Below are 56196 nucleotides of genomic sequence, written 5' to 3' on the forward strand. Positions count from 1 at the left end.
GTCGGCGTGGTCATCCAGCAGGTCGGCGCGGGCGTGCACGCGGGGGCGGGCGCGGACGGCACGAAGACCTTCGCCGACATCGGCGGGACGGGGTTCCGGATCCGCGAGGGCCACACGGACCTCGCGCAGGGGGACTTCGGGCCGGTGTCCACCGCCACCGCGGCCACCGTCGCGGAGTTCTCCCGGGAAGGCTCCTCCGGTGCCTGGTCGTTCGACCTGCGGTTGCGCGGATTCGACGCCGATCCCGAGGAGTTCGCCCGGACCATGGGCGGGGTCGACTGACGGCGGTCGCCGAGGGCGCTCGCCCGAAGGCGGTCGGCCGGGTCGTCGGTGACGCCGGGCCGCGCAGACCGGACGGCGGCCACTGTCTTGACGCAGTGGCCGCCGCCCGGTCCGGGTGGCGCGCTGCCGCCGTCCCCACGAGGCAGCGCGGGCGGGCCGCCGTCCGGTCATCGGGACGGTGACCCGCCGGTTCAGGGGGTCTGGCCGACAGGGTGCCGGGGGGTGGGGTGGGCGGGTGCGAGGCCCAGGGCGGGAAGGATCACCGCGTCGACGAACCTGACCAGGTAGGCGGCGTCGGCGTACTGCCCCTCCAGGAGCGGCCGGATGCGCAGGACGCCCATCAGCTGCGCCGGCAGGAACTCGACGGCCGGGTGGTCCGCGGCGATCTCGCCGCGTGCCACGGCCCGCCCCACCATGACGTCGAAGGCGGCCAGCTCCGGCTCGACCAGCGCCTCGCGCAGGGCGGCCTGGAGTTCCTCGTCGCTGAGCACGGCGTGCCCCAGGGCCTGGGTCAGCCGGGTGTCCCGTCCGGAGGTGCCGGCCGCGATCCGGGCCGCCTCGCGCAGATCGCCCGCCAGGGTCCCGGTGTCCACCGCGGTGAGGGTGCCCCGGCGGTCGGCGCGCAGGGCGGCGGCGACGAGCTGGGGCTTGGTCCGCCACTGCCGGTACAGCGTCGACTTGCCGCAGCTGGCCCGCGCCGCGATGCCCTCCATGGTCAGCGCCTCGTAGCCCTGTTCGCGCAGCTGCTCCAGGACGGCGTCGTAGAACTCCTGCTCCCGCTCCGGGGTGATCTTGGAGCGGCGCGCGGGGGGCGGCGTCGACGTCATGGGTGTGCGGCTCTCCTCGGAGGCGGGGCGGTGGATTCCGCTTCAAAAGTGTACGGGAACGCAACCGTATCGGTACAGCAGCGTATCGATACGCCAATGTATCGATACACTGGCGTGTCGCTGTGCGCGTAAACAGGAAGAGAGACCGGGGGATGACCTCCCACACCACACCTGCCGGGCCGGCAGGCGGACCGAGGGCCGCGCGCCGTCGTCTCATACGTGAGCTGCTGCTCGTCGCGGGCTTCTTCACCGTCTACAAGGCGGGCCGGCTGCTCTCGACCGACCGCACGGGCGAGGCCTTCCGCAACGCCGACTGGATATGGGACGCCGAGCGCGCCCTGCACCTGCCCGGCGAGGGTGCGATACAGAGGCTGCTGCTCCACGGGGACGTCCTCGTGCAGAGCGCGAACACCTACTACGCGGGTGTCCACTTCCCCGCCACCGCCGCCTTCCTGATCTGGCTCTACCTCCGCCGCCCCGGCCACTACCTGTGGACGCGCCGCGTGCTCGCCGTGCTGACCGGAGCCGCCCTGGTCCTGCACCTCGCCTACCCGCTCGCACCCCCGCGGATGCTCGCCGACACCGGGCTCATCGACACCGGGCAGGTCTACGGGCCCACGGTCTACCGGGCCGCACCGGACGCCGACACCCTGGCCAACCAGTTCGCCGCGATGCCCTCCCTGCACTTCGGCTGGGCGCTGATGCTCGCGATCGGAATGATCGCCGCCTCCCGCTCCCGATGGCGCGCGCTGTGGCTGCTGCACCCGCTGCTGACCCTGCTCGTGATAGTCGGCACGGCCAACCACTACTGGTTCGACGCGCTCGTGGCCGCCGCCCTGCTGGGCGTGGCCCTGCTCCTGGTCCCGCGGCCGCGCACGAGCGAGCAGGACCTGGAGGCGGACTCGGACTCGGATGTGGACTCGGGCTCGGGCTCGGAGCCCGGGGCGCCGGCGGGAGCGGACATCGATGCGGACGCCGCCGTACCCAGCCTTCCGCGCCAGCAGGGCGCCGACGTGGTCGTAGGGGCCCGACCATGAACGACACCGCCCTCGCCATCGGGCTGTGCCTCGCCTCGGCCGTGGCCTACGCGGCCGCCGCGGTGGCCCAGGAGCGGCTCGCCCGGGCCGCCGTCGCACGCAGCGCCAGGGCCCTGCTGGGCTCCGGCGCGTGGTGGTGGTCGGCCGGTCTGAACGCGGCCGCGGCGCTGCTGCACGCGGCCGCCCTGCGGTACGGGCCGCTCACCCTCGTCCAGCCGTTCGGCGCGCTCACCCTCGTCGCCGCCGTGCCCCTGGGGGCCCGACGGGCCGGGCGCCGCGTGGCGGCCACCGAATGGCGCGGCACCCTGGCCACCGTCGCCGGGCTCGGGCTGCTGCTGCTCCCGGCCTCCGGGCCGGCCCCCGACGACACCCTCACCCTGGCCGAGGCGCTGGCCGTCTCCGGGGCGACGGCCGCCGTGATCCTGCTGCTGACCGCGGTCAAGGACCCCCGCTCCGGGCTCCGGCATGCGACGGCGTCCGGTCTGGCCTCGGCGGCCGCCTCCGCCCTGACGCAGACCGTGGCCGTGGCCGCGGGCCGCGGCGGCGCCCTGCTCAGCGTCCGCGTCGGCGCGGTGGCCCTGCTCGTCATGGTCTTCGCGGTGGGAGGGCTGTTCCTGTCGCAGCGGGCCTACCGGGGCGGCCTGGGCGCGCCGCTCGCCGTGGTGAACCTGGCCAATCCGCTTGCCGCGGCCGCCATCGGCATGCTCCTGCTCGGCGAACGCCTCCAGGGCGGTCTGACCGGGGTGCTGCTGGCGGGGGCCGGCGCCGTCGTGGCGGCGCGGGGGGTCGTGCTGCTGACCCGGACACCGGCCGCCGAGACGGGTCCCCCGGCGCTCGCGGCACCCGGCCCTGGTTCCGCTTCTGCGGCCGAGTCCACCGTGCCGGTCGGCCGGGCGGCTTGAGGCGCGATCGGAGAATCGTTTCAGCCATGGCTGCCTCGCCCTCCGGCCCTGCTGACCGAATACCGGATCCTGTTCGGTAATTCCCGGGACCGAGCGTCGGTTTCCAGCCGTTGTCCCGCCCCGCCTCCGCGGCGGCCCCCCGCGCACGACGTACGAGCACGACCCGGCGGGAGTCCGCGTCCCCCTCGTCGGCGGCCTGGGGCGAAAACCCGCCAAGGCCGGTGCACCGTCCCTGGCCCCGCCCCCGCGGGCCGGGTTTCACTGCGGGCCCATGAGACGACACAGGATCATGGGCCTGCTCGGCGCGATCGCGCTGTCCGCGGGCACCCTCGCCGCGGCGGGACCCGCCCAGGGCGCGACGACCGCCGATCCGCCGCCCGCCGAGTTCGGCACCGACTGGCACGACCCCCTCACCGCCGCCCCGCCCGTCGACCGGCCCGCCACCCGCTCCTGCCAGGTGACCCTCGCCGAGGCCCAGTTCCGCGACTTCACCCCCTACCGGGGAAGCTACGCACCGCCCGAGGCCTGCGGGGCGAGCGACTGGGCCAAGGTCGTGCTCCGCCTCGACGGCAAGGTGAAGGGCCGCCAGTACGACCGCCTCGGCCACCTCTCCCTCGGCGGGGTGGAGATCCTGCGCACCTCCACCCCGCAGCCCTCGCCCGACGGCATCACCTGGTCCGTCGAGAAGGACGTCTCCCGCTACCGCGACACCCTCAGCCGTCCCCAGCCCGTCGAGATGCTCATCGGCAACGTCGTCAACGACACCTACACCGGTGTGATCGACGTCAAGGTCACCCTCACGTTCTACGCCGCCGAGGGCGCCACCCGGCCCGCCTCCGGCACCCCGGACCGCGTGCTGCCCCTGACCACCCCCTCGGTCACCGTCCCGCGCAACACGGAACGCCTCCTCGCCGAGGTGTACGCCACGGGCTCGGGCGGTGGCTGCGAGGAGTACTGGTACATGACCACCCCCGACGCGGCCCCCTACTCCTGCAAGGCGGAGGGGGGTCCCTACCGCGAGGTCCGCGTGCATGTCGACGGGCGGCTCGCAGGCATCGCGGCCCCCTTCCCGACGGTCTGGACCGGCGGCTGGTCCAATCCGTTCCTCTGGTACGTCACCCCGGGCCCCCGCGCCTTCGACGTCCAGCCGATCCGCTACGACCTCACGCCCTTCGCCGCGACCCTCAACGACGGCCGCGCGCACCGGATCGAGGTGTCCGTGGCCGGGGTCCCCGCCGGACAGAGCGGCTGGAGCACCCCCACCAACCTGCTGCTCTGGCAGGACGAGGCCCGCGAGGTCGTCACCGGTGCCCTGACCCGGCACGAGCAGAGCGATCCGGCGGGCCACTCCCGCTGGACACCGGCCGCACCCGGCGGTGAACACCGCCTGGACACCGAGGGCGGGCATCGGCTGAGCGTCTCCGGATACCTGGACACCTCCCACGGACGGGTCGCCACCACGGTCACCCGCGCCGTCCACAACACCTCCGTGCACCGCTGGACCGACGGAGAGAACCGTGACGCGCTCACCGCGGACTGGACCGACGAGGAGAGCGTGACGCACGGGCCGACCACCACCCGCACCGACCGCACCTACACGATGGACGGCGAGACCACGCTCGGCGCCGGCGACCGGCTGCGCACCGTCCTCTCCCTCGGCGACCGCGCGCACACGGTCACCCTGCGCGGCGGCCGCAGCGTCGACGTCACGCGGCTCGACCACCGGTACACGGGCGACGCCACCTACACCGCCAACGTCCCGCGCGACCAGCGGCACGCGGTCGCGACCACCTCGGCCCGCTACCGCCTGTACGGGTCCCAGGCGCCCGGCGGGTGCTACGACCGCACCGTGGCCACGGCGCAGGGCACCCTCACGGCGGACCGCCGCCGCTGCTGACACCGGCGGCGCCTACGATGATCCGCCATGGACACTGGTGAGGCCGGCAGACAGCTGATCGACGGCCGCTTCGAACTCGTCGCGCCCCTGGGCAGCGGCGGCATGGGTACGGTGTGGCGGGCCCGCGACATCGCCCTGCACCGCGAGGTCGCGCTCAAGGAGGTGCGCCCGCCGGACCCGGCCACCGCCGCCGCCCAGCCCGGTCTCGTCGACCAGCTGCGCGAACGGGCCGTCCGCGAGGCACGCGCCCTCGCCCGGCTCGCCCACCCCCACGTGGTGACGATCCACCACATCGTCGAACCGCCCGACGGCGACGACGGCCACCCGTGGATCGTCATGGAGCTGGTCAAGGGCGGTTCCCTGCACGAGCGTCTGGCATCCGGTCCGCTGCCGCTCTCCGACGTGCTGCGGCTGGGCCTCGACCTCCTCTCCGCACTGCGCGCCGCACACGCCGAGGGGGTCCTGCACCGTGACGTGAAACCCGCCAACGTGCTGCTGCGCCCCGACGGGTCGGCGGTGCTCACCGACTTCGGCATCGCGGCCCTGCACGGGTCGGACGGGCTCACCTCGACCGGGGTGCTGATCGGATCTCCGGAGTACATCGCGCCCGAACGGGTCCGCGGGGAGGAGGGGCTGGCCGCCTCCGACCTGTGGTCGCTGGGGATGCTGCTGTACGTGGCCGCGGAGGGCGTCCATCCGCTGCGCCGGGCCACGAGCCTGGCCACGGTGGTCGCCGTGCTGGACGAGCCGATCCCCGCGCCGGTGCGCTCCGGCCCGCTGGCGCCCGTACTGGAACAGCTGCTCGTCCGCGACCCGGCCGCACGGCCCGACGGAGCCCGACTGGAACGGCTGCTCCGCGACGCGAGCACCGCTCTCGGCGCCGCCCCGGCGGGCTCCGCCGCCCCGGTCGCCCACGCCGCCCCGCCCGCGTCCGCCGTCCCGGGTCCCTACGGGCCCTACGGCCAGTACGGGCCGTACGGGCCGCCCACCGCGCCGCCGTCGGGCCCGGGTGCCTCCCCCTACGTGACCACCGTCTCGCCCGTCCCCGCGACGCCCGCTCCCCGTAAGCGCCCGGCCCTGATCGGCGCCGCCCTCGTAGCGGTCCTGGCAGCCGGAGTCGTCGGGATCGTCCAGTGGCTGCCCGACGGGACCACCGGCGACGACCACGACGCGAAGGGCGCCTCCCCCACGCGCACCACCGCCACCGCCACCGCCACCGCCCCGCCCGCCTCCGCGGGCGGCGCACCCGCCCCCAAGGCGAGCACGCCCAAGGCGAGCGCGCCGCGCGGCAGCATGCTCACCCCGGAGAACATCCGGACGGCGCTGGAGGCGTTCAAGCAGCAGACCGGCACGACCACCTTCGTGGACCTGCGGATCTACGACGGCTACGTCCTCGCCTCCATCCCCACGGCCCCCGGTGCCCAGACCGTCGACTCCTGGCAGTACCGCGACGGCGCGGCCAAGCGCACCGGCCCCAAGGGCACGGTCGAGGACGGTGAGCCGCTGATCGACATGGCCACGGTCAGCTGGGACGCACTGCCCGGCCTGCTGGAGCAGTCCAAGAAGGACCTCAACGTCCCGAACCCGACCTCGCGTTACGTCATCGTGGAGCCCTGGATGATGGACCAGGTCCCGTGCATGCGCCCCTACCTCAGCGACGAGTACGGCCGGGGCGGATACGTCCTGGCCGGCATCGACGGCAAGGTCAAGAAGGTCGTGTCCTCCTGACGCCGGATACCCGTCCGCGCGATCCCCGACCGGTTCGAAGGAGCAAGACCCTCATGCCCAGCTGGCGCACCACCCTCACGGCCGCCGGGATATCCGGCGCCCGGCTGCGGGAGGACTACACGCACGCCGCCCGCCGGGTACGGCGGCGCGAGCCCGCACCGTACCTCGCGCTGCGCCTGCTCGCGGCGCCGCACCTGGTGCCCTGCCTCGCCGCCGGTCTGGCCTTCATGAACCTGGTCGACGACGTGGCGGAGACCGGCACCCCGCAGGAACGGGCTGCCGGACTCGCCGCCCTGAGCGGGCGCGTGGAGGCGGCCCTGACGTCCGGGGACAGCCCCGACCCCCTCCTGCGCGCCTACGCCCACGCGGTGCACACCCGTGGCCTGCCGACGCACTGGATCACCCGCTTCCTCGACGGCGCGGCCACCGCCGAAGCCGGCTTCGACGGCTTCGCCACCGAGGCTGACTTCCAGGCCTACCTCGACGCCTACGCCTGGCCCGGGGTGCTGGTCTTCACCGGGCTCCAGTACCAGGGCGGCCCCGACCCCGAACAGGCCGCGGTCTGGCGGCGGTTCGTCGACGCCGCCCAGCGCGTCGACTTCCTCGCCGACCTCAGCGGGGACCTGGCGGAGGGCCGGCTCTGCCTTCCGCGAGCCGGCCTCGCCGCGTACGAGGTGACCCGCGCCGACCTGGAACAGGCCCGCGACACCCCGGCCGTACGGGCCCTCCTCGCCGCCGAATGCCGGCGTGCCCGTACCGCCCTCGACGCCACCCGGGGCATCCTCGGCCTGTGCGAACCCGGCCTGCGTCCCGTCGTCGCGGCCATGGCCGAGCTGATGGCGCACCAGCTGACCGCCGTGGAGCGCGCGGGCGTCGGCGCCCTGAGCCGGGACGTCGGCTACGGCGTGGCGGCGCCCCTGCGCATCCTCGTGCGTGCCGCCCGCCGTGGCCCGGGGGCCGGGACCGGGTCCGCGGCCCCGACCGGGATCAGTAAGGCCCGTTGACGTTGTCGATGGAGCCGTAACGGGCCGCCGCGTAGTTGCACGCGGCGGTGATGTTCGCGACCGGGTCGTACGAGTCCAGCGAAGTGCCGGGCACGTGATAGGCCTTGAACGTCGGGTCGATGACCTGGAGCAGGCCCTTGGACGGGATGCCGTTGCGGGCGTTGATGTCCCAGTTGTTGATCGCGAGGGGATTGCCCGAGGACTCCCGCATCACATTGCGGTGAATGCCGTTGTAGGTGCCGGGAATTCCGTGCTTGGCCATCACGGCGAGGGACTCGCGGATCCAGCCGTCGAGATTGTTCGCGTAGAGGGTGGGCCGGGCCGCGGACCGGCTCGCGCGGGCGGTCTCGGGCTGGGTGCCCAGCTTCAGTTTGATGCCGGGCCGGATGATCGACGGGTTGTCGCCGATGACGCTCCGGTTCGCCGCGTAGAGCTTCTTCCAGCCGCCGCTCACGGAATGCTCGGCGGCGATCTCGGAAAGGGTGTCGCCGGCGACCACGGAATAGGTCGCGGCAGCGGCGGTGCCTGCTGTGGGGGCGGCGGTCTGAGCCGTGGGAACGGTGGTCGTCTGGACCGCCCCGGCGGTGGTCGCGCTGATCAGGGGGAGGGTGAGGGCCGCGCCACCAGTACCGGCCAGGGCCAGCTTGCGGGTGATCGGGTGGTGCTTGGGCCGACGGTGCTTACCCTTTGCGGGCATGGCGGAATTCCTCACGTGGGGGGACGGGAGAGCCCGGGTGGCGGCCGGATTCGGCTACGTGTCACCAGGAACGAGGTGACCGTAGGCGAGGCCGCCGGGCGGGAACAAGACCCGAATTCCACCGGTAGATCGTCTTCCCCCGATAAGCCCGGGAAATGACCTTGAGGACGTGTCCGTGCAATAGCCGATTCCCTTTCCGGGAAAAGGGAATCGGCTCCGCGAAGGAAATGATGTTGACGCATCCGGAGTGACTCACATCACGAGTCCGCGGCCCTGCGGCCAATACGGGCAAGTCCGCTCTCCGTAGGGCTCATTCGGGCGACTCGCCTGTAGGTGGCAAATCGCCCATCGGGGACGCTTTCCGGCGTGTGTGCCTCAGATCGGCAGCTCCGCCAAGCGCTCCAGGGTGGCCGCCACCGCCTCCTCCGAGGCCGGCAGCAGGGGAAGCCGTACGCCGGGGCTCGGGATGCGCCCCTGCGCGTGCAGCACCCCCTTGACGACCGCCGGATTCGGCTCGGCGAAGGCCGCCGCCGACATCCGGGCCAGCGCGTGGCCCAGGGGCCGGGCCCGCGCCACGTCGCCCGCCCGCCAGGCGGCGACGAGCTCCACGAACCGCGCCGTCGCCAGGTGCGCCGACGCCAGGATCCCGCCCGCCGCGCCCAGTGCCAGGAGCGCGGACGCGTACGCGTCGTCGCCCGCCAGCACCTCGAACCCGTCCGGGAGATCGCCCAGGAGCGCGACCGTGTCCTCGCCGATGCCGCCGCCCGCGTACTTCATCCCGGCCACTCCCGGGAGCGCCCCGAGCGCCCGCAGGGCGGCCGCGTCCAGCGGCTGTCCGGTCCGGTACGGAATGTGATAGACGATCAGCGGTACCGGGCTCACCTCGGCCAGCCGCGCGAAATGCGCCAACACCCCGGCGGCGGAAGGCCGTACGAACGAGGGCACGGTCACCAGCGCCGCCCGCGCCTGCGGCCACCGGGTCAGCCGGGCCAGCGAGGCCTCCGCGGCCCGGGTGCCGTTCGCCCCCGCGCCGACGGTCAGCAGCGCGCCCCGTTCCCCGCAGACCCGGGCGCACACGTCGGTGACGAGGTCGCGCTCCGCCTCGTCGAGGCCGGCCGCCTCGCCGGTGGTGCCGAGGGCGGCGATCCCGGTGGCGCCCGCGTCGAGCACCTCGTGGGCGAGCACCTCCAGGGCCTCGACGGCGATGTCCCCGGTGCGGGTGAAGGGAGTGACGAGCGGTATGTGGATCCCGCCGAGCGGGAGGTCTTGTGCGAGGTCCTGCGCCCTGTGCTGCGCTCTGCGCTGTGCCGTGTCCTGTGCCGTGTCCTGTGCCATGTCCACGAGCCTCACCCGTCCCGAGGCTCAAATCCAGTTCGCGTTTCTTACGCGACCCGTAAGCTGAGCCGATGCTCGATGTCCGGCGCCTGCGCCTGCTGCGCGAACTCGCCCGCCGCGGCACCATCGCCGCCGTGGCCGAGGCCCTCGCCTTCAGCCCTTCGGCGGTGTCCCAGCAACTCGGCGTCCTGGAACGGGAAGCCGGCCTGCCCCTGCTGGAGCGCACCGGCCGCGGGGTGCGCCTGACCCCGGCCGGGCAGCACCTGGTCGGGCACGCGGAGGCGGTCCTGGAGCGGCTGGAACAGGCGGAAGCGGACCTCGCCGAGGCGCGCGGCGGCCTGGCGGGGGCCCTGCGGATCGGCGCCTTCCCCACCGCCACACGGGCCATCGTCCCGGCCGCCCTGGTCGCCCTCGCCCGGCGGCACCCGGGGCTGGAGCCGATGGTCTCGGAGACCGACCCGGCGGCGGTGGCGCACGCCCTGCGGGCCGGTGACCTGGACGTGGCCCTGGTGCACGCGTACGACTTCGTCCCCGCCGCACAGGAGCCTGGACTCGTCACCGAGCCGCTGTACGGCGAGGCGATGTACCTGGCCGCGCCCGCCGGACAAGGGCCGGAGCCGTCGCCGGAGCCGTCGCCCGTGCCGTCGCCGTCGGCGGGTTCCGAGCCCGACCAAGGCGCGGTCCTGCGGACCCACGCGGATGCGCCGTGGATCACCGCCACCTCGGGCACCCTCTGCCACGCCATGACGGTACGGGCCTGCCAGGCCGCCGGTTTCACGCCCCGGATCCGCCACCAGGTGGACGAGTTCGCCACCGTGCTCGCGCTGGTCGCGGCGGGCCAGGGGGTGGCCGTCGTACCGCAGCTCGGCGTCCACGGCGCCGCCGGTCCGGCCGTACGCCTCACCCGGCTCCTCATGCAGCGCCGCACCAACCTGGCCTTCCGCAGCGGGGCCGGCGCGCACCCGGCCGTGGCCGCCTTCGGCGCGGCCCTGCGGGACGCCGTACCACCGGAGCTGACCGGGGGAGCGGCCCGGGACCTGCCGGGGGAGCTCGCGCGCCGGGCGTGACACAACTCCCCTGCCGGGCGCCGTCCGTGTACGTTCGGGGATCCAGGCCGAATCGAGCAGAGCGGGGTACGACGTGACGCATCGCGTACGAGGGGTCATCGCCCGGAGCAAGGGCGCACCGGTGGAGACGACGACGATCCTCGTGCCCGACCCGGGACCCGGCGAGGCGCTCGTCAGGGTCCAGGCCTGCGGGGTCTGCCACACCGACCTGCACTACCGCGAGGGCGGCATCAACGACGCGTTCCCCTTCCTGCTCGGCCACGAGGCCGCCGGGATCGTCGAATCGGTCGGCCCGGACGTCACGTCGGTGGCCCCCGGCGACTTCGTGGTCCTCAACTGGCGTGCGGTGTGCGGGACCTGCCGGGCCTGCAAGCGCGGACGGCCCTGGTACTGCTTCGCCACGCACAACGCCACCCAGCCCATGACCCTGGAGGACGGCACCCCGCTCTCCCCGGCGCTGGGGATCGGCGCCTTCGCCGAGAAGACCCTGGTCGCCGCCGGCCAGTGCACCAAGGTGGACCCGGCCGCCGCCCCCGCCGCCGCCGGACTCCTCGGCTGCGGAGTGATGGCGGGCTTGGGCGCCGCCCTGAACACCGGCGACGTCGGGCGGGGCGACAGCGTCGCCGTCATCGGCTGCGGGGGAGTGGGCAACGCGGCCGTGGCCGGGGCCAGGCTGGCGGGCGCCTCGAAGATCATCGCTGTGGACCTGGACGACCGGAAGCTGGAGTGGGCCCGGGGCCTGGGCGCCACCCACACCGTCAACGGCCGTACCCAGGACGTGGTCAAGGCCATCCAGGACCTGACCGGAGGCAACGGCGCCGACGTGGTCATCGAGGCCGTCGGCCGCCCCGAGACCTACCTCCAGGCCTTCTACGCCCGCGACCTCGCGGGCACCGTGGTCCTGGTCGGCGTGCCGACCCCCGAGATGAAGCTCGAACTCCCGCTCCTGGACGTCTTCGGACGCGGCGGCGCCCTGAAGTCCTCCTGGTACGGGGACTGTCTGCCCGAGCGGGACTTCCCGCTGCTCATCGACCTCTACCTGCAGGGCCGGCTCGACCTGGACGCCTTCGTCTCCGAGACCATCCCGCTCGACGGGGTCGAGGACGCCTTCGCCCGGATGGAACGCGGCGAGGTGCTCCGCTCGGTCGTCGAGTTCTGACAGGAAGGTCCCCCTGGTGTCACCGCACTAGACTCGGGCGGACCACCACACCCGCGCCCCGCCGTCACCCGGCCGGGGCGCGGGCCTGTCCGCACCTCGTACCCCAGGGGGCCGCCCGTGACCACCGCCCGCAGCTACCGCCAGCCCGGCACGGTCCTCACCGACCACCGGTTCTCCGTCCCCCTGGACCACGCGCGGCCGGACGGGGAGCGGATCGAGCTGTACGGCCGCGAGGTCGTCGCCTCGGACAAGGATCCCGAGAAGCTGCCGTGGCTGCTGTACCTGGAGGGCGGTCCCGGCAACGGCGCCCGCCGGTTCATCGGCCGACAGGCCTGGCTGGAGCGGGCCCTCACCGAGTACCGGGTCCTGCTGCTCGACCAGCGCGGCACCGGCCGTTCCACCCCGCTGAACCGGCAGACCCTGCCCCTGCTCGGCAGCCCCGCGCAACAGGCCGAACACCTCGCCCACTTCCGCGCCGACTCCATCGTGCGCGACGCCGAGGCCATCCGCCCCGGCCTGACCGGCGGCGCCCCCTGGACCGTGCTCGGCCAGAGCTTCGGCGGGTTCTGCACCACCACCTACCTGTCCACCGCGCCCGAGGGCCTCAGCGCCGCCCTGATCACCGGCGGCCTGCCGTCCCTGACCGCCACCGCCGACGAGGTGTACGAGGCCGCGTACCCCCGCATCGAGCGCAAGAACCGGGCCCACTACGCCCGTTACCCGATGGACGTCGAGCGCGCCCGCGACATCGCCGCCCACCTCATGGAGCAGCCGGCCGAACTCCCCGGCGGCCACCGCCTGACCGTCGAGGCCTTCCAGTCCCTCGGCATGCTCCTCGGCGTGGGAGACGGCAGCCACCAGCTGCACTACCTGCTGGAGGACGCCTTCGTCCCGACCGCCGCCGGCCCGGCCCTGTCCGACGCCTTCCTGGAGGGCGTGCGCTCGCTGCTCTCCTTCGCCGCACACCCCCTGTACGCGCTGATCCACGAGTCGATCTACGCCCAGGACCCGGCCACGCCCACCGCGTGGGCCGCCGAGCGGGTCCGCGCCGGCCACCCGGGCTTCGACGCCGCCAAGTCCCTCGCGGGCGGCGAACCGCTGCTCTTCACCGGCGAGACCATCCACCCCTGGCACTTCACCACCGACCCCAGCCTCGCCCCGCTCCGCGAGACCGCCGAGCACCTCGCCGCCCGTACCGGCTGGCAGCCGCTCTACGACCCGGCACGCCTGGCGGCCAACGAGGTGCCGGTGGCCGCCGCCGTCTACCACGACGACATGTACGTGGACACGGCGGACTCGCTGCGCACGGCCCGGGCCGTGCGCGGCCTGCGGACCTGGGTGACCGACGAGTTCGAGCACGACGGCGTCCGCGCGGGCGGCACCCGCGTCCTGGACCGGCTGCTCTCCCTCGTGCGCGACGAGGCGTAGGCGTCCGCGCTGGTCACGGGCGTGCCGGAGCTCCGGATAATCGTTCCTGCAGAAGTGGATCACGCGGTTAGGGTCGGTCCGTACCCCGACGACACCGACCGATGTGTGGAGCGTGCATGCTGAGAACGATTTCGAGGGCCGTCTCACTGGCCCTGGCCGGCGGGCTGGCCGGCGGACTGGCCGTGACCGGCGTGGTGGCGGGGGCGGCGCAGGCCGCCGCCGCGCCCGCCGTCAGCGCCGCGGGGGCGGGGGAGACCTCCGTCGGCGCGCAGGCCTGGACGCGCGTGTCCAAGCAGAGCCCGAACCGCTCCTTCTGGAACGCCGCCGACGACCTGCGCGTCGGCGACGAGGGCGGCGCCCAGGGGCTCTCCCGCTCCTACCTCCGGCTGGACACCACCGCGCTCAAGGGCGCCACGGTCGACCGGGCGACCTTCCGGATCACCAACACGGGGGCGGCGTCCTGCACGGCCCGCCCGGTCGAGCTGTGGAGCGTCGGCGCCTTCTCGGACCGGACCACCTGGAAGAGCCAGCCCGACAAGGGCGTCCGGCTGGCCTCCGTGACGGCGGCCAAGGGGCCCGAGGGCTGCGCGGCGGGCATGCTGGAGTTCGACGCGACCGCGCTGGTCAAGGACGCGGCGGCCAGGAAACTGGGGTCCGTCAGCGTGGGCCTGTTCGCCGCGGACGAGTCCGACGCCTCGGCCTGGAAGCGCTTCGCCCCGTCGAGCGCGACGCTGGCGGCCACCGTCAGCCGCCCCGTGCCGCCGGTGATCAGCTCGGTCGAGTTCCCCGACGCCTCGAACGGCGTTCCCGAGAACACCGGCAAGGCCCGTACCCCCGGCACCTTCACCTTCGGCACCGGCGGCGCCACCAACCTGGAGAAGATCGTCTACTGGTCGGAGTTCGACACCCGTCAGGTCACCGTCGCTCCCGGCGCCTCCGCCGTGATCACGCCCTACGGCTCCGGCCCCCACACGATCTACGCCTACAGCGTCGACACCGCCGGATACCGCTCCGACCAGGCGACGTACCTCTTCTGGGCGCTCGGTAACGGAGGGGTCCGCGACGCCGCCGGTGACCTGAACGGTGACGGCGTGCGGGACCTGTGGACCCTGGATCCGGACGGCAGGCTCCGCTTCTCGGCCGGCCGGGCGGACGGCACCTTCGGCGCGCCCGTCGACGGCGGCGCGTCCTTCGCCCCGGGAACCCGGATCACCGCGAGCGGGGACTGGGGCGAGGACGGCTACAACGACCTGCTGGTGCTCGAATACAACGACGTGCTCAAGGCCAAGCAGCTCAAGGTCCTCCCCGGCAACGGCCTCGGCAGCGTCCGTCCGCAGGACGTCATGGAGCTGAGCGTCTTCTGCCCGGTCGCGGATCCGGACGCCGGCTGCGTCAAGGACGACCCGGCGTGGACGGGCGACGACCACTGGTCCGACGCCCAGGACATCACCGACGCCGGTGACTTCAACGGCGACGGCGAGCCCGACCTGCTGGTGAAGCAGGGCGCGAAGCTCTGGGCGTACCCCGGCAGCCGCTCCGGCTACCTGGACATCACCGCCAGCCCGGTCCTCGTCGGCGACGGCGGCTGGGACACGGTCTCGGTGCTCGTCCCGGGCGACACGGACGGCGACGGCGCCACCGACCTGTGGGTGCGCGACGACGCCTCGGGCGACCTGTTCTCCGTGAAGGGGGCCAAGGACGCCGCCGGGCACCTCGACCCCCGGAGCTGGGCCACGGCGCAGCGCGTGAAGATCGGCTCTGGCTTCGGCCGGACGGCCTACCCCACGCTGGTCGCTGCGGGCGACTTCGACCGTGACGGCCTGGCCGACCTGGCCGCCGTCGGCGCCGACGGCAAGGCCGTCTGGTTCCGTTCGACCGCCACCGGGGTCGACGCGACCCCCCGGCCCATCGGCTGAGCCCAGAGCAACGCACGGGACCGGCGCCCCACCCGGGGCGCCGGTCCCGCCGCGCGGGCGGGCCCCTGCCGGTCCATGTCGGCACGTTCGCCTAGGGTTTGACACATGACCGAACAACGTGATCAGCAGCCGCCGCTGCCGGCGATGCCCACCGACTGGAAGCGCGCCCTCGCGGTCGTGGCCCACCCCGACGACCTGGAGTACGGGGCAGCCGCCGCCATCGCGGACTGGACGGACGGCGGCCGCGAGGTCGTGTACCTCCTCGCCACGCGGGGCGAGGCCGGCATCGACACCATCGCGCCCGCCGACTGCGCCCCCCTGCGCGAGGCGGAGCAGCGCGCGAGCGCGGCCGTGGTCGGCGTGTCCCGGGTGGAGTTCCTCGACCACCGCGACGGCGTCGTCGAGTACGGGCTGGACCTGCGCCGGGACATCGCCGCGGCGATCCGCCGCCACCGCCCCGAACTCGTCATCACCATGAACCACCGCGACACGTGGGGTGGCGCGGAGGGCGGCGGCTTCTGGAACACCCCCGACCACAAGGCCGTCGGCCGGGCCACGCTGGACGCGGCCGGCGACGCGGGCAACCGGTGGATCTTCCCCGAACTCCTCTCCGAGCAGGGCCTGGAGCCGTGGAACGGGGTGCGCTGGGTCGCCGTCACCGGTACGACCACCCCGACGCACGCGGCCGACGCCGGTCCGGGCATGGAGCGGGCGGTGAAGTCCCTCATGGAGCACAAGGCGTACATCGAGGTGCTGACGGACCAGGACCCCGAACAGTACGTGCGCGGCTTCCTCACCGGGCACGCCGAGCAGGCGGCGGCCCGGTTCGGCGGCCGCCCGGCGGTGCTGTTCGAGGTCTTCCCCCGGTGAGCCGCCACCCCTAGGCTGACGGTCCGTCAGGCGACAGCGGGGGGTGTGGGACACGGTGATCGACACCATCTCCACGGAGATCGCGGAGGGTGAGGAGCGGATCCGTCTGGAGGTCGCGGACGGCATCGCGGTTCTCACCCTCTGTCGCCCCGACCGGCTCAACGGCTGGAGCTGGGAGTCCACCCGCCAGCTGGGCCTGCTCGCGGACCGCATCCGCTTCGACCCCTCCGTGCGGGTGGTGCTGCTGCGGGCCGAGGGCCGGGCCTTCTGCGCGGGCATCGACGTGACCGCCCCCGGCGGCTCCATCGCGGGCCGGTCCGCCGCCGAGCGCACCCGCAACTACTACGAGGGCATCCGCTGGGTCCACGAGCGGTTCGCCGTCCTCGCCGGGCTCGCGCAGCCGGTGGTGGCCGCGGTCCAGGGCTACTGCCTGGGCTTCGGCTTCGAGCTGGCGCTGATGGCCGACGTCCGCGTGGCGGCGCAGGACGCCGTCTTCGCCCTGCCGGAGGCGCAGTTGGGCGTGGCGGTGGACGCGGGCGGCGACCTGCGGATCGCGCGGGAGGCGGGCGCGGGCTGGGCCAAGTACCTGGCCCTGACGGGCCGCCGTATCGACGCGGCGACGGCGGAGCGCCTGCACCTCGTCCAACTGGTCGTCCCCGGAGAGGACTTGGAGGCCACCGCCCGCGCCCTGGCCGGGGAGATCGCCGCGAACGCCCCGCTCGCCGTCCAGGGCATCAAGCGGGCGGTCGACTCCTACGCCGACGCCGCCCTCCCCGCGGCCCTCGACCGCGTCGCGATGACCGCCGCCCTCACCCTCACCTCGGAGGACTCCCGCGAGGGCTACGGGGCCAAGGCGGCCCGCCGGCCCCCGCACTTCACCGGAGGATGAGGGCCGGAACCGGAGGATGAGGGTCACGGCACCGGAAGATCACGGTCACGCGCCGAACCGGCCGCGCCCCAGCTGCTCCCGGACCGTGACGGTCGGCGGGGCGACCACGGACCGGCGCTGCCAGTTCGCCCCGTCGACCACCAGCGTGTGCCCGGTGACGAACCGGGCGTAGGGCGAGGCCAGGAAGGTGGCGGCCCAGCCCAGTTCCCGCGGCGCGCCCACCCGCAGGGCGGGCTGCCGGGCGTGCTCGGCGCCGGGTGCGGCGCGCTCCAGGCCGCCCCGGATGTCCTCGGTCATGTCGGCGTGCGGGAACAGACCGGGGACGAGCCCGTTGATCTGGATGCCGTACGGGCCCCACTCGACGGCGAGCGTCTCCACCAGGTTCTTCACGCCCGCCTTGGCGGCGGCGCTGTGGGCGAAGCCCGGCCCGCCCGTCCAGGCGTACGAGGCGCCGATGTTCACGATGGACCCGGGGGTGTCCGCGGCGAGGTGGCGGCGGCCGAACTCGCGGGTCATGAACCAGGTGCCCGTCAGGGTGATGTCCACGACCGCCCGCCAGGCGTTCGGCGACAGGTCCTCGGCCGGGCAGGGGAAGTTGGCGGCCGCGTTGTTGACCAGCACGTCCGGCAGCCCGAGCGCGGCCTCGGCGGCGTCGAAGAGTTCCGCGACCCCCTCGGGGTCCCGGATGTCGCAGACGATGGACGTGACCCGGCCCGCTCCGGGCACGGCCGCCAGCTCCCGGCGTGCCGCCTTCAGCCGCTCGGCCCGCCGGCTCGCGATCACCACGTCGGCGCCGAGTCGCGCGAACTCGGTGGCGATGGCCTTGCCCAGCCCGGTGCCGCCGCCGGTCACGAGGACCACCTGCCCGGCGTAGGTGCCGGGAGGCAGGGCGGCGGCGCCGAGGGGCGGCGGCGCGGGCAGGCCGCGCAGGGGGTTCTCCATGCGCCCATCGATAGCGTGCGGGCGCTCAGATCACCATGCCGAGGCGGGAATCACTTCTGGGGCGCGTACGCCTGCTTGCTCGCGCAGTTCCAGACCACGGGGGTGCTCGCCTGCGTGTTCCGGTCGACGAGGGCGCCGCCGACGCGGTCGTCGTCCGTGGCGGCGAAGGCGCGGCTGAGGGTGTCGCGCGTCGAGCCCGCGGGGTGCGGCAGCGCCAGCGGCGCCCCCTTGCCGGGCCAGTAGACGGCCTGGAAGTAGCTGGGCCAGCTCTCCTCGAAGGTGGTGGCGGTTCCGACGGCCACGTTCGTGGTCGCGCTGCTGCCCGACAGCTCCAGGTCGCGGTGGGCGCCCAGCCGGCCCGGATCGGTGGGCAGGGCGTCGTACGGCTTCTGCCAGACGGCCGGGGTCCGCGTCGGGTCGTTGCGGTAGTGGTAGTGCTCCAGGCCGACCACCCGGCCGCGGTCGTCGATGTCCCTGCCGATGGTGCTGAAGGAGGAGTGGTAGCCGTTCCACACCTGGAGGCTGTACGGCGGGTAGCCGCCGCCCGCGGGCCAGACGACCGGGAAGGTCTTGGTGACCTCGATGTCGTTCTCGGCGTCGAAGTAGGAGCCGGTGGCCGTTCCGACGATGTCCCCGCGCTTGTTGACGCCGGTCAGCGAGACGATCCTGGTGCCGGGGATCGCGTCGGCGGGAACGGGCAGTTCGCGCACGGCCTCGCCGTTCACCCACTCCTTGGCGACGCCGTTGTCCACGGCGACGACCCGGCCCGACGCGTTCACGTCCACGTCCACCTCGTGGTACCCGGCGGCGGGCGCCGTGAGCGCCTCGGAGGTCGCGGAACCCATCTGGTGGGTGAAGGCGACTGCCGCGCGGTCCGCGGTGCGCGTGGCGCTGCCCACCATCAGGCCGGTGGCGCTGACGGCCTTGACGCGGCCCTCGTCGAAGCCGGCGGGCAGCGGGACGGCGTGGACCGTGTGCTCGGGCCCGGTCCAGTAGGCGGGCAGGCTGCCGCTCGCGCCCACCGCGAGTCCGCCCGCGCCGAAGCCCGCCACCGAGCCCCCGCTCGTCCCGGGCAGTGCGGGCAGCAGGTCCACGGACGGGGCGCACGGGGTGGTGCCCGTCGCGGCGGCGGCCGGTCCGGCAGCCGTGATCAGCCCCGCGAGGACGAGGGCGGCTGCGGCGGCGGACGTGGTGCGTCTGATGCGGCTGGTGGTCATCGGTCGGTTCCCCCTGGTCGAACAGGTCATGTGCCGTACGGCATCTGCTCGTTGATGCTATCTCCGCCGGTCCGGAAAGATCACTTGGTTCTCCGGGCGCGCCTCCTGGTTCCCAGATGGGCAAGCGACCGCTTAGTATGCCCGCGGAGCGTGATTCCTCGACGGCGGCTGGAGGCCCCGGATGCAGGCATGGCGAGTACATACCCCCGGCGAGCCCCGCGAGGCCATGCGCCTCGAAGAGGTTCCCGAACCCGTCCCCGGTGAAGGCGAGGTGAGACTGAAGGTACTCGCCGCCAACGTCAACTTCCCCGACGCGCTGCTCGCCCGCGGGCAGTACCAGATCCGGCCGCCGCTGCCCTTCACCCCGGGCGTGGAGATCTGCGGCGAAACCGAGGACGGCCGCCGCGTCATCGCCAACCCCAGCCTGCCGCACGGCGGTTTCGCCGAGTACGTCACCGCTCCCGCGCACGCCCTGCTCCCCGCCCCCGACGCCCTCGACGACGCCCAGGCGGCAGCCCTCCACATCGGCTACCAGACCGGCTGGTTCGGCCTGCACCGCCGCGCCCGGCTCCAGAGCGGCGAGACCCTGCTCGTGCACGCCGCCGCCGGCGGGGTCGGCAGCGCCGCCGTCCAGCTCGGCAAGGCCGCCGGCGCGACCGTCATCGGCGTCGTCGGGGGCAAGGCCAAGGCCCGCACCGCCGAGGAACTCGGCTGCGACCTGGTGATCGACCGCACGGCGGAGGACCTCGTCGCCCGCGTCAAGGAGTTCACCGGCGGCCGCGGCGCCGACGTCGTCTACGACCCGGTCGGCGGAGACGCCTACACCGCCTCCGCCAAGTGCGTGGCCTTCGAGGGCCGGATCGTCGTCGTCGGCTTCGCCAGCGGCACCATCCCGGCCCCCGCCCTCAACCACGCGCTCGTGAAGAACTACGCCGTCCTCGGACTGCACTGGGGGCTGTACGCGGCCAAGGATCCGGCGGCCGTCCTCGGCTGCCACGCCGAACTGACCCGGCTCGCCGCCGAGGGCGTCATCACACCCCTCGTCAGCGAACGCGTTCCGCTCGCCGGAGCGGCCGACGCCGTCCAGCGCGTCGCCGACGGGACCACCACCGGCCGGCTGGTCGTCGTACCGGCCATGGACGGAGAACGCCGATGACCCCCACGACCGGCCCCACCGCCACCCCCGAGACGCTGCGCGCCCGCGTGCGGGAACTGCTCGCCGCCCACCCGCCCGCGCACACCCCCCGCGGCGACTTCCTGCGCGCCCGCTTCGACGCCGGACTCGCCTGGGTCCACTACCCCGAAGGACTCGGCGGACTCGGCGCGCCGCGCTCCCTGCAGGCCGTCGTCGACGCCGAACTGGAAGCCGCCGGAGCCCCCGACAACGACCCCCGCCGGATCGGCATCGGTCTCGGCATGGCCGCCCCCACGATCCTGGCCTACGGCACCGAGGAGCAGAAGCGGCGCTTCCTGCGCCCCCTGTGGACCGGCGAGGAGGTGTGGTGCCAGCTCTTCAGCGAGCCCGGCGCCGGCTCCGACCTCGCCGCGCTCGCCACCCGCGCCGTCCTCGACGAGGCCACCGGCACCTGGGTGGTCGACGGCCAGAAGGTGTGGACCTCCAGCGCCCACAACGCCCGCTGGGCGATCCTCATCGCCCGCACCGACCCGGCCCTGCCCAAGCACCAGGGCATCACCTACTTCCTCTGCGACATGCACGCCCCCGGCGTCGAGGTCAGGCCCCTGCGCCAGATCACCGGAGAGGCCGAGTTCAACGAGGTCTTCCTCACCGGCGTCCGCATCCCCGACACCCACCGCCTCGGCGCCGTCGGCGAAGGCTGGGCGGTCGCCCGCACCACCCTGATGAACGAACGGGTCTCCATCGGCGGCATGCGCATCCCCCGCGAGGGCGGCATGATCGCGCCGGTCGCCGCGGCCTGGCGCGAACGCCCCGCCCTGCGCACCCACGCCCTCCACCAGAGGCTGCTGGAGCTGTGGGTCGAGGCCGAGGTCGCCCGCCTCACCGGTGAACGGCTGCGCCAGCAGCTCGTCGCCGGGCAGCCCGGCCCCGAAGGATCGGGCATGAAGCTCACCTTCGCCCGGCTCAACCAGGAGATCAGCGGCCTGGAGGTGGAACTCCTCGGCGAGGAGGGCCTCCTGTACGAGGAGTGGACCATGCGCCGCCCCGAACTGGTCGACTTCACCGGCCGCGACGCCGGCTACCGCTATCTGCGCGCCAAGGGCAACAGCATCGAGGGCGGCACCAGCGAAATCCTCCTCAACATCGTCGCCGAGCGGGTCCTCGGCCTGCCTTCCGAGCCGCGCGACGACAAGGACCTCGCCTGGAAGGACCTCTCCCGATGACCGCATCCACGGCGCCGGCCGACCTGCTCTACTCCGAAACCGAGGAGGAGCTGCGCTCCGCCGTGCGCGCGCTCCTCGCCGACCGCTGCGGCCCCAAGAGCGTCCTCGACCGGATCGAGACGGACCAGCCGCACGACCCCGCGCTGTGGCACACCCTCGCCGTCGAGATCGGCGCCGCCGGACTCCTCGTACCCGAGAAGCTCGGCGGCCAGGGCGCGAGCCACCGGGAGGCGGCCGTGGTCCTGGAGGAGCTGGGCCGGGCCGCGGCGCCCGTCCCGTACCTGACGAGCTCCGTCCTCGCGACGGAGATCCTGCTGGGCTGCGACACGGCCGAAGCCGCCCCGCTGCTGGGGGAACTGGCCCGCGGCCGCACCGTGTGCACACCGGCCCTGCCGCTGACCCTCGCCCCCGGCGCCCCCTTCCCGGCGCCCGTACGGGACGGTGGCGGCGGGATCCTGAGCGGCACGGTCACCTCCGTCGCGGACGCGGTGGCCGCCGACGTCCTGCTGGTCCTCGCCGACACCGGGCTGTACGCCGTCCCGGCCGCCTCGGCCGAGCTGACCGTGAAGGTCGCCCTGGACCTGACCCGCCCGCTCGCCACCGTCACCCTGCGGGAGGCCGCCGGCACCCGGCTCGCCGACCCCGCCACGGCCCGGGCGGCCGTCGCGGGAGCGCTGCTCTCCGGGGCCGGACTGCTGGCCTCCGAGCAGCTCGGGATCGCCGAGTGGTGCCTGACCGAGACCGTCGCGTACGTCCGCGGCCGCCACCAGTTCAACCGGCCCGTCGGCTCCTTCCAGGCCCTCAAGCACCGCCTGGCCCGGCTCTGGCTCGACGTGGCCTCCGCGCGCGCGGCGGCCCGGGCCGCGGCCGACGCCCTGGCCACCGGGGCGCCCGACGCCCCCCTGACGGTCGCGGTGGCCCAGGCCTACTGCTCGGGCGTCGCCGTCCGGGCGGCCGAGGAGTGCGTACAGCTCCACGGCGGCATCGGCATGACCTGGGAACACCCGGCTCACCTCTACCTCAAGCGGGCCAAGGCCGACTCCCTGGCCCTGGGCACCGCGGGCCACCACCGCGGCCTGGTGGCGGACTTCGCGGAACTCCCTGCGCCGTAGCCCCGGCCCCGGTTCCGGCCCCGTCCTCACGCGCGGGGACGGGGCCGGAGTCCTGGTCAGGGCTTGCTGACGGGGTTGCCCCCGGCGCCCGCGTAGACCGTGTCGAAGACCGCTCGTTCGCCGGTGGAGTCGGTGACGCCCGACCTGCGGATGAGCGTGTCCTCGGCGGCCGGCCGGGTCAGCAGGGTCGTCGAACCGCCGCCGTCGAGGTTGATGGCGTCCATCGCGCCGCAGGCCATCAGCGCCCGTGTGACCTCGGGGAAGAAGGCCCCGTCGACTTTGTCGGCCGGCTTCTCCGGGGCGAGCGGTCCGGTGACGGTGAGCAGGAGCGTACGGCCCTGCTTGTCGACGGCCACGGCCGTACGGGAGGACCGGCAGATCTGCTGGTCGCCCGTGGGCGGATCCAGCCGGCCGGTGCAGGAGCCCGCCAGGCCGCGGTCCTTGCCGTCCTTGATGAGGACGTCGCCCCCGGAGACGATGTCCACGGACTCGTCGAGCGGGAGTTCCTTCCCGAGGTCGAGGTCCGTGACGGTCTGGCTGACGGCCAGGGAGGCGCCGGCGTCCCGCATGGACTTCAGCCAGGCGGTCTCCTCGGCTCCGATCACCTGGAGGTTGCGGTAGCCCGGACGCACGAGCCGGCCGCCCCGGGTGTCCCAGGCGTTGGTGATCTTCCCGTCCTTGTCCAGCTCGACCTCGAAGCCCGCCTCGTCGTCCGAGGCGATGTGCGGGTTGAGGTCCTTCGTCGGGGTCGTCATCCCGTAGCTGTCGGTGAACAGCACGAATTCCGTCGCATCGGGCCAGGCCGCCACGCTCTTGCCGTGCGGGTCCTGGTACGCCACCTTGTCCGGCTTGGTGTCCGCGTCATCGCCGTCGGGCAGACCGTCGCCGGGCTCGCGCTGGCAGGCCATGGCGCCGCCGGGGTTGCGGTTCACATCGTCCAGGTCGTACGACTTCGTTCCCGGAGCGTCCTTGCGCGACACCTTCATGGTGGTCGACAGGTTGGCGATGCGCGGGACGCCGTACTGGAGGATCAGCGAGGGGCGGTCCGACTCCCGGGTGCACGCCGCGCCCAGTACCTCGCCGTCACGGACGACGAGGCCGAAGCTCTGGACCGAATCGGCCGCGGGGTCGGCGCTGCGTCCCTCCAGCATGAAGTAACTGCCGTTGATCGCGGCGTACGGCTTGCGGGGCTGGCCGATCAGCTGGTCCCGGACCGTCTCGGCCGTGCCCGCCTTCTTCCCGGTGGTGCTCTCGACGCGCAGCCCGGCGACGGCCGGGTCGATGCGCACGATGCTCAGCTCGCGCGGAGCCGTGCGGGGCGCCGTGATCGTCTCGTCGCGGTAGTGGAGGAGTTCGACCCCCGGAGCGATCTGTTCGCCGGACACCCAGCCCGGGACCGGAGGAGCACTCTGAGTCGCAGCGCTCGTGGCGCCGGGAACGGCGAAGATCAGGCCGGCGGTGAGGACGGAGGCGGCGGTCAGCGTGCCGGTCCGGCGCCGGGAGGCCGTGCCCAGGAGGGAGTTCGTCATGGCGCGCAGCCCTCCAGCTTGTCGGCGAACGTGTGCGAGTTGAAGGTCTGGTCGAAGACGCCGGAGACCGTCGTACTGTCGCCCGACAGCACGCCGAAGGACTTGGCCTCACCGGTGACGGTGGTCCAACTCCCCTGGTGGTTGTCCTCGTTGTAGAAGCAGGCGGTCTGGCCGGTCCGGTTGCGCACGGAGCGGATCCGGTCGCGCCAGGCGGATTCGAGGTAGGTGGTGCGCGGCGTGTCGGTGGCGAACATCGGACCGCGGCCCGCCGGTTCCTTGAAGATGCAGAGCATCTTCTCGGGGCAGCGCTCGTAGCCCGTGAAACACAGGCCCTGGGAGGCGGCGAACTTGTGGGAGCTCACCTTGCCGGCGAGCACCGTCAGGTCCGCCGTCGCCCGCGGGGCGACCGCCTCGACGGCGCCGCCGAGCCGGTCGTTCTCGTAGAAGCAGACCCAGTGGGAGGTGCGGTTCGCGACCGACTTCGTCCTGTTGTCCCAGGCGGCGTGCGGGGAGCCGGTCTCCTTGTACCACTCGGCGTACTTGTCGTCCATGGCGAACCGCTCGACCGGCGCGTCCGGCTCGCTGCCACCGTTGGCGGCGCTGTAGAGACAGAGGTTCTCCGTGCAGTCGGTGTACCCGGCGGCGCTGGCCGGGAGGGCGAACAGCACGGAACCGAGCAGTGCCAGGGCTCCCGCTATCAGGGAGCCGCGCATGATGTTGATCTTCACGCCCGTGAGTGTGTCAGGCGCCTTCGGAGGCTCTGCACCCGACCACCGTCCTCTGCAAGCCCCCCAAGGGGTGACCTCGCACGCCCCGCGGCGTTAGACCCGTAGCCGCCGGCCACCGAGCGAGGGAGACCGTATGCCGTCCGCAGCATCCGCCGCCGCACCACTGACGCGCCGCGCGCTTCTCCGTACGGCCTTCACCGCGGCCGTGCTCGCGGGCACGGCCGCGGCCCTCGCCCCGGTCCTGCGGGCCCGGGGTCCGCGGCAGACCCTCACGCCGGCCCCGCTGGCCGAGGAGGAGACGTACCGCGGCCGGCACATCGCCGTCGACGACGCCGGAGTGCGCATCGACGGCCGGCCCCTGCACGTCATGCGCCGGGCCGACGGCAGCTATCTCAGCGGGATCAACCACTTCCAGTCCTTTCCGACGCGCCTGGAACTGGCCCGTGCGGCGGTCGACGAGCTGGGCACGGCGCAGCTGGCGTTCGCGGCCCCGCACCACGGCTGACACACTCACGGGAACGGGAGGAGCCCCGCGTTGTACACCCGGCAGAACCAGAAGAACCTCACCGGCGCCCAGAAGAAGCGGTTCACGGCCGCCGTACTGGAGCTCAAGCGCAGCGGCGCCTACGACGCCCTGGTGCGCACCCACGACAAGTACTTCGTGCCCGACCGCGACCGCAAGCTGCGCGTCGGGCACATGTCCCCGTCCTTCTTCCCCTGGCACCGGCGCTACCTGCTGGAGTTCGAGAGGCAGTTGCAGGAGATCGACCCGGGTGTGTCCGTGCCGTACTGGGACTGGACCACCGACAACAGCCCGGTCTCCTCCCTGTGGGCCGACGACTTCCTCGGCGGCACCGGCCGGGCCGGCGACCGCAAGGTGATGACGGGGCCGTTCGCCTACGACAAGGGGAACTGGACCGTGACCGTGGGCATCACGGAGTCCGCCTTCCTCACCCGCAACCTCGGCCGTCCGCAGAACCCGATCACCCTGCCCACCGCGGCCGAACTCCAGGGGGCCCTCGACGACCCCACCTACGACGTCTCGCCCTGGGACTCCACGGCCACCGCGGGCGGCTTCCGCAACAAGCTGGAGGGCTGGGCCGCGCCCAAGAGCGAGCGCTGGCGCAACCACAACAAGGTCCACCAGTGGATCGGCGGACACATGACGGGCGGCACGGCGCCCAACGACCCGGCGTTCTGGCTGCACCACGCCTTCGTCGACCTGATCTGGGACCGCTGGCAGCTCAAGCACCCGGGATCCGGCTATCTGCCGGCCGCCCCCCTCGCCCGGGGTGACCTCCAGCGCGGCCGGGTGATCTCCCTCGACGAGCCGATGCCCCCGTGGAACATCACCCCGCGGGAGATGCTCAGCCATCGGGGCCTCTACCGCTACGAATGACACTCCGCACGAAGCCTCGAAACCTCGAAGCCTCAAGCCACGCAGTGCAGGGAAAGGGCCCCCGCCGACCGGCGGGGGCCCTTCGTGGATCACGCGATCAGCAGATCAGCGGATCAGTGGCCGTAGCCCTCACCCTCGGTGTGGTGCGCGCCGTCGCCCGAGGCGTTGACGCAGGTGTTGCCGAACGCGGGGTTCAGGAGGGCGATCACGTTCACAGTGTTGCCGCAGACGTTGACCGGGATGTGCACCGGGACCTGGACCAGGTTGCCCGACAGGACACCGGGGGAGCCGACCGCCGCACCGTGCGCTCCGGCATCGGCGACGGCCAGACCCGCACCGGCGACCACGGCGCTACCGGTGACAGCGGTGATGGCGAATGCCTTCGCGATACGCGACATCAAGATCTCCTCATGAGATATGGGGCGCCGCAGAAAGTGCGGCATTTGACATGGCATACAACGCCGGGGCGGCCGAGGGGTCACGGGCGCTGGGCCTACCTGGTGACGGAAAAACGCACGGAGGCGAAGTAGGGCCGCACCGGGGTGACCTCGCCGGGCCGCAGGACCCCGACCACCCGGCCCGAGCAGCCCGGCTCCCGGTAGAGGGTCGCCGTGGTCCGGGTCCCGTTCGTGACCGCCCGGCCGCCGCCGCCCTCCGCGCTGACGCAGCCCCTCGGGGCGGTGAGCTGCTTGACCTGGTCGTTCTGGCCGACGTACTGGAAGTTCGGCCCGTCGGCGGCCTGGGCCGAGCCGCCGAGGAGCGCGGTGGCCGCCAGCAGCAGGGCGGGCCCGGTGTGGTGGATACGCAGCATTCGCATGCCCGGTCCAACCGCGCCGGGCCCCGGCCCGGTCACGCCTTGTCACCCGTGGGACGGCTGTGCGACCGTGCGGGCAACGGCATGCGGGAGGAAGAGATGAACGCGGACGTCGACGACATCGGCGCCGGCAGCGGCGGCCGGCCACGGGTCCGGACCGCGGCCGGCGTCGTCGAGGGCCGGACCGGGGCCGACGGGACCGCCGTCTTCCGGGGCATCCCGTACGCCGCCCCGCCCGTCGGAGCCCTGCGGTTCGCGGCGCCCGCGCCCCCGCCCGCCTGGGACGGCGTACGGCAGGCGACCGCGTTCGGGCCCACCGCGCCGAAGGTGCCCTACGCCGCGCCGTTCGCGACCCTGCTGGCCGACCCGGAGATCCCGGGGGACGACTGCCTCAGCGTGAACGTGTGGACCCCCGATCCGGCGCCCGGGGCCCGGCTGCCCGTCATGGTGTGGATCCACGGCGGGGCGCTCACCCGCGGCTCCTCGGCCGTCCCCGTCTACGACGGCTCCGCCTTCGCCCGCGACGGGGTCGTCCTCGTCTCCCTCAACTACCGTCTCGGCGTGCTCGGCTACGGCCTGTTCCCCGACGCGCCCGCCAACCGCGGCCTGCTCGACCAGATCGCCGCCCTCCACTGGGTCCGCGACAACATCGAGGCCTTCGGCGGAGACCCCGCCCGCGTCACCGTCTTCGGGGAGTCGGCCGGAGCCATCAGCATCGGCTCCCTGCTGGCCGCCCCGCGCGCGGCCGGGCTCTTCGCCCGGGCCGTCCTGCAGAGCGGAGCCCCCGAGGTCCTGCCGCGCGAGAAGGTGCGCACCATGGTCCGGCGGATGGCCTCCCTCCTCAAGGTGGAGGCCACCGCCGAGGCCTTCACGGCCATCGGCATGCGCGACCTGCTCGCCGCCCAGGGGGCCGTGCTGCGCCGATCGGGTGCGCTCCTCGGAGGCCCCGCCTTCGGCCTGGTCAGCGACCCGGCCACGGTCCCCGGCGACCCCCTCGACGCCCTGGCGGGTGCCGGGGTCAGCGGCGACGTGCCGCTGCTGCTCGGGTGGACCAGCGAGGAGTACCGGCTCTGGCTCGCCCCCACCGGCGCGCTGCGCCTGCTCGGCCGGCTGGGGCCGCTCGCCGTGACGCTGGGCCGCCTGCGCGCGGACAAGGACCGGGCCGCCGTACGGACCTTGCGCGCCGCCCTGCCCGGGGCGGGCGCGGCCGAGCTCGCCGGGCACCTGCTCACCGACCGGCTGCTGCGCGATCCGCTGCGCCGGCTCGCGGGGGCCCGGCGCCCGGCGCCGAGCTTCCTGTACGAGTTCGCCTGGCCCTCCGGCGTACCGGGGCTCGGCGCCTGCCACGCCTTGGAGCTGGGCTTCGTGTTCGACACCCTCGGCGTGCCGGAGACCTCCTGGCTGGCCGGGCCGGACGCCCCGCAGGCGCTGGCCGACGAGATGCACGCGGCGTGGGTGCGGTTCGCGGTGACGGGCGACCCGGGCTGGGCGGCCTGGAACGGCGAAGGCCCGCCGAAGAGGTTCGACGGGCCGTCGGCCGGACGGGCAGAAGCGGCGTGGGCTACTCGACCGGCCCTTCCATGACCTTGCTGATGAACTGGATCGGACCCTCGCCCATGTTCGGGACGTAGGTCTTGGCGTTGTGCTGGCCGCCCTTGATGACCCTCAGCTCGGTGTGGACGGGCCCCTTGTTGCCGAAGGTGGCGATGAACTTCTGCACGTCCGGGAGGGTCTTCTTGTTGTTCTCGCTGTCGCCGACCTGGAAGGCGAGATACACGTCCGGACCCTTGCGGTCGATGAGCTGCTTCGCCAGCAGCTCCGGGTTGTTCTCGGCCTTCTCCTTGTCGTAGCCCTTCCACAGGGAGGAGTCCGGGACGATGTCCGGGCCGGAGGCGATCACGGCCTTGAACTTGTCCGGGTGCTTCAGTACGGCCTTCAGGCCGGCGAACCCGCCGGTGGAGGAGCCCATGAAGGCCCAGCCGTCACGGGACTTGACCGTGCGGAAGTTGGCCTTCATCAGGTCCGGGACGTCCTCGGTCAGCCAGGTGCCCATCTTGGGCTGGCCGGGGATGTCGGAGCCGTCCCAGTAGACGCCCTTGTCGTCCGGCGCCGGGTTGAGCACCGGCATGGCCAGGATGAAGGGCTTGCTCTTCCCCTCGGCGTACCACTTGCTGATGCTGGACTGGAGACCGAGGTCGGTGCCCATCCAGTAGTTGCTCGGGAAACCGGCGCCGCCCGGCAGGGCGATCATGACCGGGAAGCCGCTCTTGGCGAACTTCGGGTCGTTGTACTCCTTGGGCGCCCAGACCCAGACCTTGCCCTTGAAGCCGGACTTCTTGCCGTCCAGCGTGGTGACCGCCACGTGCGTGCCGTCGGGCAGGGTCATCGAGTTCTTGAACTCGGCGGCCGGACCGGTCGGCATGAGCATCTTGGAGCTCGCCGGCTGCTGGGTCGCGGTGCCGCCGGCCTTCCCGGAGCCACCCGCGGGCGGCTGCCCGAAGGACACCGCGGCGCCCTTGTCGGTGAAGGGGGGTATCTCGTAGTGGTTCATGACGAGAGCGGCTATGCCCGCGAGCGCGAGGACGCCGGCGCCCGCGATCAGCCAGCGCCGGCCGCGGGACCTGCGGGGCGCGGGCTCGTACTGCTCCGGGTGGTCCTGGTGCCCGTACTGCTCCTGGTGGCCGTACCGGTCCTGGCGCCCGTACTGCTCCTGCTGCCCGTGCTGACCGTACGGAGGCTGCTGCTGTCCGTACGACTGCTGCTGTCCGTACGGCTGGCCGTACTGGTCGCCGTGCGGCGGCTGCGGGCGCTGCCCTTCCGGCCGGTACGGCTGGTGCTGCTGCCCGTCGGGTGCGTACGACATGTGCGGTGGCTCTCCGGCTGGTGCTGCCCCTGAGGGGCGGGGTGATCTGGCGGCGGGGTCGTCTGGCGGTGGTCCTTCCGTTCGAAGGATGAACGAAAGCACGTCAGGGTTCCGTATTTTTCCTTCTCTTGGGATTTTTTGGGGGATGCCATTGCCTGGCGCCGTCCCGGCCGGCGCCTACCCGATCCCGCGCCGCACATCCCTGGCCCCCGCACATGCCCCTGGGTAGGGTGCCCCCGCGCCGCCCCCGGACCCCCACCCCGCCCGGAGTCACTCCATGACCTTCCAGCGCCGGCTCCTGATCCTCGTCACCGCCGTGGTCCTGCTCGCCGCCGTGGGGGTGCTCGCCGTGCTGCGGGCCTCCTCGCGGGCCGACGAGAAGGACCGGGCCCGGGAGGGCGGCCCGGGGATCGTCGCGGGCCCGGTCGTGCTGTCCCCGGGCGGGGGCGAGCGGCGGATCGTCTTCCGGAACATGGCCTGGGGCCCGCACCGCGACGAGCTCGCCACCGTCCCGGCCAACGCCCCGGAGGGGACCCGTACCGCGTCGGGGGTGAGCTGCCTGCGCTTCCACGCGGCCGCCGGCACCGGGATCTGCCTGCGCGCCGACAAGGGCGCGGCGGTCCCGGGCGCCGTCCAGGGCGGCTACCGGGCCGTCGTCCTCGACGCCCGGCTGAAGGAGGTGGCGGCGCACACCCTGGCCGGCCTGCCCACCCGCGCCCGGGTCTCGCCCGGCGGGCACCTCGCCGCATGGACCGTCTTCGTCGGCGGGGACTCGTACGCGGGCACGGACTTCTCGACGCGCACCTCGGTGCTCGACCTGCGCACCGGCAGGCTCGACGCCTCGCTGGAGGACTTCACCGTCCTCAAGGACGGCCACCCGTACCGCAGCGCCGACGTGAACTTCTGGGGCGTGACCTTCGCCGCCGACGAGCGCACCTTCTACGCGACCATGGCCACCGGCGGCCGGACCCACCTGGTCCGCGGGGACCTGGCCGCGCGCAGCGTGACCACCCTCCACGAGAACGTCGAGTGCCCCTCGCTGTCGCCCGACGGGACCCGGCTGGTGTTCAAGAAGCGCGTGCCGGGCCTGCCGGCCGAGGCGCCGTGGCGGTTGTACGCCATGGACCTGGCCACGGGAGCGCAGACCCCGCTCGGCGAGGAGCGCAGCGTCGACGACCAGGTGGTGTGGACCGACGACCGGACCGTCGTCTACTCCCTGCCCGGCGACTTCGGCGCCGACCTGTACGCGGTGGCGGCCGATGGGAGCGGGACCCCCCGCCGGCTCATGACATCGGCCCTCGCCCCGTCCTTCCTCGGCTGACACCGGGGCGGGGGACGGGGCGAGGGCCGTCGGCGCAGGACCGTTACGCCGGGACGAGCGTCTTGCGGCGCCGTTTGCGCTGTGCGGCCGGCGACAGCCTCAGCTCGATGACCGACCGTACGGCCGGCCACTCCTCGTCGAGGACCGAGTAGAAGGCGGTACTGCGGACCGCCCCGTCCAGCCCCCGCGAATGGGCCCGGCGGACCCCTTCGCAGGTGAAGCCGAGGCGTTCCATGGCCGCTCGCGACCGGCCGTTACGGGCATCCGCGCGCAGCGAGATGCGCCGGACGCCCCAGGTCTCGAAGGCATGGCGGAGCATGAGCAGCTTCGCCTCGGTGTTGATGCCGGTGCCCTGGGCGCCCGGGGACAGCCAGGTATTGCCGATCTCGGCGGCATCGGGGATCGCCGTCGCCGGATCGCCGAACGGGACGCCGGGCACGGCGGGCCACACGAGCGGCCCCTGCCAGTAGTCGAGTTCCAGGAACCGGGTCGAACCGACGACCCGGCCGTCGGTGGCTCTGACCACCGCGAACGGGAGCGATCGACCCGCCGCCTGATCGGCGAGGGCACGGTCGATGTACTCGTGGGACGCCTGCACCCCATGGGGTACGGGGGTGAAGGCGTAAGTCGTACGATCCTCGGCACCGGCCACGGCCAGGGCCTCGGTGTGGTGGGGTGCGAGGGGCTCGAGCCGCACGGTGCGGCCCGCGAGGTGTACGGGTACGGGCACGGAGCCTTCGGTCCTTCTGGGCGGTGGGGTGGTTGCACAGTCTGCGTCCCTGACCTCGCCCCTCGTGCAAAACACGAGTGAAAGGCAACCGGCTGTCAGGTGAACGCGAGTGGCTCAATGTAGCTCCTTAAAGTGCTCTCATGAACCCCCAATCCGGCAATGGCGCGGCACTGTTTTCCGACGACTTGGGTGCCCACGGCGGAGCGGCCGCAATCCGGATCCACGGACGTCCCTTCAACCGCAGGACATGCGTCCCCCGGACGGCCCCGCCGACGGCCGCCGGCCGCCGTGCCACCGGGTCTGACCTGCGGCGATAGGCAGAAGATCCGGTGCTTGCGGGCGGGGCCCCGCTCGCCGCCCCCGCGGACGCCCCGGCCGCTCTCCTCGCAGGCCCGGGCACCGACCCGGCCATCGAACGGGCGATCGTCGGCGGAGTGAGTGAACGCGGGGCGGCCCGCATGACCGGACGCCGTGCGACCGGACCCCTGCCCGGACCGCACACCGGGTGCCTGAGATCATCCTCGGCATGGACGACGTACTGCGGCGCCTGGCCGCCGTGGGGCCCTTCTTCACCGTGCCGTACGGCGAGGAGCCGCCCGGGCCCGGCTTCCGGCCGCTGGCCGCCCTGTACGGGGAGGAGCTCGGGCCGTACGTCGCCGAGGTGGGGCGGCGGATCGGCAGCGGGCCCGGCAGGGTGGCCGCCTCGACGGCGCAGCTCGGCATCGCCTCGCGGCTGTGGTCGCTCGGGCTGGGCTGCGCGGCGCTGGCGGGGCGGGTGCCCGACCTGGCGCCCGACCGGGTGTGGTGGAGGCTGCCGCGAGCGGGGTCGCTGGAGCTGTGGCTGCCCGGGCAGGAGCCCGAGGGGCTGCCGGCCGACCGGCTCGGGCCGACCGTGCTGGGGCACCTGGCCGTGCTCGACGCGGGCCTGCGGGAGCGGTTCGGGGTCTCGCCGAAGGTCTTGCGGGGCAATGCCGCGTCCGGGCTCGTCGGGGCGCTGCGCGTGCTGATCGACAGGGTGCCGGGCGACGCGGCCGTCGCCCTCGCGGGCGCGCTGCTGGCCGAGGGCGGAGCCCTGGCGGGCACGGGGACCTTCGTGCACGAGCCGGGGCTCGGCGTGGCCTTCGTACGGCGCAGCTGCTGCCTCTACTACCAGGTGCCCGGCGGCGGGCTCTGCGGGGACTGCGTGCTGCGGACCAGATGAGACGGCGAAGGGCCGGCGGGGAGCGTGTGCTCCCCGCCGGCCCGGTGTGCCGACGCGCGGACCCGCTGACTAGAAGGTCAGGTTCCAGGAGTCGATCTTGCCGACGTCGCCGCCGGCGTTGTCGTTCACGCGCAGCTTCCAGGTGCCGTTCGCGACCTCGGCCGAGGCGTTGACGGTGTAGACCTGGTTGATGTTGTCGGCGCTGCCGCCCGCGCGGTTGTGGACGGTGTAGACGGTGCCGTCCGGGGCGATCAGGTCGACCTTGAGGTCACCGATGTAGGTGTGCACGATGTTCACGCCCACCTTGAGGGTGGCCGGGGCGTTGCCGGTCACACCGCTGACGGTGATCGGGCTCTCCACGGTGGTGTTGTCACCGATGGCGAAGTCCCCGAGGTTCTCGAAGTACGCCCCGGGCGGCGGGGTGGAGCCCACCGCCTTGAGCGCGTCGACCTGGCCCTCGCCGAAGAAGCCGTTCTTCGCCGTGGTGCCCTTGCAGCGGGTGTCCGACGGGCAGGCGATGTCGTTGGCCTGGACGGCCAGCTTGTCGCGCAGCTGTGCCGGGGTGATGCCCGGGTTGGTGCTGGCGAGCAGCGCCGCCACACCGGTGACGTGCGGAGAGGCCATGGAGGTGCCGCTCATGCTGCCGTACTTGCCGCCCGGCAGGGTGCTGTAGATGCCGGTGGAGTCGCCGCCCGGGGCCGTCACGTCGATGACGTTCAGGCCGTAGTTGGAGTACGAGGCCTTCGCGGTGGTGCCCATCGCCGAAACCGTCACCACGCCCGGGAGTTCGGTCGGGATGTCGAGGCAGGCGTTGGTGATGGTGCGGGTGACCGGCGTCGAGTCGTTCGGGCTCTCGGTGTCGGTCGTCTTGTTGGCCAGGTCGATGTTGGAGTTGCCGGCCGCCGCGACCTGAAGCGAGCCCTTGCTCTCCGCGTACTCCTGGGCGCGCTTGACGCCCTCGATGATGGCGGCCTGGTCGGCGTTGTCCGGGCAGTTGAACTGCCACGGGTCCGTGTAGTAGCTGTTGTTGGTGACCTTGAAGCCGTGGTCACCGGCCCACATGAAACCGCAGACGGTGTTCTCGGCGAAGAACAGCGAGGAGGTGGGCTCGGCGATGCGCACGGAGGAGATCTTCACGCTGGGGGCCACGCCGATGACGCCCTTGCCGTTCTTGGCGGCCGCGACCGTACCGGCCACGTGCGTGCCGTGGGTGCCGACGTCGCGCCAGGCGCCCGTGCGGGTGTCCGGCTTGCCGTACGCGCAGGACGCGGAGTCCGCCGCGTTGAAGTTCGGGGCCAGGTCCTGGTGCTGGTCGTCCACACCGGTGTCCAGGATGCCGACCTTGACGGTGCTGGAGCCGGTGGTGACGGCCCAGGCCTGGTCGGCCTTGATCTGCGTCATGTCGGCGCGGACCGGCTCGCCCGTGGGCGTCGTGGCCTGCGCCGGGTTGGCGGGCAGCGCCGGGTTGTAGGCGTCCGCCGGCACGTCCGAGGTGCGGGTGGCGCCGACCTGCTGGACCCCGCTCACACCGCGCATGGTGGTGGCGAAGGAGCCGGACGCGGAGTGGGCGACGATCACGCCGATCGCGTCGTAGGACTGGAAGACCGTGCCGCCGTTGGCGGTGATGGCGTTACGGACCGCCGTGGTGTCACCGGGAGTGGTGATCACGAGGTAGGCGCGGGTGCCGGCAACCCAGGTCGCACTCTGGGAAGTCGGGGCCGCGGCCCGGGGCGCCGCCGCCGCGGGGGCGGAGGCGGGGGAGCCGGAAGGCGAGACCGGGGCGGTGCCGGCGAGTGCGGCGGGGGCCCCGAAGGCCAGTGCCGCGCCGAGTGTGGCGGCCAGCACGAGGGTACGTCGAGGTCGGCTGGATATGTGGGGTATCAATGCGTCCTCCGAAGACCCGGTGGTGCGCGTGGCGCGCGCCGGGTCGTACGAAACAAGTGGTGGACGCAAGATGTCATGCACACGGCCTGGTAGGGAAGTACCTTTTGCCACACGGGGGTTCGTTAATCGGTGGCCGAATGCCGACTATGGGTGACAAGTACGGAGAATGTGGCGGCCGGCCGGGCTGGGTACCGTGGGGGCGAACCCTGCCCGGCCGGCCCGTACGGGCGGCCCGCCTAGACCGGCACGCCGTCCTTGGTGGTGTGGTGTGCCGGGGCGGGCGCGGTGTCCGGAGTCACGTCCGCGCCGGCCTGGTTCGCCCCGCTCGGCTCCGCTCCGCTCGGCTCCGACCCGTGTGCGTCGTCGACCAGCGTGCTCTCGTCGAAGGGCAGCCGCCCCGCGAGGACTTCGGCGGCCCGCCCGTGGTCGAACTCCTTCGTCCACGTCCCGATGAGCACCGTCGCGACCGCGTTGCCCGCGAAGTTCGTCAGCGCCCGGGCCTCGCTCATGAACCGGTCGATGCCCACGATCAGGCCGACCCCGTCCACGAGTTCGGGGCGGTGCGACTGCAGCCCGCCGGCGAGGGTGGCCAGTCCCGCGCCGGTCACCCCGGCGGCGCCCTTCGAGGCGATGACCATGAACAGCAGCAGCGAGATCTGCTCGCCCAGGGCGAGCGGCTTGCCCATCGCCTCGGCGATGAACAGGGAGGACATCGTCAGGTAGATCGCGGTCCCGTCGAGGTTGAAGGAGTACCCGGTCGGCACCGTGATCCCGGTGACCGGCCGCGATACGCCGAGGTGCTCCATCTTCGCGATCAGGCGCGGCAGCGCCGACTCCGAGGAGGAGGTCGACAGGATCAGCAGGAACTCCCGGCCCAGGTAGCGCAGCAGAGCGAAGACACTGACCCCCGTACACACCCGCAGCAGCGTGCCCAGGACCACGAACACGAAGATCAGGCAGGTCGTATAGAAGCCGATCATGATGACGGCGAGGGACTTCAGCGCGTCGATGCCGGTGGCGCCGACCACCGCCGCGATCGCCCCGAAGGCGCCCACCGGGGCCGCCCACATGATCATCGCGAGGATCCGGAACACCAGCTTCTGTACGTGCCCGATGCCCCGCAGCAGCGGCTCGCCCGCCGTGCCCATGGCCTGCAGGGCGAAGCCGCAGAGCAGCGCCACCAGCAGCGTCTGGAGCACCTCGCCGCCGGTGAAGGCGGAGACCAGGGTGGTCGGGATGATGCCGAGCAGGAACTCCGGAGTGCTCTCCGCCCCGCCCGCCTTGGCCTGTGCCTCGCCTGCGTGGCGCACCGCCTCGGTCAGGTGCAGCCCGCTGCCGGGCTCCAGCAGGTTCCCGACCAGCAGGCCGATGGCCAGCGCCACCGTGGACATGACCATGAAGTAGCCGAGGGCGAGGCCGCCCACGGCGCCCACCTTCGCGGCCTTGCGTACCGATCCGATGCCCAGCACGATCGTGCAGAAGATCACGGGCGAGATCATCATCTTGATGAGGTTGACGAAGCCGGTGCCCAGCGGTTTGAGCTCCACGGCCACGCCGGGCGCGGCGAAGCCGACGGCGATGCCGAGCAGCACCGCGCCGATCACCGCGATGTAGAGATAGTGCGTTCTGTCGCGTCTGGCGGCCACGATGCCTCCCGGTGGTGAATGCGTTCGGGGAGACCATCGCCCAGGGCTGTGACCCCGGTCACCCTTGCGTTCATTGAGTTCACGACCCGGTGCACACTGAGCGCCATGTTCCGCTTTCCCCGGCCCCCGCGCAGCCTCGCCGGCCAGCTCTTCGCCATGCAGGTGCTGCTGGTCGCCGTGGTCGTCGCGGGCTGCGCCGTCTTCGCGTACGCCACCGCCCGCTCCCAGGCCGAGGACGCCGCCCGGCGCCAGGCCGGGGCCGTGGCCCGCGCGGTCGCCGACTCGCCGTCCGTACGCGAGGCCGTACGGGGAGCGGCGGGCGGAAGCGACCCCTCGGCCCTGCTCCAGCCCTACGCCCAGAAGGTGCGCGAGGACTCCGGGGTGGACTTCGTGACGATCATGGCGCCCGACGGGCGGCGCTGGACCCACCCCGACCCGCGCCGGATCGGCGAGCCCTTCATGGGGAACACCGCCCCCGCCCTGCGCGGCGAGACCTTCAGCGAGACCTACACCGGAACCCTCGGACCCTCCATCCGGGTCGTCACCCCGCTGGAGGACGAGGGCCGGATCGTCGGCCTCGTCAGCGCGGGGATCACCGTCCGGGCCATCAGCGACCGGCTCGGCGCGCAGCTCGCCGCCCTCGCCTGGGTGGCGGGCGGCGCCCTGGCCCTCGGCGCGGTCGGCACGTACGTCGTCAACGCCCGGCTGCGCCGCCACACTCATGGCATGAACGCGGCCGAGCTCAGCCGGATGTACGACTACCACCAGGCGGCCCTGCACGGGGTCCGGGAGGGGCTGCTCATGCTCGACGGGCAGCGCAGGATCACCCTGATCAACGATGCCGGGCGCGAACTGCTCGGCCTGCCGGCCGGCGAGATCACCGGCAGCACGGTCCCGGACCTCGGTCTGCCCGCCCCCCTCACCGGGGCCCTGCTCGCCGACCGGCCCCGGGTGGACGAGGTGCACCTGACCGCGGAGCGGGTGCTGGTCGTCAACAGCTCGCCCGTGGCCGGCGGAGGCCGCCGGGGCACCGTGGTCACCTTGCGGGACCACACGGAACTCCAGGCGCTGACCGGCGAGCTGGATCACGAGCGCGGTTTCACCCAGGCCCTGCGCTCCCAGGCCCACGAGGCGGCCAACCGGCTGCACACCGTGGTCTCCCTCATCGAACTCGGCCGCGCGGACGAGGCGGTGGAATTCGCCACCGCCGAACTGGAACTGGCCCAGGCCCTCACCGACGAGGTGGTCACCGCGGTCGGCGAGCCGGTGCTGGCGGCGCTGCTGCTGGGCAAGGCCGCCCAGGCGCACGAGCGCGGCGTGGAGCTGGTCGTCACGGCCGACAGCCGCAGCCTCGCCGACGGGGGCGCCGGGCTGCCCCCGGCCCGCGACCTGATCACCGTCCTGGGCAACCTCATCGACAACGCGGTCGACGCCGTCACCGCCGTACCGGGCGCGCGGATCGCGGTGACCCTGCGGCCCGAGGGGCACGAGCTGCTGCTGCGGGTCGCGGACAACGGGCCCGGACTCCCCGAAGGGGTGGACGTCTTCCGCCGGGGCTGGTCCGGCAAGGGGGAGGGCCGCGGGCTGGGCCTCGCCCTGGTCCGGCAGGTGGCGCAGCGCTACGGCGGCGCGGCCGTCGCCGCGCCGGGCCCGGGCGGCGGGGCGGAGTTCACCGTACGCCTGCCGCTCGCGACCCCGCCCGGCGCCCAGGACGCCCCCGCGGCGGACGCGCCCGTCACGGGGGGCCTGGCATGAGCGGGGCCGACGTACGGGTCCTGGTGGTCGAGGACGATCCGGTCGCCGCCGCCGCACACGCGCTCTACGTCGGCCGGGTGCCCGGCTTCACCGCCGTCGGCGCCGTCCACTCGCTCGCCGAGGCCACCCGGGTCCTGGAGCGCACCCCGGTCGACCTGCTGCTGCTCGACCTCGGCCTGCCCGACGGACACGGCCTGCGCTTCGCGCGCGGGCTGCGCGCCGCGGGTCACCCCGTCGACGTGATCGTGGTGACCTCCGCGCGGGACCTGGCCGTGGTCCGCGAGAGCGTCTCCCTCGGCGTGGTCCAGTACGTCCTGAAGCCCTTCGCCTTCCCGACCCTGCGCGAACGGCTCCTGCGCTACGCCGAGTTCCGCGCGACGGCGGGAGAGGCGGCCGGCCAGGACGACGTGGACCGGGCGATGGCCGCGCTGCGCGCCCCCCGCCCGGCCGAACTGCCCAAGGGGCTGAGCGCGCCGACCCTGGACCGGGTCGCCGCCCTGCTGCGGGCGGCGCCCGAGGGCCTGACGGCGGCGGGGGCGGCCGAGGCGGCCGGCATCTCCCGGATCACGGCCCGCCGCTACCTGGAGCACCTGGTGGACACCGGCCGGGCGGACCGCACCCCCCGGTACGGTCAGGTGGGCCGCCCCGAACTGCACTACCGCTGGCTGGCGGCGGCCGGCTCGGTGTCGAAGGTGTAGAACTTCCGGTGGTCCAGCAGGTCCGCCGGGGTCACGTCGTTCCACGGCCGCATGGTGTCGTTGAGGTCCACGACGTTCGGGGTGCCGGCGGCCGGCAGGTACGTGGACCGGGGGTGCCGGGCCTGCCACTCGGCCCACAGCTTGTCGACGAAGGCGTGGTGCATCCAGAACACGGGGTCGTTGGGGGAGACCCCGGAGGCCATCTGGCCGCCCACCCACACGTGCACCCGGTTGTGCAGGTTGGCGCCGCGCCAGCCCTCCAGGTGGTTGCGGAAGCCGTTGGCGGAGCTGTTCCAGGGCGCCGTGTCGTAGACCGGCATGTCCAGGACGGATTCCACTTCGGCCTTGGTCGGCAGCTGGGCGACGCCGGTGCCGAGGGCGCGCCTGAGGTAGGCGCGCCCGTCCACCCGGACGCCTATGTTCCACTTTCCCGCGGCGTACGCGAACGGGCCGTCGAGGACCTGTCCGTCGCGGGCGCGTCCGGTGCCGCCCAGGAAGTCGGGGGCCCAGAGGGAGGAGCGGGCGGTGCGGTCCGCGGTCCAGTCCCAGTAGGGGAGCGAGACGCTCGCGTCCACTTTCTGCAGCGCCGCCTCGAATTCCAGCAGGAAGCGTCGGTGCCAGGGCAGGAAGGACGGGGAGCGGTGGCCGACGCGGTCGCCCGCGTCGGTGTCGGCCATGATGAAGCCGTTGTGGGTGGTGACGAAGCGGTCGTAGGTGCCGGTGCGCTTGAGCTCCAGGAGGGCCGCGGTGAAGGCGCGCTTCTCCTCGGGGGTCAGGGCGGCCTGGTTTTTGCGGACGGTCACGCCGCACCCCCGAAGGGGACCAGGGCAGCGCCCTGGAGGTCGCGGACCGCGGCGCGGGCGAGCAGGACGGGGTCGGGGTACGTCTCGTAGTGGTTGACCACGCTGATCCAGCTGCCGTCCGCGTTGCGCATCACGTGCAGTTCGCGGCCGTCTATGCGGACGGTGGGCAGGCCGGGCGCGTGGTGGCCGCCGTGATGGCCGCCCGAGCCCGGGGTGATCTGTATGCGGCGTCCCTGGTAGACCTCGTCGACGGTGCCCGCGGGCGCGGCCGGGGAGGGGACTGCGGCGGCACTGGTGGAAACGCCGTTCACGGCGGTGCTGAGGCCGAGGACGGTCAACGCACCGGCAGTCGTGCCCAACGCCTGACGGCGGGTGATCTTCTTCATGGGCTGAAGAGGTATCAGGGCGGGGGAGAGGGGCGACCGGTATCCGGACATCGGCCGATAAGTTGCCGGTAGAACAAGTTGGATGATCTTCCCGTCCGAACCGGCTCCTGAGGTCAGAACGGGAAGATCTGCGGTGCCGACTCTACTGGACGGCAATTCCTCCGGTCCATCGAGGGTCCTATGGGTGGGGTCACATCGCAGGGTCGGCCGGAAGGCGCGCTGGGACGGCGGTGTCGATCTCATCCCGGTCCAGCGGTTATGACACATATAGTCCCGATATGGCACTTCATGAGACGAAGGACGCACGCGCCGCGGACGCCGAGACGGACGTGTTCGCGTCCGCGCTGAGCGGCCAGATCCTCCCCAAGTACCGGATGCCCGAGGACCACTCACCCACCGAAGTCGTCTACCAGCTGCTCCACAACGAACTCCTCCTCGACGGCAACGCCGCCCAGAACCTCGCCACCTTCTGCACCACCTGGTCGGACGACGGCGTGCACCGCCTGATGAACGAGTGCCTCGACAAGAACATGATCGACAAGGACGAGTACCCGCAGACCGCCGAGATCGAGGCCCGCTGCGTCAACATCCTCGCCGACCTGTGGAACGCCCCCGCCGAAGCCGCCGCCACCGGCTGCTCCACCACCGGCTCCAGCGAGGCCGCCATGCTCGGCGGCCTCGCCCTCAAATGGCGCTGGCGCGAGCGCCGCCGCGCCGCGGGCCTGCCGGCCGACCGCCCCAACCTGGTCTGCGGCCCGGTCCAGGTCTGCTGGGAGAAGTTCGCCCGCTACTTCGACGTCGAGCTGCGCCAAGTCCCCCTGGAGCCCGGCGAAACCGGGCTGCAACCCCATCAGCTCGCCGCGTACGTCGACGAGAACACCATCGGCGTCGTCGCCATCCTCGGCGTCACCTATACCTGCGACTACGAGCCCGTCGCCGAGATCGCCGCCGCACTCGACCGGATCCAGGCCGAGCACGGATGGGACGTCCCCCTCCACGTGGACGCGGCGAGCGGCGGATTCGTCGCGCCCTTCCTGCACCCCGACGTCGTGTGGGACTTCCGGCTGCCGCGCGTCGCCTCCGTCAACACCTCCGGCCACAAGTACGGGCTCGCGCCCCTCGGGGTCGGCTGGATCGTCTGGCGCAGCGCCGACCTGCTGCCCGCCGACCTCGTCTTCACGGTGGACTACCTGGGCGGGGACATGCCGACCTTCGCCCTCAACTTCTCCCGCCCCGGCGGCGAGGTCATCGCCCAGTACTACCTCTTCCTGCGCCTGGGCCGGGGCGGCTACCGGCGGGTCCAGCAGGCCTGCGCCGAGACCGCCCAGTACCTGGCCCGCGAGATCGAACGGATCGGCCCCTTCACCCTCCTCTACGACGGCCAAGGGGCCCTGCCCGCCGTCTCCTACACGCTCACCGACCCGGCCGCAGCCGGCTTCAGCCTGTACGACCTCTCCGACCGGCTGCGCATGCGCGGCTGGCAGGTGCCCTCGTACCGGCTGCCCGCCGACCGTGACGACACGGTCGTCCAGCGGGTCCTGGTCCGGCACGGCGTGACCCGCGATCAGATGGCCCTGCTCGCCGCCGACCTGCGCCGGGCCGTGGAGCACCTGCGGACCACGCCCCCGCCCGTACCGGCCGAGGCGCCCCGGTCCGGCTTCCATCACTAGGGGTGCCTCGGTGGGCGGGGCTCAGGGCCCGGCGCCTCCGGTCAGCGGGCGCCGAAGTTCTGCGTCCACCAGGGGCCGCCCGAGCCCGTGTGGATGCCCACGCCGATGTCCTTGAAGGAGCAGTTGAGGATGTTCGCGCGATGGCCCGGGCTCTTCATCCACGAGTCCATGACCGCCTTGGCGGTCTGCTGCCCCATCGCGATGTTCTCCCCGTACGTCGACCAGCGGTACCCGGCGGCGGTCGTCCGCTGACCGGGGTCCGCGCCGTCGGGGTTGGTGTGCGAGAAGAAGTCCCGGGCCGCCATGTCGTCGGAATGCCCCTGAGCGGCCGCGCGCAACTGCGGGTCCTCCTTGAGGGGGCCGCAGCCGGCGGCCTCCCGCTCGGTGTTGACCAGGGCCACGACTTGGCCGGCGACTCCCTGCGGGGCCGGCGCCGGCGGGGGAGTGGAGGCCCGCCGGGTCGGGGAGGCGCTGGCCTTCGACGGGCTCGGGCTGGGACTGGCCGAGGCGGACGGCGACGGTGACGCCGACGGGGAGGGCGAGGCGGACGTCGAGGGGGAGGCCGACTCCGAGGGGAGCGCGGCCGTGGACTCGGTCGCCGACAGCGCGGCCAGCGGGGCGGCGGAGGCGGCCCCTTCCTCCTTCACGTCATCCGAGCCGGGCAGGGCGCCCAGGTACACCAGACCGCCGCTCGCGACGCAGGCGGCGAGCACCGCGCCGCCGATCACCCGGCGGCGGCCGCGCCGGCGCTTGCGCAGGGCGCCCCGGCCACCGCCCGCATGCCCGACCGGGGTGAGCTGGGTCGCCGCGTCGGCGAAGTCGCCCTCCGAGCCGGCGGCGACGGCCGCGCCCGCAGGGGCGAAGCCGGCCGCCACGGAGGACCGTACGCCCGCCAGCAGCGCCGCCGAGACCGGTACGAGGGCCAGACCGGCCAGCAGTCCCTCGGCCGGAACCAGTCCGCTCCACAGACCGGAGCACCGTACGCATTCCCGGGCGTGCCGGGCTATTCGCTTGCGCCACAGCGCGGACGGCTGCCCGTCCCAGCCCGCCAGGACGCCCCGCAGTTCCTCGCAGCCCGGCTGCGTGTCCAGGGCGCGCTCCACCACCCGCGCCGACTCCAGCTGCGCCTTCATCCGCTGCACCCGCACCGCCGTGTGCTGGGGGGACAGCTCCAGTGCGGTCGCCACCTCCGCCCGGGTCAGCTCCCCGGCGCATTCCAGCCACCACAGCGACAGCAACGCCCGGTCCTCCGGCTCCAGCCAGCGCGTGGCGCGGGCCGTCTCGCGCCGCTGTCCCGCGAGCTGGAGGCGTACGACGGTCAGGTCGACGAAGTCGGCGCCCGGGTCGGCGACGTCCCCGGCCGCCTCCAGGGTGCTCTCGCCGAAACCGCTCTGGCGGGCCTGCCAGTGGGCCCGTACCCGGTTCATCGCGATGGCCACCAGCCACGACCGGAAGCTCTCGTCCGCACGCAGGCCCCCCAGCCCGTCGAGCGCCCGCAGCATCGTGTCCTGCACCACGTCGTCCACGTCGCAGGAGCCGCCCAGGGCGCGCCCGACGATGTTGTAGACGAGCGGGAGATGGGTGCTGACCAGCTCGTCCTGCGCGCGGGGGTCGCCCGCGCGGGCCGCTGTCACCAGCGCTGCCGTGTGCTGAGTGCTCATGTGATGTTCCCTGTCCGTATCGGCGGTCGATGATGCCCGATACCTGGGAGACCGTCGACGGGTGCCCCGATAACACTTATCAGGAAATAGTTTTCGCAGGACTTTTTCGCAAGTCTCCGCGAAGGGCTTCACAGCAGCGGAGCGAGGGCTTGCGCGGCCGCGCGCAGGGCGGGTGCGTACGTCTCGATCTCCTCGCGGGAGGCCAGGAGGGTGACGGTGGTGACGCTGACCCCGCCGACCGGGCGGCCGTCCGGACCGAGGACGGCGGCGCCGACGCAGCGGATGGTCGGCTCGTTCTCCTCGTCGTCCAGGGCGAAGCCGCGCGCGCGGACCTCCGCCAGCTGGGCGTGCAGCGCCTCCGTGGTGGCGAGCGTGCGCGGGGTCCGCTGCGGCAGCCCGGTGGCGGCGATCAGGGTCCGCACCTCCTCGTCGGGCAGGTGGGCCAGGATGCTCTTGCCGATCGCCGTCGTGTGCAGGGGCATCCGCATGCCGATCCGGGAGGCGGTGCGGAACGGCTGGTCGCCTTCGAGCTTGCGGATGTAGGTGATGGTCTCCCCCGTGTGCAGGGCGAGATGGACCGTGTGGCCGGTGGTCCGCCGGAGTTCGCCGAGGACGTGGCCGATGCTCGCCGGTTCCCCGCCGGTGACCAGCGCGCCGAGCCCGCGCAGCCGCGGGCCGGGGCCGTAGCGGCTGTCCGCCCCCTGGCGCACGAAGCCCTGCTCGATCAGCGAAGTCAGGATCCGGAAGGCGCTGGACTTGGGCACCGCCGCGGCCGCGGCGAGGTCGGTCAGCCGGTGCGGGCCGTGGGGAGCCGCCACGGCCTCCAGGACGCGCAGGGACTTCTCCAGGGCGGAACCGGCCGCGGAGGCGCGGCCGCCGCGAGGAGCCACGGCCGCCTCATCGGTTGACGCGAGGACCGCCTCGTCCGTCGATGCGAGGGCTGGCAGGTGTGTTGACACGCGAACTCCCGGCCTGTGTAGGGTCTAGACCACATCGTTCCGCATGACGATACCCCGTTCCACTACGTGGAACGAGGGGAGGGTCCTTTGTCCTGCCACCCGTACGACGTGATGGCCGCCCAGCGCCTCCTGCCCGTGCTGCGTCACGCCGACGCCGACGAGGCCGTCCGCCACACCACCGCCCTGCTCGCCGCGGGCTGCCGGGCGGTGGAACTGACCACCACCACCCCGGGCTGGGCCGACGCCCTCGCCCGTACGCTCCCGCTCCGCGACGCGCACGGCCGCCGCGCCCTCCTCGGCGTGGGCACGGTCACCACCGGCGCGCAGGCCGAGACCGCCCTGGACGCGGGCGCCGCCTTCCTGATCTCCCCGTATCCCGCCCCCGAGGTCCGCGAGGTCGCCGAGCGCCGTGAAGCCGTCTTCGTCGAGGGCGGCTTCACCCCCGGCGAGATCGCCTCCGCCGTACGGGCGGCCGGCGCCGCCAAGGTCTTCCCGGCGCACGTGGGCGGTCCCGGCTTCCTCCGCTCCCTCAGGGCCGTCCTGCCCGAGGCGGTGCTCATCCCGACCGGCGGGATCCGGCCCGCCGAGGTCCCCGGGTGGCTCGCCGCCGGTGCGACCGCCGTCGGCATAGGGGACGGACTGCCCACCAAGCCGGGGGAGTTGGCCGCCTTGTTCGCCGCGCTGGCCGAACCGGCGGAGCCGCTCGGAGCGGCCGGAGCTGCCGGACCTTCCGGGCCGTGCGGCGACGGCTGCTGCGCGAGGTCCCCGCGGTGACGGGTTACGACGTCCTCGTGCTCGGGGAGGTGCTCGTCGAGATCCACGCGGACACCGCCCTGAGCGCGGCCACCGCCGGCACGCGGGCGCGCCTCTCCTACTCCGGGGACGCCCTCAACGCGGCGGCCGCCGCGGCCGCGGCCGGGGCGCGGACCGCCCTGCTCACCGTCGTGGGTGACGACGAGCTGAGCGTGCCGCTGCTGCGGCGGGCCGCCGAGCTCGGCGTGGACGTCACCCACGTCCACCGGGCCCCGCACCCCAACGGCGCCTACCTGCTCTGCGCCGACACCGACGGCGAGCGCGAGTTCGTCTACTGGCGCGCCCGCAGCGCCGGTTCCACCCTCGCACCCCGGCACATCGAGTCCTGGCGGCCGCTTCTGACCCGGTGCCGGGCCCTGATCACCAGCGGCGTCACCGGTGCCCTGTCGCCGAGCAGCCGCGACGCCGTACTGGCCGCCGCGCACCTCGTGCACGGGGCGGGCGGGCACCTCACGTACGACCCCAACTTCCGCCCCCGGCTGACCGACCGGCCCCAGGCCCGGGACCTGCTGGCGCGCATCGCCCCGCTGACCGGGCTGCTCAAGACCTCCTGCCCGGCCGACGCCCGGGCCCTGGTGGACACCGACGACCCGCGCACCGCCGCGACCCGCCTGCGCGCCCTGGGCGCCCGTACGGTCGTGGTCACCGCGGGCGCCGGCCGGCTCCTGCTCGACGACGGCGCGCGGCAGGCCTTCCACACCGTGCCCGTGAACCCGGCGCCGGTCGACGCTACCGGCGCGGGCGACTGCTTCACCGGGACCGCCACCGCCCGCCTCGCCCTCGGCGACACCCTCGCGGACGCCGTGGCCTACGGGACGGCCGCCGCCTGCCTCTCGGTCTCGGGCCGCGGCGGCACCGGCCACGTCCCCGCCTTCGCGCAGACGGCCGCCCTGGCCGCCCGGACCGCGCTCCCGGGGCGCTGGGAAGAGCGGCCCGCCGGGGCGTGAGGGAGTCGGCTCCCCCCGCGGATTCCCGTCGCCGCACGGCGCTTAGGGTGTGGCGGTGGATGTGGATCAACTCATCGGTTGATCAGGTGATCGGGGGGAGACCGATGAACAGCGCGACCGAGGTGTTCCAGCCCCTGCTGGCGGAGGACCCGCCGACCGTGGCCGGATACCGCCTCGCCGCTCGGCTCGGCGCCGGTGGCATGGGCCGGGTCTACCTGTCGCACACCCGGGGCGGCCGCCCTGTGGCGATCAAGGTCGTACGCCCGGAGCTGGCCGAGGACCCGGCGTTCCGGCGGCGGTTCCGCCGGGAGGTGGAGGCGGCCCGCCGGGTCAAGGGGGCGTACACCGCCGAGCTGATCGACGCCGAGGCGGACGGGACCCCGCCGTGGCTGGCCACCCTGTACGTGCCCGGCCCCTCGCTGTCCGAGGCCGTCGCCCGCCGCGGACCGCTGCCGGTTCCCGCCGTGCTGTGGCTGATGGCGGGGGTGGCCGAGGCGCTCCAGGCCATCCACGGCGCGGGCATCGTGCACCGGGACCTGAAGCCGTCGAACGTGCTGCTGGCCGCGGACGGTCCCCGGGTCATCGACTTCGGGATCTCGCTGGCGTCCGGCGTCACCGCGGCCACCGGGACGGGCAACGCCATCGGGACGCCGCAGTACATGGCGCCCGAACAGGCGTCGTCGGGCGAGGTCACGGCGGCCACCGACGTCTTCACGCTGGGCCAGACGGCGGCGTTCGCGGCGACGGGCGAGGCGCTGTACGGAGGCGGCCCCCAGCTGAGCGTCATGTTCCGGATCGTGCACTCCCAGCCCGACCTGTCCCACCTGCCCGAGCAGCTGCGCCCGGTGATCGCCCGGTGCCTGGCCGCCGATCCCAAGGAGCGGGCCACCCCGGCGGAGATCGTGGCGTGGTGCCGGCAGCGGCTGGGGGCGGACGCGGATGCGGGCGGCGGCCCGGCCGTCTGGCGCGAGCTGATGGGGCCGGAGGTGGAGGTCCCTGCTCCTGTTCCGGATCCCACCTCGGTGCACACGACGCCGCTGCTGCGGCGGTGGCGGCCCGCGCCGGCCCCGGCCGCACCGGAGCAACGGCGGGCCCGCAGGCGGCGCGTCGCACTGGTCACCGCTGCGGCGGTGACGACGTCGGCCATGGTGCTGACCGGTCTGGCCTGGACGTACATGGACGACATCGGCAGGCTGCTGCGCGTCCGCAACGGGTCCCCGGCGGCGCAGAAGACCCCCTCGGGACCGGTGTCGGGACCGGCCGCGGGGACGGCGTCGGGTTCGGCCGCGTCCGCGACCGGCGGCGGGACGGCGGGAGCCGCCGGACCGGCGTCGGGCCCGCCCCAGGAGTCCAAGCCGCCCGCAGCCGTCCCGTACGCCGGGGTGCGCCTGGACACGGAGAACTCGGTCGGCGTCAAAAAAGAACCGGCCCAGCGCCAGGACCGCTCGGGGGACATCCGGCTGAACTGCGAGAGGACCGGCTGCGACCTGGAGAGCGACTCCAGCGTGATCACCATGCTGTTCCCCGATCAGCAGGGCTCCCTGGACGTGTGCCGGGCCGCCCTCACGGACGTCGACACGCGCGAGTTCGGGCTGGCCGGGGCGACGAACGGCAGCGCGTTCTGCATCAAGCACCCGTCGGGCGACATCGCGCTCTTCGTGATCCAGAACAAGTCGCTGGTGCAGTTGAAGAACTGGCCTCAGTGGGTGACCGCGGACATGACGGTCTGGCGCGCGTCCTGACGACCGCGGGCCGCCCTCAGGGCAGGCTCCACTGGCCCACGTCGTCCGCGAAGCCGCCGTTCAGGGCGAACTGGACCGCGGCCGGGCCGGCGTCCTTCGGCAGCCGGAAGGTCACGAAGCCCTCCGCGTCGCCGCCGGGCCGGAGCGTGAGGGTGTCGGGGAAGCGCGGCCCGGCGGTCGTGGGGAGGTCGAGCCCGGTGAACCGCTGCCCGGTGGCGTCGAGCAGATGCGCGCAGGCCGCGGGGGAGTCCTCGTAGTCGGCCGTCCCGGTGTTCTCCAGGTGGAACCGCACCGCGACGAGCCGGTCGTCGCCGCCGGGCTCGACAGTGGCGGAGCGTGCGGGGGCGGCCGGGTCGACCACCTGCGTGAGCGTGACGTCGAGGCGCTGTCCGGGCCCGTCACCCGTGAGGGAGACCGTCTCCCCGGATCCGCCGGGCGCCCCGGCCACCAGCGCGGGCACCAGGAGGGCGGGGGCCAGCAGCGCGACCGCCGCGAAGGCGCTCCGCGAGCGGCCCGGTGCTCGGCTGCGGCGCATGGCGGACCTCCCGATCCACGGCTACCCTGCCCACGATCCTCCGCGACCCCGGCTTCCGCCACCCGCGCGTCGGCGGACCCCCTTGCCGCCGCCCGCGCCCTCCCGCCGTTCTGGCAGACTGGGGCACGTCACCCAGGCGGTGCAGGACAGGAAACCGGTGCGATTCCGGTGCGGTCCCGCCACTGTGACCGGACGTCCCCCCGCGGGAGATCCGGGAGTCAGACACTGACGCACCGCCTCTGCTCGTTCTTCACGTCGACCAGGGGACGCGGATCCCCCGGAGAGGCCTTCGCCATGTCGCGCACCCGCGCCCTTTGCCGCGCCTTCGTTCCCCTCGTCCTCCTCATACCCCTGGCCGCGTGCGGCAGTTCACCGGACGTGCGGGAGCACGGGGCCGCCGCGGACTCCGCCGCCGCGCCCGGTTTCCCGTACACCCTCACCAACTGCGGGGTGAGCAGCACCTATCAGGCCCCGCCCCAGCGCGCCGTCACCATGAACCAGCACTCCACCGAGCTGCTGCTCGCCCTCGGGCTGGGCGAGCGGATCGTCGGCTCCGCCTATCTCGACGACGCCGTGCTGCCGCTCTACCGGCCCGCCTACGACAAGATCAAGGTGCTGGCCAGGGAATACCCCTCCAAGGAGGTCCTGTTCGGCGCCGATCCCGACTTCGTGTACGGCGGATACGCCAGCGCCTTCGACAAGGCGCAGGGCCGCGACCGCGAGGCGCTCGCGAAGGCGGGCATCAACTCCCGGCTGAACGTGGAGTACTGCTCCGAGGGGCGGGTCGGCTTCGACCAGCTCAAGACCGAGATCACCGAGGTCGCCCGCACCTTCGGCGTGCCCGAGCGCGGCGCCCGGCTCGTCGAGGACGAGCAGCGCCGCATCGACGCGGTGACCGCCCGAGTCAAGGACGCGCCCCGGCCGTCCGTCTTCGTCTACGACTCGGGCGAGACCTCCGCCTCCACCTCGGGGGGCAACGGCATCGGCAACGAGATCGTCTCCCTCGCGGGCGGCACGAACGTCTTCGCGGACCTCAAGGACACCTTCGGTGAGGTGTCGTGGGAGAAGGTCATCGAGCGGGCACCCGAGGTCGTCCTCATCTACGACTACGGCGGCACCACCGTCGAAGCCAAGAAGCAGCGCCTGGTGAACGACCCGGCCCTCGCCGGGGTCCCCGCCGTCAAGAACCGGCGGTTCGTCGTCCTGCCGCTCTCCTCCGCCGTCCTGGGCGTACGCGTCGCCGACGCGGTCGAGTCCCTGGGCCGCCAGCTCCACCCCGATGCCCCGTGAGGCTGCGCACCGCCACCGTCCTGCTCGTACTCGTCTGCGCGCTCGCCGCGTCCGCCGTCGCGGGCCTGGCCCTGGGGCCGGTACGGATCGCCCCGGGCCGGGTGTTGGACATCGTCCTCGGCGGCCTGTCCGGCGAGCGGCGCACCGGGGCCTTCGCCTCCATCGTGTGGGACGTCCGGATGCCGCGCGTGCTCCTGGGGGCCGTGGTCGGGGCGGGGCTCGCGGTGGCGGGCACCGTGCTGCAGGCGCTCGTACGCAACCAGCTCGCGGACCCCTTCCTGCTCGGCGCCTCCTCCGGCGCCTCGGCGGGAGCCGTCCTCGTGATCGTCTTCGGGGCCGGAGCCGGGGCGGGAGCGGGGGCGGGGGCCGCCGGATTCGCCGGCGGGGTGGGCGTGCCGCTCGCCGCCTTCGCCGGTTCGATGGGCGCGCTCGTCGCCGTCTACGCGATGGCCCGGCGCGGCGCGAGCTTCACCACCGGCCGGCTCATCCTGGCCGGAGTCGCCGTCCAGTACGTCCTGTCCGCCCTCACCAGCCTCGTCCTGGTGCTCGCCGCGCACCCCGACCAGATCCGCTCCGTCCTCTTCTGGACCCTCGGAGGCCTCGGCGGGGCCCGCTGGGACGAACTGGCGCTGCCCGCCACGGCCCTGCTCGTCGGCACCGTCCTGCTCGTCGCCCTCGCCCGGCCGCTCGACCTGCTCCTCGCCGGGGAGGAGGGCGCGCACACCCTGGGCCTGGACACCGGACGGTTCCGCGCCGCCGTCTTCGTGCTCACCTCGCTGGTCATCGGCGTGCTCGTCGCCTACAGCGGCGCGATCGGCTTCGTCGGGCTGATGGTCCCGCACGCCGCGCGGATGGTCGTCGGCGCCGGACACCGGGCGCTCCTGCCGGTGGCCGCGCTGGGCGGGGCCGTGTTCCTGCTCCTGGCCGACCTGCTCGCCCGTACGGCCGCCGCGCCCGAGGAGATCCCGGTCGGCGTGGTCACCGCGCTCGTCGGCGGGCCGTTCTTCCTGTGGATGCTGCGCCGCTCCAGCCGGACCGAGGGGGTCACCGGATGACCGGGACATCGGCGCGGCCGGTGGAACTCGCCGTGCGGGGCGTGCGGTACGAGACCGACGGGCACACCCTGCTGCACGGCGTCGACCTCACCGCCCGGCCCGGCGAGACGGTGGGCGTGGTCGGCCCCAACGGCAGCGGCAAGACCACCCTGCTGCGCTGCGTCTACGGCGTCCTGCGGCCCACCGCCGGCCGGATCCTGCTCGACGGCGCCGACGCGGCCGCGCTCACCGTCAAGGAACGGGCGCGGCGCGTGGCGGTCGTACCGCAGGACGCGAGCGGCACGCTCGGGCTGACCGTCCGCGAGGTCGTCGCCATGGGGCGCAGCCCGCACAAACGGTTCTGGATGCAGGACGGCCCCGACGACGTGCGCCGCGTGGCCGGGGCACTGGAGACGGTGGGCGCGCTCCCCTTCGCCGAGCGCCGCTTCGACGAGCTCTCCGGCGGTGAGCGCCAACGCACCCTGGTGGCCCGCGCCCTGGTCCAGGACCCCGGCCTGCTCGCCCTGGACGAACCGACCAACCACCTGGACATCCGCTACCAGCTGGAGATCCTCGGCCTGGTCCGCGCCCTGCCCGCCACCAGCCTGCTCGTCCTGCACGACCTCAACCTCGCCGCCTCCTTCTGCGACAGGCTGTACGTGCTGAAGGGCGGCCGGGTCGCCGCCTCGGGACCGCCCCGGGAGGTCCTCACGGAGGACCTGCTGGCCGAGGTGTACGGGGTGCGCACCCGCATCGGGGTCCACCCCGGCACGGGCGCGCCGAACATCGTCTACGGGTAGCCGTACGGGCCCGTGCCGAGCTCCACCGGAGGGCCTCGCTAACTCCCGTACACGGCACGGACGTTGTCCTGCGCCGGGTAGGTCCGGCCCGCCGGGCCCGCCGCGAAGACCCGCAGCAGGTTCTCCGTCACCCGGGTGGTCAGGGCCCCGGTCCGTGCGTCCATCCCGTGGTGGGCGCCGCCGGCGCCGTCGCCGGTGGCGTCCAGGGCCTCCACCCACCGCATCGTTCCGGTCGCGAAGACGCCCGCCCCGCTCGGCACGGTGTAGTAGGCCGTGTCCTGGTGGCTGGGACGGCCCTCGCACACCACGGGGGAGTGGGCCAGGATCTCGATCGGCCGCGGTGTCGGGAAACCGGTGTCGACCTTGTCGTACTCCACCCCGACCAGGTGCGCGAAGCGGTCGCCGGCCCGCGCGCCGGTGCCTTCGAACAGCCAGTGGCCCGGGTGGGTCACCACGTAGGGGGCGTCCACCGGATAGCCGTCGTAGATCACGCCGAGCAGCGAGCTCTCCGGGTCCGCACCGGGCGCCGAGCGGAAGTCCACGGTCGCCGGATGGCCGCGCTTGAAGCCGGGATCCTGCGCGTAGGAGGACTTGTAGCAGACCAGCGTGCGGTCCGGCCCGAGGTCGGAGGGCTCCAGCCGGATCCGGCGGTAGCAGCAGTTCGCCCCGAGGACCGCGAGGTTGGTCCCGGCGTCGCGCGCCGCCGTGACGTGGGCCCGCTGCTCCGGCGACCAGTACTCGTCGTGGCCGAGCGAGAGCACGGCCGCCGCCCCCTCCAGCAGGCGCTTCTCCCGGGCCACGTCGGTGGTGGTCGCGTAGGCCAGGGGTATGCCGAGCCGCTCGGCGAGGGCGAGCAGCGGGGCCTCGTACGTCAGGAACAGGCCCGCGCCGTCGTCGTAGGCGTAGGGCCGGTCGAAGCTCACGGACAGGGAGCGCGAGGCGTAGCCGCCGCTGGGGCCGTCGTAGCTGCCGTAGCCTCCCCACCGGTTGTAGGCCTGCCAGGTGGCCACCGCGTTGACCACGACGGTACGCCCGGCCGTGGCCGCCGAGCGGACGGTGACGGGCACGAAGCGCTGGCCCTCGCCGCCCTGCGCGTCCAGCCGCAGCAGGTAGCAGCCCTCCGGCCAGTCCTTGGTCTCGACCGTGGTGGTACGGGCCCACCGGGTGCGCACCATGCGGGTGGCGGGGTCCACCGTGTGCTCGGGCTGGCGGGCCCCGGGCAGCGCCTCGGAACGCCACACCAGCCGGGCCCGGGCGCCGCCGTACCAGCCCATCCGGTAGGCGGAGACCGTGAACCGCGGGGCGGTGGTCGACACGTGCAGCCCGAAGGACTCGCCCGGAAGGACGCTGACCTTGTCCGCGAAGCCCTCGATGGCGCGCTCCGGACCGGCCTTGGTCACCGGCCAGTCGCCGTGGCCGGGGCGCGCGTTCTCGGCCGCGACGTCGAAGCCGTGGCCGGCCGCCGCCGAGGGCTCGCCGCCGGGCTTGGCGGACCCGTCGGCCCGCTCGCCGCCCTTGGCGCCCTGCCCGTCCGTGCCGCCGTCCCCGCCCGCGCAGCCGGCGACGGCTCCGATTCCGGCCGCCGTGGCCGCCCCCGTCGCGAGGGCGAGGAAGCGCCGCCGGGCCGCGCCCGGGCCCTCGTCGCCCCCGGCCGCCCCGGCCATGTGCTCCTGATCCATGCAGGGCACGCTATGTCACGCTTGGGCCATGACCGTCACCGCCCTGGCGTGATGACGAGGACTGTGGGAGCCGCCGTGAGATACGCCTTCTCCACGCTAGGCCTGCCGGGCGCGCCGCTCGACCGCGCCGCCGCCCTCGCGGCATCCCACGGCTTCGAGGGCATCGAGTTGCGGGCCCACCCCGAGGAACCCCTGCACCCCGCCAGCCCGGCCGGCGCGCGCGCCGCCGCGCTGCGGACCCTGACCGCCGCGGGCGTCGCCGTCCTCGCGGTCGCGGGTTACGCGAGGGTGGCGGCTCCCGGTGCGGACGAACCGGTCCTCGCCGAACTGCGCGCGCTGGTACGGCTCGCCGCCGATCTCCAGGCCCCCTGCGTACGGGTCTTCCCGGGCGGCGGGGACCTGCCGCAGGAGGCCGCCGACGGCAACGCCGTGCGCCGGCTGCTGGCCGCCGCACCCTTCGCCGAGCGCCACGGCGTACGGATCCTGCTGGAGACCCACGACTCCCACCGCACGGCGGCCGCCACCGCCCGGGTGCTCGACGCGGTCGCGCATCCGTCCGTCGGCGCGCTGTGGGACGTGCTGCACACCTGGCTGGGCGGTGAGGCCCCCGCCGCATCCCGACGCGCCCTGGCCGCGCACCTGGGCTACGTCCAGGTCAAGGACGTGCGGTCCGCGCACGACCTCACCCCGGTCCGGCTCGGCGCCGGAGCGCTGCCCCTGGCCGAGGCCGTGGCCACCGCGGCGCCCGACGACTGGCTGTGCTGGGAGTACGAGAAGCGCTGGTACCCCGACGCCGCCGCACTGCCGGGGCAACTCGCCGCAGGGCGGGCGTACTTGGAGAGCCTGTCGGTGCGTCCCCTATGACCGGTCATTGACGGCGCGGACGGCCCGTTCCTATATTCGGCGGCGTCCCGCACACCACGGCAGCTCCACGTCCCCCGGGAGTCCGCGCATGCTCACGCAGGACCACGACGGATTCCGGCGGGCCGGCCGCCCGCACCGCATCGTCTCCGGGGCCCTGCACTACTTCCGGGTCCACCCCGACCTGTGGGAGGACCGGCTGCGGCGCCTGCGCGCCCTCGGTGCGAACACCGTGGACACCTACGTCCCCTGGAACTTCCACGAGACCTCCCCCGGCAAGGCCGACTTCACCGGCTGGCGCGACCTCGGCCGCTTCCTGCGCACCGCCCAGCACCTGGGCCTCGACGCCATCGTGCGCCCCGGCCCCTACATCTGCGCCGAATGGGACTTCGGCGGCCTGCCCGCCCGCCTCCTCGCCGTCGACGGGCTCCACCTGCGGTGCTCCGACCCGCGCTTCGAGGCCGAGGTGGACGGCTGGTACGACCTGGTCGTCCCCGAACTGCTGCCGCTGCTCGCGAGCCGCGGCGGGCCCGTGGTCGCCGTGCAGATCGAAAACGAGTACGGCTCGTACGGCAACGACACCCGCTACCGCGCCCACCTGGAGCGGGCCCTCGTCGAACGCGGCGTGGACTGCCTGCTGTTCACCGCCGACGGCCCCGAGGACGCCATGCTCCAGGGCGGCACGGTCCCCGGCCGGCTCGCCACCGCCACCTTCGGTGCCCGGCCCGCCGAACGCCTCGCCGCTCTGCGCCGCTACGAGCGGACCGGCCCCCTCACCGCTATGGAGTTCTGGATCGGCTGGTTCGACCACTGGGGCGAGGAGCACCACGTCCGCGTCGCGCAGGACACGGCCGAGTCGCTCGACGAACTCCTCGCCACCGGCGCCTCCGTCAACCTCTACATGGCCCACGGCGGCACCAACTTCGGCTTCTGGGCCGGCGCCAACCACACCGGCTCCCACCCGGGGGACCCCGGCTACCAGCCCACCGTCACCAGCTACGACTACGACGCGCCCATCGGCGAGGCCGGTGAACTCACCCCCAAGTTCCACGCGTTGCGGGAGGTCATCGGCCGGTACGTGCCCCTGCCCGACGGGCCGCTGCCCGAGCCGCCGCCCCGCATCACCCCCGCCCTCGCCACCCCCGCGGGCACCAGCGCGCTGCTGGCCGCCCTCGACCTGCTCGGCGGCCCGCCCGTGCTGCGCCCGGCCCCGGAGTCCATGGAGCGGCTCGGCCAGAGCCACGGCCTGATCCACTACCGCACCACCCTCACCGGCCCGCGGCCGGCCATGCCCGTCAGGATCGACGGCCTCGGCGACCGCGCGTACCTCTTCGCCGACGGAGAGCCGCTCGGCGCCTTGGACCGCAACACCCCCGAGGTGGGGATCGACCTGGCGGTCGGCGGGGCGGGCCTGGTCCTCGACGTACTGGTCCGGGCCCAGGGACGGGTCAACTACGGACCGCTCCTCGACGACCGCAAGGGCATCTGGCGCGGCGTACGCCACGGCCACCAGCACCTCTTCGAATGGGAGATCCGGCCGCTGCCGCTCACCGACCTGAGCGGACTCGACTGGTCCGCCGCCGGCGAGGACACCGGCCCCGCCCCCGCCCCGCCGACCGGAAAGCCCGCCTTCCACCGCTTCACCCACACGCCCGGGCAGGGCCCGGCCGACGCCTTCCTCGACGTCTCGGGCTGGGGGACCGGCCTGATCTGGCTGAACGGCTTCCTCCTCGGCCACTACGACACCCCGCGCGGCCCCCAGCGCACCCTCTACGCCC

General features: G+C 73.6%; 50 protein-coding genes and 1 riboswitch (2 of these 51 only partly in view). Of the genes, 31 read left to right on the plus strand and 19 right to left on the minus strand.

The genetic code is table 11. The annotated features are described in order from the left end of the window. On the plus strand, window positions 1-282 hold the 3' portion of the coding sequence (locus ACF059_RS14455; protein ID WP_392056155.1) for a TerD family protein. 279 nt of this gene lie to the left of the window's left edge; 282 of the gene's 561 nt are visible here — the last part of the coding sequence; the start codon falls outside the window, past its left edge; its stop codon occupies window positions 280-282. Window positions 283-473: 191 nt separating this feature from the next. Here ACF059_RS14455 and ACF059_RS14460 read toward each other — a convergent pair whose 3' ends face one another. Continuing rightward, window positions 474-1109, minus strand: a complete 636-nt coding sequence (locus ACF059_RS14460) for a TetR/AcrR family transcriptional regulator (RefSeq protein ID WP_392056158.1) — start codon at window positions 1107-1109, stop codon at window positions 474-476. A 152-nt stretch (window positions 1110-1261) separates the two neighbouring features. Here ACF059_RS14460 and ACF059_RS14465 point away from each other — a divergent pair, with 152 nt between their 5' ends. The 5 genes from ACF059_RS14465 to ACF059_RS14485 all read left to right on the plus strand — a co-directional run bounded on the left by ACF059_RS14465 (window position 1262) and on the right by ACF059_RS14485 (window position 7677). Further along, on the plus strand, window positions 1262-2146 hold the full coding sequence (locus tag ACF059_RS14465; protein ID WP_392056161.1) for a phosphatase PAP2 family protein: 885 nt from the start codon (window positions 1262-1264) through the stop codon (window positions 2144-2146). After that, the gene (locus ACF059_RS14470) at window positions 2143-3048 is read left to right on the plus strand and encodes a hypothetical protein (protein WP_392056164.1); all 906 of its coding nucleotides are present in this window, start codon (window positions 2143-2145) and stop codon (window positions 3046-3048) included. The genes ACF059_RS14465 and ACF059_RS14470 overlap by 4 nt, the downstream gene beginning before the upstream one ends. 271 nt (window positions 3049-3319) lie before the next feature. Further along, window positions 3320-4945 carry a peptide-N4-asparagine amidase gene (locus ACF059_RS14475; protein ID WP_392056167.1) on the plus strand — a complete coding sequence of 542 codons (1626 nt, stop codon included), beginning with the start codon at window positions 3320-3322 and terminating at the stop codon, window positions 4943-4945. Window positions 4946-4972: 27 nt separating this feature from the next. After that, window positions 4973-6673 carry a serine/threonine-protein kinase gene (locus ACF059_RS14480; protein WP_392056170.1) on the plus strand — a complete coding sequence of 567 codons (1701 nt, stop codon included), beginning with the start codon at window positions 4973-4975 and terminating at the stop codon, window positions 6671-6673. 53 nt (window positions 6674-6726) lie between these two features. Continuing rightward, the gene (locus tag ACF059_RS14485; RefSeq protein ID WP_392056173.1) at window positions 6727-7677 is read left to right on the plus strand and encodes a phytoene/squalene synthase family protein; all 951 of its coding nucleotides are present in this window, start codon (window positions 6727-6729) and stop codon (window positions 7675-7677) included. Here the strand turns inward: ACF059_RS14485 and ACF059_RS14490 are convergent. Together ACF059_RS14490 and ACF059_RS14495 are read right to left on the minus strand one after the other, a co-directional pair. Beyond that, window positions 7661-8374 carry a transglycosylase SLT domain-containing protein gene (locus tag ACF059_RS14490; RefSeq protein WP_392056176.1) on the minus strand — a complete coding sequence of 238 codons (714 nt, stop codon included), beginning with the start codon at window positions 8372-8374 and terminating at the stop codon, window positions 7661-7663. The genes ACF059_RS14485 and ACF059_RS14490 overlap by 17 nt on opposite strands. Before the next feature lie 375 nt (window positions 8375-8749). Then, a complete protein-coding gene (locus ACF059_RS14495; protein ID WP_392056178.1) occupies window positions 8750-9709 on the minus strand; it encodes a dihydrodipicolinate synthase family protein in 960 nt (319 codons plus the stop codon). A gap of 71 nt (window positions 9710-9780) precedes the next feature. Between ACF059_RS14495 and ACF059_RS14500 the strand changes: the two genes are divergently transcribed. From ACF059_RS14500 to ACF059_RS14525, 6 genes are all read left to right on the plus strand, one after another. Continuing rightward, a complete protein-coding gene (locus tag ACF059_RS14500) occupies window positions 9781-10776 on the plus strand; it encodes a LysR substrate-binding domain-containing protein (protein ID WP_392056181.1) in 996 nt (331 codons plus the stop codon). 73 nt (window positions 10777-10849) lie between these two features. After that, entirely contained in the window at window positions 10850-11935 is a 1086-nt protein-coding gene (locus ACF059_RS14505) for an S-(hydroxymethyl)mycothiol dehydrogenase (protein ID WP_392056183.1), read from the plus strand. 117 nt (window positions 11936-12052) lie between these two features. After that, complete coding sequence (locus ACF059_RS14510; protein ID WP_392056186.1) at window positions 12053-13363, plus strand: alpha/beta fold hydrolase; 1311 nt, start codon at window positions 12053-12055, stop codon at window positions 13361-13363. Window positions 13364-13479: 116 nt separating this feature from the next. Then, on the plus strand, window positions 13480-15279 hold the full coding sequence (locus ACF059_RS14515; RefSeq protein ID WP_392056189.1) for a DNRLRE domain-containing protein: 1800 nt from the start codon (window positions 13480-13482) through the stop codon (window positions 15277-15279). A 105-nt stretch (window positions 15280-15384) separates the two neighbouring features. Further along, complete coding sequence (locus ACF059_RS14520) at window positions 15385-16149, plus strand: PIG-L deacetylase family protein (RefSeq protein ID WP_392056192.1); 765 nt, start codon at window positions 15385-15387, stop codon at window positions 16147-16149. A gap of 55 nt (window positions 16150-16204) precedes the next feature. After that, window positions 16205-17038, plus strand: coding sequence for an enoyl-CoA hydratase/isomerase family protein (locus ACF059_RS14525; RefSeq protein ID WP_392056194.1), 834 nt, complete (start codon window positions 16205-16207; stop codon window positions 17036-17038). Window positions 17039-17083: 45 nt separating this feature from the next. On the opposite strand, the gene ACF059_RS14530 is transcribed toward ACF059_RS14525, so the two are convergent. Both ACF059_RS14530 and ACF059_RS14535 read right to left on the minus strand, forming a co-directional pair. After that, complete coding sequence (locus ACF059_RS14530; protein ID WP_392056197.1) at window positions 17084-17980, minus strand: SDR family oxidoreductase; 897 nt, start codon at window positions 17978-17980, stop codon at window positions 17084-17086. 50 nt (window positions 17981-18030) lie between these two features. Next, entirely contained in the window at window positions 18031-19197 is a 1167-nt protein-coding gene (locus tag ACF059_RS14535; protein WP_392056201.1) for a hypothetical protein, read from the minus strand. 181 nt (window positions 19198-19378) lie between these two features. On the opposite strand from ACF059_RS14535, the gene ACF059_RS14540 reads away from it, so the two are divergent. From ACF059_RS14540 to ACF059_RS14550, 3 genes are read left to right on the plus strand one after another with little or no spacing between them, the layout of a single operon-like run. After that, window positions 19379-20353: an NADPH:quinone oxidoreductase family protein gene (locus tag ACF059_RS14540; RefSeq protein WP_392056204.1), complete on the plus strand. Its 975-nt coding sequence runs from the start codon at window positions 19379-19381 to the stop codon at window positions 20351-20353. Continuing rightward, the gene (locus tag ACF059_RS14545; protein WP_392056208.1) at window positions 20350-21558 is read left to right on the plus strand and encodes an acyl-CoA dehydrogenase family protein; all 1209 of its coding nucleotides are present in this window, start codon (window positions 20350-20352) and stop codon (window positions 21556-21558) included. Before ACF059_RS14540 ends, ACF059_RS14545 begins: the two co-directional genes overlap by 4 nt. After that, window positions 21555-22670, plus strand: a complete 1116-nt coding sequence (locus tag ACF059_RS14550) for an acyl-CoA dehydrogenase family protein (RefSeq protein ID WP_392056211.1) — start codon at window positions 21555-21557, stop codon at window positions 22668-22670. Before ACF059_RS14545 ends, ACF059_RS14550 begins: the two co-directional genes overlap by 4 nt. Window positions 22671-22726: 56 nt before the next feature. Here ACF059_RS14550 and ACF059_RS14555 read toward each other — a convergent pair whose 3' ends face one another. Both ACF059_RS14555 and ACF059_RS14560 read right to left on the minus strand, forming a co-directional pair. Next, on the minus strand, window positions 22727-24199 hold the full coding sequence (locus ACF059_RS14555; RefSeq protein WP_392056214.1) for a phosphodiester glycosidase family protein: 1473 nt from the start codon (window positions 24197-24199) through the stop codon (window positions 22727-22729). Beyond that, window positions 24196-24927 carry a peptidase inhibitor family I36 protein gene (locus ACF059_RS14560; protein WP_392056217.1) on the minus strand — a complete coding sequence of 244 codons (732 nt, stop codon included), beginning with the start codon at window positions 24925-24927 and terminating at the stop codon, window positions 24196-24198. Before ACF059_RS14560 ends, ACF059_RS14555 begins: the two co-directional genes overlap by 4 nt. Before the next feature lie 133 nt (window positions 24928-25060). On the opposite strand from ACF059_RS14560, the gene ACF059_RS14565 reads away from it, so the two are divergent. Both ACF059_RS14565 and ACF059_RS14570 read left to right on the plus strand, forming a co-directional pair. After that, entirely contained in the window at window positions 25061-25432 is a 372-nt protein-coding gene (locus ACF059_RS14565) for a tyrosinase family oxidase copper chaperone (protein WP_366864746.1), read from the plus strand. A 30-nt stretch (window positions 25433-25462) separates the two neighbouring features. Further along, on the plus strand, window positions 25463-26326 hold the full coding sequence (locus tag ACF059_RS14570) for a tyrosinase family protein (RefSeq protein WP_392056220.1): 864 nt from the start codon (window positions 25463-25465) through the stop codon (window positions 26324-26326). A gap of 113 nt (window positions 26327-26439) precedes the next feature. Here the strand turns inward: ACF059_RS14570 and ACF059_RS14575 are convergent, their stop codons facing one another. Beyond that, window positions 26440-26724, minus strand: coding sequence for a chaplin (locus ACF059_RS14575; RefSeq protein WP_392056223.1), 285 nt, complete (start codon window positions 26722-26724; stop codon window positions 26440-26442). A 95-nt stretch (window positions 26725-26819) separates the two neighbouring features. Then, entirely contained in the window at window positions 26820-27143 is a 324-nt protein-coding gene (locus ACF059_RS14580) for a hypothetical protein (RefSeq protein WP_392056226.1), read from the minus strand. A 96-nt stretch (window positions 27144-27239) separates the two neighbouring features. Between ACF059_RS14580 and ACF059_RS14585 the strand changes: the two genes are divergently transcribed. Beyond that, window positions 27240-28724 (plus strand): carboxylesterase/lipase family protein, encoded by a 1485-nt coding sequence (locus ACF059_RS14585; protein WP_392056229.1) that lies wholly within the window; start codon window positions 27240-27242, stop codon window positions 28722-28724. Here the strand turns inward: ACF059_RS14585 and ACF059_RS14590 are convergent. Further along, window positions 28702-30003, minus strand: a complete 1302-nt coding sequence (locus ACF059_RS14590; RefSeq protein ID WP_392056232.1) for an alpha/beta hydrolase-fold protein — start codon at window positions 30001-30003, stop codon at window positions 28702-28704. The genes ACF059_RS14585 and ACF059_RS14590 overlap by 23 nt on opposite strands. Window positions 30004-30280: 277 nt before the next feature. Here ACF059_RS14590 and ACF059_RS14595 point away from each other — a divergent pair, with 277 nt between their 5' ends. After that, window positions 30281-31324, plus strand: a complete 1044-nt coding sequence (locus ACF059_RS14595; RefSeq protein ID WP_392056235.1) for a TolB family protein — start codon at window positions 30281-30283, stop codon at window positions 31322-31324. A 43-nt stretch (window positions 31325-31367) separates the two neighbouring features. On the opposite strand, the gene ACF059_RS14600 is transcribed toward ACF059_RS14595, so the two are convergent. Then, on the minus strand, window positions 31368-32054 hold the full coding sequence (locus ACF059_RS14600) for a GNAT family protein (RefSeq protein ID WP_366864753.1): 687 nt from the start codon (window positions 32052-32054) through the stop codon (window positions 31368-31370). A gap of 526 nt (window positions 32055-32580) precedes the next feature. On the opposite strand from ACF059_RS14600, the gene ACF059_RS14605 reads away from it, so the two are divergent. Beyond that, entirely contained in the window at window positions 32581-33255 is a 675-nt protein-coding gene (locus ACF059_RS14605; RefSeq protein WP_366864754.1) for a (2Fe-2S)-binding protein, read from the plus strand. Between the two features lie 69 nt (window positions 33256-33324). On the opposite strand, the gene ACF059_RS14610 is transcribed toward ACF059_RS14605, so the two are convergent. Together ACF059_RS14610 and ACF059_RS14615 are read right to left on the minus strand one after the other, a co-directional pair. Further along, window positions 33325-35100, minus strand: coding sequence for a S8 family serine peptidase (locus ACF059_RS14610; protein WP_392056238.1), 1776 nt, complete (start codon window positions 35098-35100; stop codon window positions 33325-33327). Between the two features lie 275 nt (window positions 35101-35375). Further along, window positions 35376-36785, minus strand: a complete 1410-nt coding sequence (locus ACF059_RS14615) for a cation:dicarboxylate symporter family transporter (protein ID WP_392056241.1) — start codon at window positions 36783-36785, stop codon at window positions 35376-35378. 105 nt (window positions 36786-36890) lie between these two features. On the opposite strand from ACF059_RS14615, the gene ACF059_RS14620 reads away from it, so the two are divergent. Both ACF059_RS14620 and ACF059_RS14625 read left to right on the plus strand, forming a co-directional pair. Continuing rightward, complete coding sequence (locus ACF059_RS14620; RefSeq protein ID WP_392056244.1) at window positions 36891-38540, plus strand: ATP-binding protein; 1650 nt, start codon at window positions 36891-36893, stop codon at window positions 38538-38540. Next, window positions 38537-39238: a response regulator gene (locus ACF059_RS14625; RefSeq protein ID WP_392056247.1), complete on the plus strand. Its 702-nt coding sequence runs from the start codon at window positions 38537-38539 to the stop codon at window positions 39236-39238. The genes ACF059_RS14620 and ACF059_RS14625 overlap by 4 nt, the downstream gene beginning before the upstream one ends. Here the strand turns inward: ACF059_RS14625 and ACF059_RS14630 are convergent. Together ACF059_RS14630 and ACF059_RS14635 are read right to left on the minus strand one after the other, a co-directional pair. After that, window positions 39196-40041 carry a tyrosinase family protein gene (locus tag ACF059_RS14630; protein ID WP_392056250.1) on the minus strand — a complete coding sequence of 282 codons (846 nt, stop codon included), beginning with the start codon at window positions 40039-40041 and terminating at the stop codon, window positions 39196-39198. The two genes, ACF059_RS14625 and ACF059_RS14630, sit on opposite strands and share 43 nt — an antisense overlap. Beyond that, window positions 40038-40427, minus strand: a complete 390-nt coding sequence (locus tag ACF059_RS14635; protein ID WP_392056253.1) for a tyrosinase cofactor — start codon at window positions 40425-40427, stop codon at window positions 40038-40040. Before ACF059_RS14635 ends, ACF059_RS14630 begins: the two co-directional genes overlap by 4 nt. Before the next feature lie 278 nt (window positions 40428-40705). Between ACF059_RS14635 and ACF059_RS14640 the strand changes: the two genes are divergently transcribed. After that, the gene (locus ACF059_RS14640) at window positions 40706-42097 is read left to right on the plus strand and encodes a glutamate decarboxylase (protein ID WP_392056255.1); all 1392 of its coding nucleotides are present in this window, start codon (window positions 40706-40708) and stop codon (window positions 42095-42097) included. Window positions 42098-42138: 41 nt separating this feature from the next. Here ACF059_RS14640 and ACF059_RS14645 read toward each other — a convergent pair whose 3' ends face one another. Both ACF059_RS14645 and ACF059_RS14650 read right to left on the minus strand, forming a co-directional pair. Then, window positions 42139-43758, minus strand: coding sequence for a sigma-70 family RNA polymerase sigma factor (locus ACF059_RS14645; protein ID WP_392056258.1), 1620 nt, complete (start codon window positions 43756-43758; stop codon window positions 42139-42141). 128 nt (window positions 43759-43886) lie between these two features. Then, window positions 43887-44648: an IclR family transcriptional regulator gene (locus ACF059_RS14650; RefSeq protein ID WP_392056260.1), complete on the minus strand. Its 762-nt coding sequence runs from the start codon at window positions 44646-44648 to the stop codon at window positions 43887-43889. Between the two features lie 156 nt (window positions 44649-44804). Here ACF059_RS14650 and ACF059_RS14655 point away from each other — a divergent pair, with 156 nt between their 5' ends. The 3 genes from ACF059_RS14655 to ACF059_RS14665 all read left to right on the plus strand — a co-directional run bounded on the left by ACF059_RS14655 (window position 44805) and on the right by ACF059_RS14665 (window position 48219). Further along, window positions 44805-45491, plus strand: a complete 687-nt coding sequence (locus ACF059_RS14655) for a bifunctional 4-hydroxy-2-oxoglutarate aldolase/2-dehydro-3-deoxy-phosphogluconate aldolase (RefSeq protein WP_392056263.1) — start codon at window positions 44805-44807, stop codon at window positions 45489-45491. Next, window positions 45455-46477, plus strand: coding sequence for a PfkB family carbohydrate kinase (locus ACF059_RS14660; protein WP_392056266.1), 1023 nt, complete (start codon window positions 45455-45457; stop codon window positions 46475-46477). Before ACF059_RS14655 ends, ACF059_RS14660 begins: the two co-directional genes overlap by 37 nt. Window positions 46478-46581: 104 nt before the next feature. Then, entirely contained in the window at window positions 46582-48219 is a 1638-nt protein-coding gene (locus ACF059_RS14665; protein WP_392056269.1) for a serine/threonine-protein kinase, read from the plus strand. Between the two features lie 16 nt (window positions 48220-48235). Here ACF059_RS14665 and ACF059_RS14670 read toward each other — a convergent pair whose 3' ends face one another. Further along, a complete protein-coding gene (locus ACF059_RS14670; protein WP_392056271.1) occupies window positions 48236-48754 on the minus strand; it encodes a hypothetical protein in 519 nt (172 codons plus the stop codon). Between the two features lie 108 nt (window positions 48755-48862). After that, window positions 48863-49003, plus strand: a riboswitch (cobalamin riboswitch). A 45-nt stretch (window positions 49004-49048) separates the two neighbouring features. Here ACF059_RS14670 and ACF059_RS14675 point away from each other — a divergent pair. From ACF059_RS14675 to ACF059_RS14685, 3 genes are read left to right on the plus strand one after another with little or no spacing between them, the layout of a single operon-like run. Continuing rightward, window positions 49049-50044: an ABC transporter substrate-binding protein gene (locus ACF059_RS14675; RefSeq protein WP_392056274.1), complete on the plus strand. Its 996-nt coding sequence runs from the start codon at window positions 49049-49051 to the stop codon at window positions 50042-50044. Beyond that, entirely contained in the window at window positions 50041-51099 is a 1059-nt protein-coding gene (locus ACF059_RS14680) for a FecCD family ABC transporter permease (protein WP_392056277.1), read from the plus strand. Before ACF059_RS14675 ends, ACF059_RS14680 begins: the two co-directional genes overlap by 4 nt. Further along, complete coding sequence (locus ACF059_RS14685) at window positions 51096-51878, plus strand: ABC transporter ATP-binding protein (protein ID WP_392056280.1); 783 nt, start codon at window positions 51096-51098, stop codon at window positions 51876-51878. Before ACF059_RS14680 ends, ACF059_RS14685 begins: the two co-directional genes overlap by 4 nt. A 38-nt stretch (window positions 51879-51916) precedes the next feature. Here the strand turns inward: ACF059_RS14685 and ACF059_RS14690 are convergent, their stop codons facing one another. After that, window positions 51917-53557, minus strand: a complete 1641-nt coding sequence (locus ACF059_RS14690; RefSeq protein ID WP_392056283.1) for a N,N-dimethylformamidase beta subunit family domain-containing protein — start codon at window positions 53555-53557, stop codon at window positions 51917-51919. 75 nt (window positions 53558-53632) lie between these two features. On the opposite strand from ACF059_RS14690, the gene ACF059_RS14695 reads away from it, so the two are divergent. Then, window positions 53633-54421, plus strand: a complete 789-nt coding sequence (locus ACF059_RS14695; RefSeq protein ID WP_392056286.1) for a sugar phosphate isomerase/epimerase family protein — start codon at window positions 53633-53635, stop codon at window positions 54419-54421. An 88-nt stretch (window positions 54422-54509) separates the two neighbouring features. Continuing rightward, window positions 54510-56196, plus strand: partial view of a beta-galactosidase family protein gene (locus ACF059_RS14700; protein WP_392056289.1) — the 5' portion only. 125 nt of this gene lie beyond the right edge of the window; only the first 1687 of its 1812 coding nucleotides appear in the window; it begins with the start codon at window positions 54510-54512; its stop codon lies off the right edge, out of view.

Source organism: Streptomyces sp. NPDC016562 (assembly GCF_043076955.1).
Taxonomy (GTDB): domain Bacteria; phylum Actinomycetota; class Actinomycetes; order Streptomycetales; family Streptomycetaceae; genus Streptomyces.

Coding starts and splice junctions, on each gene's coding strand:
- ACF059_RS14460 (WP_392056158.1), bottom strand. CDS start 1,109: ATGACGTCGACGCCGCCCCCCGCGCGCCGCTCCAAGATCACCCCGGAG.
- ACF059_RS14465 (WP_392056161.1), top strand. CDS start 1,262: ATGACCTCCCACACCACACCTGCCGGGCCGGCAGGCGGACCGAGGGCC.
- ACF059_RS14470 (WP_392056164.1), top strand. CDS start 2,143: ATGAACGACACCGCCCTCGCCATCGGGCTGTGCCTCGCCTCGGCCGTG.
- ACF059_RS14475 (WP_392056167.1), top strand. CDS start 3,320: ATGAGACGACACAGGATCATGGGCCTGCTCGGCGCGATCGCGCTGTCC.
- ACF059_RS14480 (WP_392056170.1), top strand. CDS start 4,973: ATGGACACTGGTGAGGCCGGCAGACAGCTGATCGACGGCCGCTTCGAA.
- ACF059_RS14485 (WP_392056173.1), top strand. CDS start 6,727: ATGCCCAGCTGGCGCACCACCCTCACGGCCGCCGGGATATCCGGCGCC.
- ACF059_RS14490 (WP_392056176.1), bottom strand. CDS start 8,374: ATGCCCGCAAAGGGTAAGCACCGTCGGCCCAAGCACCACCCGATCACC.
- ACF059_RS14495 (WP_392056178.1), bottom strand. CDS start 9,709: ATGGCACAGGACACGGCACAGGACACGGCACAGCGCAGAGCGCAGCAC.
- ACF059_RS14500 (WP_392056181.1), top strand. CDS start 9,781: ATGCTCGATGTCCGGCGCCTGCGCCTGCTGCGCGAACTCGCCCGCCGC.
- ACF059_RS14515 (WP_392056189.1), top strand. CDS start 13,480: ATGCTGAGAACGATTTCGAGGGCCGTCTCACTGGCCCTGGCCGGCGGG.
- ACF059_RS14520 (WP_392056192.1), top strand. CDS start 15,385: ATGACCGAACAACGTGATCAGCAGCCGCCGCTGCCGGCGATGCCCACC.
- ACF059_RS14530 (WP_392056197.1), bottom strand. CDS start 17,980: ATGGAGAACCCCCTGCGCGGCCTGCCCGCGCCGCCGCCCCTCGGCGCC.
- ACF059_RS14535 (WP_392056201.1), bottom strand. CDS start 19,197: ATGACCACCAGCCGCATCAGACGCACCACGTCCGCCGCCGCAGCCGCC.
- ACF059_RS14540 (WP_392056204.1), top strand. CDS start 19,379: ATGCAGGCATGGCGAGTACATACCCCCGGCGAGCCCCGCGAGGCCATG.
- ACF059_RS14545 (WP_392056208.1), top strand. CDS start 20,350: ATGACCCCCACGACCGGCCCCACCGCCACCCCCGAGACGCTGCGCGCC.
- ACF059_RS14550 (WP_392056211.1), top strand. CDS start 21,555: ATGACCGCATCCACGGCGCCGGCCGACCTGCTCTACTCCGAAACCGAG.
- ACF059_RS14555 (WP_392056214.1), bottom strand. CDS start 24,199: ATGACGAACTCCCTCCTGGGCACGGCCTCCCGGCGCCGGACCGGCACG.
- ACF059_RS14565 (WP_366864746.1), top strand. CDS start 25,061: ATGCCGTCCGCAGCATCCGCCGCCGCACCACTGACGCGCCGCGCGCTT.
- ACF059_RS14575 (WP_392056223.1), bottom strand. CDS start 26,724: ATGTCGCGTATCGCGAAGGCATTCGCCATCACCGCTGTCACCGGTAGC.
- ACF059_RS14580 (WP_392056226.1), bottom strand. CDS start 27,143: ATGCGAATGCTGCGTATCCACCACACCGGGCCCGCCCTGCTGCTGGCG.
- ACF059_RS14585 (WP_392056229.1), top strand. CDS start 27,240: ATGAACGCGGACGTCGACGACATCGGCGCCGGCAGCGGCGGCCGGCCA.
- ACF059_RS14590 (WP_392056232.1), bottom strand. CDS start 30,003: ATGTCGTACGCACCCGACGGGCAGCAGCACCAGCCGTACCGGCCGGAA.
- ACF059_RS14595 (WP_392056235.1), top strand. CDS start 30,281: ATGACCTTCCAGCGCCGGCTCCTGATCCTCGTCACCGCCGTGGTCCTG.
- ACF059_RS14605 (WP_366864754.1), top strand. CDS start 32,581: ATGGACGACGTACTGCGGCGCCTGGCCGCCGTGGGGCCCTTCTTCACC.
- ACF059_RS14620 (WP_392056244.1), top strand. CDS start 36,891: ATGTTCCGCTTTCCCCGGCCCCCGCGCAGCCTCGCCGGCCAGCTCTTC.
- ACF059_RS14625 (WP_392056247.1), top strand. CDS start 38,537: ATGAGCGGGGCCGACGTACGGGTCCTGGTGGTCGAGGACGATCCGGTC.
- ACF059_RS14635 (WP_392056253.1), bottom strand. CDS start 40,427: ATGAAGAAGATCACCCGCCGTCAGGCGTTGGGCACGACTGCCGGTGCG.
- ACF059_RS14640 (WP_392056255.1), top strand. CDS start 40,706: ATGGCACTTCATGAGACGAAGGACGCACGCGCCGCGGACGCCGAGACG.
- ACF059_RS14645 (WP_392056258.1), bottom strand. CDS start 43,758: ATGAGCACTCAGCACACGGCAGCGCTGGTGACAGCGGCCCGCGCGGGC.
- ACF059_RS14665 (WP_392056269.1), top strand. CDS start 46,582: ATGAACAGCGCGACCGAGGTGTTCCAGCCCCTGCTGGCGGAGGACCCG.
- ACF059_RS14670 (WP_392056271.1), bottom strand. CDS start 48,754: ATGCGCCGCAGCCGAGCACCGGGCCGCTCGCGGAGCGCCTTCGCGGCG.
- ACF059_RS14675 (WP_392056274.1), top strand. CDS start 49,049: ATGTCGCGCACCCGCGCCCTTTGCCGCGCCTTCGTTCCCCTCGTCCTC.
- ACF059_RS14685 (WP_392056280.1), top strand. CDS start 51,096: ATGACCGGGACATCGGCGCGGCCGGTGGAACTCGCCGTGCGGGGCGTG.
- ACF059_RS14690 (WP_392056283.1), bottom strand. CDS start 53,557: ATGGATCAGGAGCACATGGCCGGGGCGGCCGGGGGCGACGAGGGCCCG.